General features: G+C 43.7%; 54 protein-coding genes, 1 tRNA gene, 2 riboswitches and 1 other annotated feature (2 of these 58 running past the window's edge). Of the genes, 13 read left to right on the forward strand and 42 right to left on the reverse strand.

All coding sequences use genetic code 11. The features are described 5' to 3' along the window. Together G5S32_RS08930 and infA are read left to right on the forward strand one after the other, a co-directional pair. Window positions 1-684 carry the 3' portion of an arginyltransferase gene (locus tag G5S32_RS08930; protein WP_165311690.1) on the forward strand. 18 nt of this gene lie to the left of the window's left edge, so 684 of the gene's 702 nt are visible here — the last part of the coding sequence; its start codon lies beyond the left edge, outside the window; it ends in the stop codon at window positions 682-684. A gap of 80 nt (window positions 685-764) precedes the next feature. Next, complete coding sequence (gene infA / locus G5S32_RS08935; protein ID WP_001040192.1) at window positions 765-983, forward strand: translation initiation factor IF-1; 219 nt, start codon at window positions 765-767, stop codon at window positions 981-983. 143 nt (window positions 984-1,126) lie between these two features. On the opposite strand, the gene clpA is transcribed toward infA, so the two are convergent. After that, window positions 1,127-3,397 (reverse strand): ATP-dependent Clp protease ATP-binding subunit ClpA, encoded by a 2,271-nt coding sequence (clpA, locus tag G5S32_RS08940; RefSeq protein WP_165311691.1) that lies wholly within the window; start codon window positions 3,395-3,397, stop codon window positions 1,127-1,129. A 35-nt stretch (window positions 3,398-3,432) separates the two neighbouring features. After that, window positions 3,433-3,753 carry an ATP-dependent Clp protease adapter ClpS gene (clpS, locus tag G5S32_RS08945; RefSeq protein ID WP_165311692.1) on the reverse strand — a complete coding sequence of 107 codons (321 nt, stop codon included), beginning with the start codon at window positions 3,751-3,753 and terminating at the stop codon, window positions 3,433-3,435. 516 nt (window positions 3,754-4,269) lie between these two features. Between clpS and cspD the strand changes: the two genes are divergently transcribed. After that, window positions 4,270-4,491 carry a cold shock domain-containing protein CspD gene (gene cspD, locus G5S32_RS08950; protein WP_042481960.1) on the forward strand — a complete coding sequence of 74 codons (222 nt, stop codon included), beginning with the start codon at window positions 4,270-4,272 and terminating at the stop codon, window positions 4,489-4,491. Window positions 4,492-4,623: 132 nt separating this feature from the next. Here the strand turns inward: cspD and G5S32_RS08955 are convergent, their stop codons facing one another. Then, window positions 4,624-6,852, reverse strand: coding sequence for an NADP-dependent isocitrate dehydrogenase (locus G5S32_RS08955; RefSeq protein WP_165311693.1), 2,229 nt, complete (start codon window positions 6,850-6,852; stop codon window positions 4,624-4,626). Between the two features lie 313 nt (window positions 6,853-7,165). On the opposite strand from G5S32_RS08955, the gene G5S32_RS08960 reads away from it, so the two are divergent. Both G5S32_RS08960 and G5S32_RS08965 read left to right on the forward strand, forming a co-directional pair. Continuing rightward, window positions 7,166-7,870: an rRNA large subunit pseudouridine synthase E gene (locus G5S32_RS08960; RefSeq protein ID WP_165311694.1), complete on the forward strand. Its 705-nt coding sequence runs from the start codon at window positions 7,166-7,168 to the stop codon at window positions 7,868-7,870. Between the two features lie 79 nt (window positions 7,871-7,949). Next, a complete protein-coding gene (locus G5S32_RS08965; protein WP_165311695.1) occupies window positions 7,950-9,137 on the forward strand; it encodes an alginate lyase family protein in 1,188 nt (395 codons plus the stop codon). Here G5S32_RS08965 and thiD read toward each other — a convergent pair. Then, window positions 9,129-9,953, reverse strand: coding sequence for a bifunctional hydroxymethylpyrimidine kinase/phosphomethylpyrimidine kinase (thiD, locus tag G5S32_RS08970; protein ID WP_246201004.1), 825 nt, complete (start codon window positions 9,951-9,953; stop codon window positions 9,129-9,131). The two genes, G5S32_RS08965 and thiD, sit on opposite strands and share 9 nt — an antisense overlap. 80 nt (window positions 9,954-10,033) lie before the next feature. Beyond that, a riboswitch (TPP riboswitch) is annotated at window positions 10,034-10,131 on the reverse strand. Window positions 10,132-10,254: 123 nt separating this feature from the next. Here thiD and G5S32_RS08975 point away from each other — a divergent pair. Next, window positions 10,255-10,330: transfer RNA gene (locus G5S32_RS08975), tRNA-Lys, on the forward strand. A 31-nt stretch (window positions 10,331-10,361) separates the two neighbouring features. On the opposite strand, the gene hisIE is transcribed toward G5S32_RS08975, so the two are convergent. From hisIE to G5S32_RS09020, 9 genes are all read right to left on the reverse strand, one after another. Next, on the reverse strand, window positions 10,362-10,973 hold the full coding sequence (gene hisIE, locus G5S32_RS08980) for a bifunctional phosphoribosyl-AMP cyclohydrolase/phosphoribosyl-ATP diphosphatase HisIE (RefSeq protein ID WP_102941653.1): 612 nt from the start codon (window positions 10,971-10,973) through the stop codon (window positions 10,362-10,364). Then, window positions 10,970-11,743 (reverse strand): imidazole glycerol phosphate synthase subunit HisF, encoded by a 774-nt coding sequence (gene hisF / locus G5S32_RS08985; protein ID WP_102941652.1) that lies wholly within the window; start codon window positions 11,741-11,743, stop codon window positions 10,970-10,972. Before hisF ends, hisIE begins: the two co-directional genes overlap by 4 nt. Further along, entirely contained in the window at window positions 11,725-12,462 is a 738-nt protein-coding gene (gene hisA / locus G5S32_RS08990) for a 1-(5-phosphoribosyl)-5-[(5-phosphoribosylamino)methylideneamino]imidazole-4-carboxamide isomerase (protein ID WP_165311697.1), read from the reverse strand. Before hisA ends, hisF begins: the two co-directional genes overlap by 19 nt. A 53-nt stretch (window positions 12,463-12,515) precedes the next feature. Next, window positions 12,516-13,133: an imidazole glycerol phosphate synthase subunit HisH gene (hisH, locus tag G5S32_RS08995; RefSeq protein WP_165311698.1), complete on the reverse strand. Its 618-nt coding sequence runs from the start codon at window positions 13,131-13,133 to the stop codon at window positions 12,516-12,518. After that, a complete protein-coding gene (gene hisB / locus G5S32_RS09000; protein WP_165311699.1) occupies window positions 13,133-14,206 on the reverse strand; it encodes a bifunctional histidinol-phosphatase/imidazoleglycerol-phosphate dehydratase HisB in 1,074 nt (357 codons plus the stop codon). The genes hisH and hisB overlap by 1 nt, the downstream gene beginning before the upstream one ends. A gap of 13 nt (window positions 14,207-14,219) precedes the next feature. Beyond that, window positions 14,220-15,260, reverse strand: coding sequence for a histidinol-phosphate transaminase (gene hisC / locus G5S32_RS09005; RefSeq protein ID WP_165311700.1), 1,041 nt, complete (start codon window positions 15,258-15,260; stop codon window positions 14,220-14,222). 5 nt (window positions 15,261-15,265) lie between these two features. After that, complete coding sequence (hisD, locus tag G5S32_RS09010) at window positions 15,266-16,564, reverse strand: histidinol dehydrogenase (RefSeq protein ID WP_165311701.1); 1,299 nt, start codon at window positions 16,562-16,564, stop codon at window positions 15,266-15,268. A gap of 5 nt (window positions 16,565-16,569) precedes the next feature. Next, a complete protein-coding gene (gene hisG / locus G5S32_RS09015) occupies window positions 16,570-17,466 on the reverse strand; it encodes an ATP phosphoribosyltransferase (RefSeq protein WP_165311702.1) in 897 nt (298 codons plus the stop codon). Between the two features lie 53 nt (window positions 17,467-17,519). Next, window positions 17,520-17,656: a sequence feature (His leader region), on the reverse strand. A gap of 187 nt (window positions 17,657-17,843) precedes the next feature. Continuing rightward, window positions 17,844-19,445, reverse strand: coding sequence for a Na+/H+ antiporter NhaC family protein (locus tag G5S32_RS09020; RefSeq protein WP_165311703.1), 1,602 nt, complete (start codon window positions 19,443-19,445; stop codon window positions 17,844-17,846). A 115-nt stretch (window positions 19,446-19,560) separates the two neighbouring features. Continuing rightward, window positions 19,561-19,743, reverse strand: a riboswitch (Lysine riboswitch). 398 nt (window positions 19,744-20,141) lie between these two features. On the opposite strand from G5S32_RS09020, the gene G5S32_RS09025 reads away from it, so the two are divergent. Next, window positions 20,142-20,552 carry an H-NS family histone-like protein gene (locus tag G5S32_RS09025; protein ID WP_165311704.1) on the forward strand — a complete coding sequence of 137 codons (411 nt, stop codon included), beginning with the start codon at window positions 20,142-20,144 and terminating at the stop codon, window positions 20,550-20,552. 93 nt (window positions 20,553-20,645) lie between these two features. Here the strand turns inward: G5S32_RS09025 and G5S32_RS09030 are convergent, their stop codons facing one another. After that, entirely contained in the window at window positions 20,646-21,950 is a 1,305-nt protein-coding gene (locus G5S32_RS09030; RefSeq protein WP_165312760.1) for an inosine/guanosine kinase, read from the reverse strand. A 285-nt stretch (window positions 21,951-22,235) separates the two neighbouring features. Between G5S32_RS09030 and mnmA the strand changes: the two genes are divergently transcribed. The 3 genes from mnmA to purB all read left to right on the forward strand — a co-directional run bounded on the left by mnmA (window position 22,236) and on the right by purB (window position 25,524). Next, window positions 22,236-23,360 carry a tRNA 2-thiouridine(34) synthase MnmA gene (mnmA, locus tag G5S32_RS09035; RefSeq protein ID WP_165311705.1) on the forward strand — a complete coding sequence of 375 codons (1,125 nt, stop codon included), beginning with the start codon at window positions 22,236-22,238 and terminating at the stop codon, window positions 23,358-23,360. A 25-nt stretch (window positions 23,361-23,385) separates the two neighbouring features. Continuing rightward, on the forward strand, window positions 23,386-24,003 hold the full coding sequence (gene hflD / locus G5S32_RS09040; protein ID WP_165311706.1) for a high frequency lysogenization protein HflD: 618 nt from the start codon (window positions 23,386-23,388) through the stop codon (window positions 24,001-24,003). A gap of 150 nt (window positions 24,004-24,153) precedes the next feature. Then, the gene (gene purB / locus G5S32_RS09045) at window positions 24,154-25,524 is read left to right on the forward strand and encodes an adenylosuccinate lyase (protein WP_165311707.1); all 1,371 of its coding nucleotides are present in this window, start codon (window positions 24,154-24,156) and stop codon (window positions 25,522-25,524) included. 55 nt (window positions 25,525-25,579) lie between these two features. Here the strand turns inward: purB and G5S32_RS09050 are convergent, their stop codons facing one another. From G5S32_RS09050 to htpX, 9 genes are all read right to left on the reverse strand, one after another. Then, window positions 25,580-26,113, reverse strand: a complete 534-nt coding sequence (locus G5S32_RS09050; protein ID WP_165311708.1) for a DUF3833 domain-containing protein — start codon at window positions 26,111-26,113, stop codon at window positions 25,580-25,582. After that, the gene (locus tag G5S32_RS09055) at window positions 26,110-26,640 is read right to left on the reverse strand and encodes a chalcone isomerase family protein (protein WP_165312761.1); all 531 of its coding nucleotides are present in this window, start codon (window positions 26,638-26,640) and stop codon (window positions 26,110-26,112) included. The genes G5S32_RS09050 and G5S32_RS09055 overlap by 4 nt, the downstream gene beginning before the upstream one ends. Then, window positions 26,615-27,160: a DUF2878 domain-containing protein gene (locus tag G5S32_RS09060; RefSeq protein ID WP_165311709.1), complete on the reverse strand. Its 546-nt coding sequence runs from the start codon at window positions 27,158-27,160 to the stop codon at window positions 26,615-26,617. Before G5S32_RS09060 ends, G5S32_RS09055 begins: the two co-directional genes overlap by 26 nt. Window positions 27,161-27,162: 2 nt before the next feature. After that, entirely contained in the window at window positions 27,163-28,404 is a 1,242-nt protein-coding gene (locus tag G5S32_RS09065) for an SAM-dependent methyltransferase (protein WP_165311710.1), read from the reverse strand. Continuing rightward, window positions 28,398-29,180: a DUF1365 domain-containing protein gene (locus tag G5S32_RS09070; RefSeq protein ID WP_165311711.1), complete on the reverse strand. Its 783-nt coding sequence runs from the start codon at window positions 29,178-29,180 to the stop codon at window positions 28,398-28,400. Before G5S32_RS09070 ends, G5S32_RS09065 begins: the two co-directional genes overlap by 7 nt. Further along, on the reverse strand, window positions 29,180-30,457 hold the full coding sequence (locus G5S32_RS09075) for an NAD(P)/FAD-dependent oxidoreductase (RefSeq protein WP_165311712.1): 1,278 nt from the start codon (window positions 30,455-30,457) through the stop codon (window positions 29,180-29,182). The genes G5S32_RS09070 and G5S32_RS09075 overlap by 1 nt, the downstream gene beginning before the upstream one ends. A 12-nt stretch (window positions 30,458-30,469) precedes the next feature. Then, window positions 30,470-31,195, reverse strand: coding sequence for an SDR family NAD(P)-dependent oxidoreductase (locus tag G5S32_RS09080; RefSeq protein ID WP_165311713.1), 726 nt, complete (start codon window positions 31,193-31,195; stop codon window positions 30,470-30,472). After that, the gene (locus G5S32_RS09085) at window positions 31,192-31,611 is read right to left on the reverse strand and encodes a nuclear transport factor 2 family protein (protein ID WP_165311714.1); all 420 of its coding nucleotides are present in this window, start codon (window positions 31,609-31,611) and stop codon (window positions 31,192-31,194) included. The genes G5S32_RS09080 and G5S32_RS09085 overlap by 4 nt, the downstream gene beginning before the upstream one ends. A gap of 203 nt (window positions 31,612-31,814) precedes the next feature. Continuing rightward, entirely contained in the window at window positions 31,815-32,681 is an 867-nt protein-coding gene (htpX, locus tag G5S32_RS09090) for a protease HtpX (RefSeq protein ID WP_165311715.1), read from the reverse strand. A 263-nt stretch (window positions 32,682-32,944) separates the two neighbouring features. On the opposite strand from htpX, the gene G5S32_RS09095 reads away from it, so the two are divergent. Then, window positions 32,945-33,118: a hypothetical protein gene (locus tag G5S32_RS09095; RefSeq protein ID WP_165311716.1), complete on the forward strand. Its 174-nt coding sequence runs from the start codon at window positions 32,945-32,947 to the stop codon at window positions 33,116-33,118. A gap of 98 nt (window positions 33,119-33,216) precedes the next feature. Here G5S32_RS09095 and bioD read toward each other — a convergent pair whose 3' ends face one another. From bioD to bioB, 4 genes are read right to left on the reverse strand one after another with little or no spacing between them, the layout of a single operon-like run. Further along, a complete protein-coding gene (bioD, locus tag G5S32_RS09100; protein ID WP_165311717.1) occupies window positions 33,217-33,912 on the reverse strand; it encodes a dethiobiotin synthase in 696 nt (231 codons plus the stop codon). After that, a complete protein-coding gene (gene bioC / locus G5S32_RS09105; RefSeq protein ID WP_165311718.1) occupies window positions 33,909-34,712 on the reverse strand; it encodes a malonyl-ACP O-methyltransferase BioC in 804 nt (267 codons plus the stop codon). The genes bioD and bioC overlap by 4 nt, the downstream gene beginning before the upstream one ends. After that, complete coding sequence (gene bioF / locus G5S32_RS09110; RefSeq protein WP_165311719.1) at window positions 34,709-35,863, reverse strand: 8-amino-7-oxononanoate synthase; 1,155 nt, start codon at window positions 35,861-35,863, stop codon at window positions 34,709-34,711. The genes bioC and bioF overlap by 4 nt, the downstream gene beginning before the upstream one ends. Beyond that, complete coding sequence (gene bioB, locus G5S32_RS09115) at window positions 35,847-36,899, reverse strand: biotin synthase BioB (RefSeq protein ID WP_165311720.1); 1,053 nt, start codon at window positions 36,897-36,899, stop codon at window positions 35,847-35,849. Before bioB ends, bioF begins: the two co-directional genes overlap by 17 nt. Window positions 36,900-37,113: 214 nt before the next feature. On the opposite strand from bioB, the gene bioA reads away from it, so the two are divergent. Next, window positions 37,114-38,394 carry an adenosylmethionine--8-amino-7-oxononanoate transaminase gene (gene bioA / locus G5S32_RS09120; RefSeq protein ID WP_165311721.1) on the forward strand — a complete coding sequence of 427 codons (1,281 nt, stop codon included), beginning with the start codon at window positions 37,114-37,116 and terminating at the stop codon, window positions 38,392-38,394. A 45-nt stretch (window positions 38,395-38,439) separates the two neighbouring features. On the opposite strand, the gene nirD is transcribed toward bioA, so the two are convergent. The 13 genes from nirD to G5S32_RS09185 form a co-directional block, all read right to left on the reverse strand. Next, window positions 38,440-38,781: a nitrite reductase small subunit NirD gene (nirD, locus tag G5S32_RS09125; RefSeq protein ID WP_165311722.1), complete on the reverse strand. Its 342-nt coding sequence runs from the start codon at window positions 38,779-38,781 to the stop codon at window positions 38,440-38,442. A 2-nt stretch (window positions 38,782-38,783) separates the two neighbouring features. Continuing rightward, complete coding sequence (gene nirB / locus G5S32_RS09130; protein ID WP_165312762.1) at window positions 38,784-41,264, reverse strand: nitrite reductase large subunit NirB; 2,481 nt, start codon at window positions 41,262-41,264, stop codon at window positions 38,784-38,786. A gap of 14 nt (window positions 41,265-41,278) precedes the next feature. Continuing rightward, window positions 41,279-42,106: an ABC transporter ATP-binding protein gene (locus G5S32_RS09135; RefSeq protein ID WP_165311723.1), complete on the reverse strand. Its 828-nt coding sequence runs from the start codon at window positions 42,104-42,106 to the stop codon at window positions 41,279-41,281. Window positions 42,107-42,118: 12 nt separating this feature from the next. Next, window positions 42,119-43,087, reverse strand: coding sequence for an ABC transporter permease (locus G5S32_RS09140; RefSeq protein ID WP_165311724.1), 969 nt, complete (start codon window positions 43,085-43,087; stop codon window positions 42,119-42,121). A 93-nt stretch (window positions 43,088-43,180) separates the two neighbouring features. Next, window positions 43,181-44,563, reverse strand: coding sequence for a CmpA/NrtA family ABC transporter substrate-binding protein (locus G5S32_RS09145; protein ID WP_165311725.1), 1,383 nt, complete (start codon window positions 44,561-44,563; stop codon window positions 43,181-43,183). A gap of 290 nt (window positions 44,564-44,853) precedes the next feature. Then, complete coding sequence (locus tag G5S32_RS09150) at window positions 44,854-45,441, reverse strand: ANTAR domain-containing response regulator (protein ID WP_165311726.1); 588 nt, start codon at window positions 45,439-45,441, stop codon at window positions 44,854-44,856. 152 nt (window positions 45,442-45,593) lie between these two features. Beyond that, window positions 45,594-46,550 carry a glycosyl transferase family protein gene (locus G5S32_RS09155; RefSeq protein WP_165311727.1) on the reverse strand — a complete coding sequence of 319 codons (957 nt, stop codon included), beginning with the start codon at window positions 46,548-46,550 and terminating at the stop codon, window positions 45,594-45,596. Between the two features lie 40 nt (window positions 46,551-46,590). Further along, window positions 46,591-47,469, reverse strand: a complete 879-nt coding sequence (cobA, locus tag G5S32_RS09160) for a uroporphyrinogen-III C-methyltransferase (protein ID WP_425509192.1) — start codon at window positions 47,467-47,469, stop codon at window positions 46,591-46,593. A 10-nt stretch (window positions 47,470-47,479) separates the two neighbouring features. Next, entirely contained in the window at window positions 47,480-50,101 is a 2,622-nt protein-coding gene (locus tag G5S32_RS09165; RefSeq protein ID WP_425509193.1) for a nitrate reductase, read from the reverse strand. 389 nt (window positions 50,102-50,490) lie between these two features. Continuing rightward, a complete protein-coding gene (gene serS, locus G5S32_RS09170; RefSeq protein WP_165311728.1) occupies window positions 50,491-51,798 on the reverse strand; it encodes a serine--tRNA ligase in 1,308 nt (435 codons plus the stop codon). Between the two features lie 102 nt (window positions 51,799-51,900). Continuing rightward, window positions 51,901-53,250, reverse strand: a complete 1,350-nt coding sequence (locus tag G5S32_RS09175) for a replication-associated recombination protein A (protein ID WP_165311729.1) — start codon at window positions 53,248-53,250, stop codon at window positions 51,901-51,903. Between the two features lie 24 nt (window positions 53,251-53,274). Further along, complete coding sequence (gene lolA, locus G5S32_RS09180; protein ID WP_165311730.1) at window positions 53,275-53,871, reverse strand: outer membrane lipoprotein periplasmic chaperone LolA; 597 nt, start codon at window positions 53,869-53,871, stop codon at window positions 53,275-53,277. A 95-nt stretch (window positions 53,872-53,966) separates the two neighbouring features. Then, window positions 53,967-54,587, reverse strand: a complete 621-nt coding sequence (locus G5S32_RS09185) for an SEC-C metal-binding domain-containing protein (RefSeq protein ID WP_165311731.1) — start codon at window positions 54,585-54,587, stop codon at window positions 53,967-53,969. Window positions 54,588-54,828: 241 nt separating this feature from the next. On the opposite strand from G5S32_RS09185, the gene dusC reads away from it, so the two are divergent. After that, entirely contained in the window at window positions 54,829-55,779 is a 951-nt protein-coding gene (dusC, locus tag G5S32_RS09190) for a tRNA dihydrouridine(16) synthase DusC (protein ID WP_165311732.1), read from the forward strand. A gap of 8 nt (window positions 55,780-55,787) precedes the next feature. Here the strand turns inward: dusC and G5S32_RS09195 are convergent, their stop codons facing one another. Together G5S32_RS09195 and G5S32_RS09200 are read right to left on the reverse strand one after the other, a co-directional pair. After that, window positions 55,788-57,251, reverse strand: coding sequence for a GGDEF domain-containing protein (locus G5S32_RS09195; RefSeq protein ID WP_165311733.1), 1,464 nt, complete (start codon window positions 57,249-57,251; stop codon window positions 55,788-55,790). A 287-nt stretch (window positions 57,252-57,538) separates the two neighbouring features. After that, window positions 57,539-57,671 carry the final stretch of an ABC transporter ATP-binding protein gene (locus tag G5S32_RS09200; protein ID WP_165311734.1) on the reverse strand. Its footprint extends 662 nt past the window's final position, so the window shows 133 of its 795 coding nt (coding positions 663-795); its start codon lies off the right edge, out of view; its stop codon occupies window positions 57,539-57,541.

Below are 57,671 nucleotides of genomic sequence, written 5' to 3' on the forward strand. Positions count from 1 at the left end.
CAAATTAGAATTGGCCTAACCAACAACCATCCATGCAGTTATCTTAAAGATCGTATGGAACGTGTGGCTGTAGCGCTGGATAGCAGCATGCAGTCGGATGAAAATTACGAAATTCTTCTTGCCAATGGTTTTCGCCGAAGTGGCGACACAATATATAAACCTCATTGTGACACGTGTAGCGCCTGCCACGCATTACGAGTGTCGGTTCCTGGCTTCACGCCAACCAAAAGCCAGAAACGGTTGATCAACAAAATCAAACAGCATTTGACGTGGGAACTCAAACCGAAGCTAGATGAAAACTGGTTTTCGCTCTATGCCAAATACATAAAGGCACGCCATAGCGATGGAACCATGTATCCACCACAAAAGGATGAGTTTGATAAATTCGCTAATTCTCAGTGGCTGAATACCCAATTTCTTCATGTCTATGAAGATAAACGCCTCATAGCCGTCGCTGTCACGGATATTCTCCCTAATAGTGCGAGTGCGTTTTATACCTTTTTCGATCCAACTTCTCCGTTGTCTATCGGTACTCTTGCGATTCTGATTCAATTGGAATACTGCAAAAGTAATCATAAACAATGGCTTTATTTGGGCTATCAAATCGATGAATGCCCTGCAATGAACTATAAAGTACGCTTCCAACGCCATCAAAGGCTAGTAAATCAGCGTTGGCAAGGGTAGAATACGCCCCAACTTTACTTATTTAACATTCAACGGTGAGATATGCCGTTGATTTGCGCCACATTTCTAAAGAGGATTAAATGGCTAAAGAAGACGTAATTGAGATGCAAGGCACTGTCCTTGATACTCTTCCAAACACAATGTTCCGTGTTGAGCTTGAAAACGGTCACGTAGTAACGGCTCACATCTCAGGTAAAATGCGTAAAAACTACATTCGTATTCTAACGGGTGACAAAGTTACTGTTGAGATGACTCCATACGACCTATCGAAAGGCCGCATCGTCTTCCGTGCTCGTTAATCTCTGATTTTCGAATACAACAAAAAGCGGAGCTAAATGCTCCGTTTTTTGTTGCTGTTCTTAGATTCAATTAGCTGTAAAACAGTAATAAAAAAGCGCATTTTAAAATGCGCTTTTCTGTATCTAAAAATTATTACTAGGTTCTAGTGCAGAACTTCTTCTTTAGCACCCAAGTATTCAAACGTTAGATGGTCATCTTTCAGAGCGACTTTCACTGTACCGCCGTCAACCAATGCGCCAAACAACAGCTCATTAGCCAATGGTTTCTTCAACTGCTCTTGAATTACTCTACCCATAGGGCGTGCACCCATTTCACGGTCATAACCTTTTACAGCTAACCAGTGACGAGCATCTTCTGAAACTTCCAGCGATACACCGCGAGCATCCAACTGAACTTGCAGTTCAACAATGAATTTATCAACCACTTGGTGAATCACACTTTCATCCAAACTGTTAAACCAAATAGTGTGGTCTAAACGGTTACGGAACTCAGGAGTAAACACTTTCTTAATTGCTGCCATAGCATCGTGGCTATGATCTTGCTGAATCAAGCCAATGGATTTCTTCACTGTTTCTGCAACACCCGCATTGGTTGTCATAACTAAGATGATGTTACGGAAGTCAGCTTTTCGACCGTTGTTATCTGTTAGCGTACCGTTATCCATCACTTGCAATAGCAAGTTGAAAATATCAGGGTGCGCTTTTTCGATTTCGTCAAGAAGCACGACAGCATGTGGATTCTTAATAACGGCATCGGTTAGCAAACCACCTTGGTCATAACCAACGTAACCTGGAGGTGCACCAATCAAGCGACTCACTGAATGGCGCTCACCATACTCAGACATATCGAAACGCAGTAGCTCAATGCCTAATAGTTTAGAAAGCTGAACCGTAACTTCTGTTTTACCGACACCCGTTGGACCAGCAAACAAGAATGAACCTACAGGTCGATTATCGGCACCCAACCCCGCACGAGTGAGCTTGATGGATTCAGTCAATACATCAATGGCATCGTCTTGTCCGAACACCAACATCTTCATTTTCTTATCAAGATTTTTCAGAATATCTTTGTCAGATGAAGAAACAGATTTCTCTGGAATACGAGCCATTTTTGCAACCATAGACTCGATCTCAGCTACACCAACGGTTTTCTTACGTTTGCTTGCTGGCATCAAACGAACACGAGCGCCCGCTTCATCAATGACGTCAATCGCTTTGTCAGGTAAGTGACGTTCGTTGATGTACTTAGCAGACAATTCTACCGCAGCACGAAGGGCTTTATTGGTATAACGTACATCGTGGTGAGCTTCGTATTTTGGTTTCAACCCCATCAAAATTTTGGTGGTGTCGTCTAATGAAGGTTCCACAACGTCAATTTTTTGGAATCGACGTGACAGTGCACGCTCCTTCTCAAAAATGTTGCTGTATTCTTGATACGTTGTTGAACCGATACAACGCAGCTTACCGCTACTTAGCAGTGGCTTAATTAAATTTGCTGCATCGACTTGGCCACCAGATGCAGCTCCTGCACCAATAATGGTATGAATTTCATCAATAAAGAGAATCGCATCTTTCTCTTTTTCTAGTTGTTTAAGAATCGTTTTAAAGCGCTTCTCAAAATCACCACGGTATTTGGTACCGGCAAGCAGCGAGCCAATATCCAACGAGTATATTACGCTGTTTTGAATCACTTCAGGTACTTGCCCCTCAACGATTCTCCACGCTAAGCCTTCTGCAATGGCAGTCTTACCTACCCCAGCCTCACCCACTAACAATGGGTTATTCTTGCGACGACGACATAGCACTTGAATTGTACGTTCGAGTTCCTTGTCACGACCAATCAGCGGATCAATCTGACCTTGACCAGCCAGTTGGTTCAAATTGGTCGCAAAACTCTCGAGTCTTTCATCTGCTGGTGAATCATCTGAACTTTCGGTACCAAATGAGTCAGAAGAAGAATCTTCACTTGAGTTACTCGATGCTTTCGTAATTCCGTGAGAAATATAATTAACAATATCCAAACGACTAATGTCGTTCTTTTTCAATAGATAAGCTGCGTGAGATTCCTGCTCGCTGAATATCGCGACCAGCACGTTTGCGCCAGTGACTTCACTGCGACCGGATGATTGAACGTGAAATACTGCACGTTGTAATACGCGTTGAAAACTAAGCGTTGGCTGAGTTTCACGTGTTTCGTCGTTATCTGGGATAAGAGGGGTTGTCTGATCAATAAATACGTCAAGCTCTCGACGCAAAACGTCAATATCTGCCTGACAGGCCAATAATGCTTCCTTCGCTGCATCGTTTTCTAACAATGCAAGTAGGAGATGCTCGACAGTCATGAATTCATGTCTTTTGTCTCGCGCTCGAGCGAACGCGCCGTTTAGACTAGACTCTAGTTCTTTATTAAGCATAAGGCCTCCTTAAAGAACAACCACGTCTGCTAATGTTACGCTTTTTCCATCGTACAAAGCAGTGGATGCTCGTTTTCCCGTGCGTACATTGTCACCTGAGCGACTTTCGTCTCTGCTACTTCTGCAGTAAACGTGCCACAAATTGCTTTCCCTTCATAATGAACTCTGAGCATCACTTGTGTCGCTTTTTCTATGTCCATAGAGAAGAAGCGTTCAAGGATTTCTATCACAAAATCCATCGGCGTGTAGTCGTCATTATTCAGTATAACGTTATACATCGACGGTGGTTTTGTCGCTGTTTTCTCTAGCTCCAGTAGATCTGAGTCTGGAGTTACCCATTCGAAGTTTTTACTCATGATGGCCGTATTTAGGAGTGTCTCTCTTAAAAATGTCTCTTCTCTTAATATGTCATCACTTTTTGATAACCTAAGGTGCTGTCAGTGAAGGTGAAAAACAATCCTTACTTAGAGACTAATGCAGCAATTGTATCGCTGCAAATAAAACATTGCTATTCACAATCCAGTTTATTCCAATCGTTCAAAAACTCGTCACCTTTCTGTAACACTATTTGTACTAAAGTCTAAAATCGAGTCAGTCATAACTGGCACAAATGCTTGTCGCACGAGTGATATCAAATGGAATAGGGTTATCTCAAAAGTGATTTGCTTATAAAAGTATGCATTTTTATACCATTATCCTATTGACTGTGCTCAATCATTGACTACATTGGTCAAATAGTGACTAAAAATTTGGCAGCGGCTGAATCGATATTCACTAATAGGGGTGATCACCGTCAGATTTTCTGATCAAGGATATTAGAGTGAATTTCTCCGCAACAACATCAGTAACAAAATGCATGAGGGACGTATAGCATGGCTACAGGTACAGTAAAATGGTTCAATAACGCCAAAGGATTCGGATTTATCTGTCCGGAAGGCGAAGATGGAGACATTTTTGCTCATTATTCTACTATCCAAATGGATGGCTACCGCACGCTAAAAGCGGGACAGCAAGTAGCGTATGAAGTTGAACAGGGACCTAAAGGTTACCACGCTAGTAGTGTCGTACCTATTGAAGGGCAACAATCTAAATAGTTCGCTGCCGAGTAAATCTTAACTGATAACTAACCTTCAGGGTTGCTTATAAGCTAACGATTTATGAATTGATAGATATGAAAAACCCGCCTATTGGCGGGTTTTGTATTTTTATTGGAATCGCTGTGACTATTATGCGCGTTCTACAATACTGTTCAATGTTGTACTTGGGCGCATTAAGCTAGAAACCAATGCATCGTTAAATGCATAGTAACCACCTAAATCACCTGCCACACCTTGAGCACCGTTTAACTCAGCCACAATATTCTCTTCGTTAGACAATAGTTGCTCAGCAACAGGAGTAAACTCAGCCGCAAGATCCGCGTCTTGAGTTTGTACAGCTAGTGCTTCAGCCCAGTACGCCGCTAGGTAATAATGGCTACCACGGTTATCTAGTTCACCCACTTTACGAGAAGGTGATTTGTTCAGGTCTAGGAATTTACCCGTTGCTTTGTCCAGAGAGTCAGCCAACACTTGTGCTTTCGCATTGCCAGTCACCACACTTAGATGCTCTAGAGAAGCAGCAAGAGCTAAGAATTCACCAAGAGAGTCCCAACGTAAGTGGTTCTCTTTTTGAACTTGTTGAACGTGCTTAGGAGCTGAACCACCAGCGCCCGTTTCAAACAGACCACCACCATTCATTAGTGGGACGATTGAAAGCATCTTAGCTGAAGTACCTAGCTCAAGAATTGGGAACAAGTCTGTTAGGTAGTCACGTAGTACGTTACCTGTAACAGAAATAGTGTCTTTACCTTCTTTAATACGAGCTAGAGAGTACAGAGTTGCGTCTACTGGAGAAAGGATCTTAATCTCTAAACCAGAAGTATCGTGATCAGGTAGATACTGATTCACTTTCTTGATCAGTTCAGCGTCATGAGCACGAGCTTCATCTAACCAGAATACCGCTGGGGTTTTGGTTGCACGTGCACGGTTTACCGCTAGCTTAACCCAGTCTTGGATTGGAGCATCTTTAACCTGACACATACGGAAGATATCACCAGCTTCAACTTCTTGCTCTAGAAGCACTTTACCTGCCGCATCAACAACACGTACCGCACCATCAGCATCTAAGATGAATGTTTTATCGTGTGAGCCGTATTCTTCTGCTTTTTGCGCCATTAGACCTACGTTTGGTACGCTGCCCATTGTTGTTGGGTCAAATGCGCCATGTTCTTTACAGAATTCGATAACTGCTTGATAAACACCCGCATAACAACGATCTGGGATCACCGCTTTGGTATCTTTCTGTTTACCATCAGGTCCCCACATTTGACCAGATGAACGAATCATTGCTGGCATGGAGGCATCAACGATGATGTCACTTGGTACATGTAGGTTAGTAATACCACGGTCAGAATCAACCATAGCTAGCGGTGGTTGAGTGGCGTAAACTGCTTGAAGCGCAGCTTCAATTTCTTGGCGTTGTGCTTCAGGTAATGCTTGAATCTTCGCATATACATCACCTAGACCGTTGTTTACATCGACGCCAAGCTTGTCAAATACTTCACCGTACTTGTCGAAGACTTCTTTGTAGTAAACCTTAACGGCATGACCAAATATTACTGGGTCAGATACTTTCATCATGGTTGCTTTCATATGTAGAGAAAGCAGAACGTCTTGTTGTTTTGCGTCAGCAATTTCTTTTTCGAAAAACGCAACTAGCGCTTTCTTGTTCAATACACTGGCATCAATAATTTCTTTATCTTTAAGAGCAAAAGGCTTTTTCAGTTCTTTAGTTGAACCGTCTTTAGCTACAAACTGAATAGAAACCTGCGTTGCACCTTCGACAGTGACTGATTTCTCGCTACCGAAGAAATCTTTATCACTCATGCTAGCAACGTGAGATTTAGAATCTGCAGACCAAGCACCCATTGAGTGTGGGTTCTTCTTCGCGTAGTTTTTCACTGATGCTGGCGCACGACGGTCAGAGTTGCCTTCACGTAGTACAGGGTTTACCGCACTACCTTTAATTTTATCGTAAGTGGCTTTAATCGCTTCTTCTTCGTAAGTCGCAGGCTCTTCTGGGTAGTTTGGAAGTGCAAAACCTTTGTCTTGAAGTTCTTTGATAGCAGCCTTTAACTGAGGAACAGATGCCGAGATGTTTGGCAGTTTGATGATGTTCGCTTCAGGAGTTTGTGCAAGTTCACCGAGTTCAGTTAGAGCATCACCAATACGCTGCTCTTCTTTCAAATGCTCAGGGAAGTTAGCAAGAATACGTCCCGCTAAAGAAATATCGCGAGTTTCAATCTCAATGCCCGACGATGCTGTAAATGACTGGATAATTGGCAGCAATGAATATGTAGCAAGTGCTGGGGCTTCGTCAGTGATTGTATAAATAATTGTAGGTTTATTTGTTGGCATGAACTTTCCCTATTTGTTCTAACAACACACGGGCATGTGTTGTGTGAATGTACGGCTCAAGTGGGAAACCTCCCAAACTTGGGCACGATAGTCTCACTCTTTCCTTGTTGTGTTCGAATATTCTATCTACTAACAACCATGATGAGTCTTCGATGCAGTCCTTGAGTAAAGATCGTTATAATTAAACAAAATTAGGATAATAGTCTATCATCTTGTCACTTATCCTATTTCTGGGCGCGGAAATCATAGCGCAAAAGCGAGTTTTAGAAAACTTTCAAATACACTTCATTTACATTTTTGCAAGGTAGTTAACATGTCACCCAGCTCGCGAAAAAGCTCAACTAACGCTTCTCACCCGACAAGCTCACACTCAAAGAAGCCGCGTTTTAAACAAAGTAATAGAACAATATCTAGTCGGTCATCGAATCAGCAGCAAACTCGTAAAACCTCGGTGCAAAAACCTAAGGTGAATCCTGAAAATCGAAAAGTCATTGTGTTCAATAAACCTTATGACACTTTAAGCCAGTTTACCGATGGCGAAGGTCGAAAAACATTGGCGGATTTCATTACTGTAAAGGACGTATATTCGGCAGGCAGACTTGACCGAGACAGCGAAGGCTTGATGGTGTTAACCAACGATGGGATCTTACAAGCTAAGCTCACCCAACCAGAATCAAAATCGGCTAAAACCTATTGGGTTCAAGTTGAAGGAGCCCCTTCCGAGTCAGATTTAGAAAAGCTTCGAAATGGTGTAACCCTAAAAGACGGGCCAACCCTTCCTGCAAAAGTGGTAGTGATGGATGAGCCGCAGCTTTGGGAACGAAATCCCCCTGTACGTTTTCGTGCAGCCATACCAACGACTTGGTTAGCCATTACGATTATTGAAGGGAGAAATCGTCAGGTAAGGCGCATGACTGCACATATTGGCTTCCCAACCCTGCGTTTGGTGCGCTATTCAATGGGCAATATTGAACTTGGTGATCTTCAACCAGGTGAATGGAAAGAGATTCGTTTATAACGGCTTGCTGGCTTCTCTCTGACAATCTGTTCAATCACAATCAACAAACCCGAAATCGAAAGGAAGAGGATATTTACTGATGTTTAAACGTCTAGCTTTGCTTTGTGTACTTATATTCTCTTTCACTGTTCAAAGTACGGTTCTCGAAAACACTCTTACCCCTATTAGCTACAATATTCGGGTTCTTGAAAACAATAAGAAAAACTTACAACACCTAAATCAACCTTTCACAACTCTTATTCGCAGAGCAGATAAAGCGTTAACTAATCCAATTGATCCTGTGACTAACAAGACGTTGATGCCTGCCAGTGGCGACAAACATGACTATTACAGTTTCGGTCCTTATTGGTGGCCAAATCCAGACACACCATCTGGTTTGCCTTATATCCGAAAAGATGGCGAATTCAATTTAGAAACCAGGACTTCTGCTACCGATATGCAAAGACTCATAACCTTTGCTAATAATGTAAAGTTGCTCGGTCTAGCCTACTACTTCTCCGACGATCAAAAATACGCAGATAAAGCGATTGAACAGCTCCGAGCTTGGTTTATCAACTCACAAACCAAAATGAATCCCAATATGAATCACGCACAAGCGATACCCGGTCGAGTTAACGGACGTGGTATTGGCATCATAGATAGTCGCGTATTAATTGGCGTTGTTGACGCTGTTGAATTGATAAAACCAACGCTCTCAGAAAAAGATTATCAAAGCATTGTTGCATGGTTTAGAGAGTTCAATCACTGGTTGGTGTCTAGTGTTAATGGCATCGATGAAGAAAAGCAGAACAACAATCACGGAACTTGGTATGACGCTCAGGTGGTAGCGTTTTCTTTATTTACCCACCAACCCGATATCGCCAAACAACGTTTGCAAATTACGAAAGCCAAGCGAATTGCAAACCAATTTGACCAAGACGGAAAACAAGATGCGGAACTAGCACGCACTCGCCCTTGGCATTATTCCAATTTCAATTTGCAGGCATACAGCTTACTCGGTGTATATGGAGAAAAGCTTGGGGTAGATATCTGGAGTTACCAGAACAACAGTATCGCACTTGAAAACGGCTATCAGTACATCGCCCAATACACCATTTCACCTGAGCGATGGAGTCTTAAAGAGTTCAAAAAAATCAGCCCAAGCATATCGTATTCAAACATGCTGTATGCCAGACATGCTTATGCTGACCCAATATTTAAAAAGGCGGTCACTAAGCTCAACCAATCCAAAGAGAACCAATCAGACATAGCAAATTTGCTATTTTGATTGATGCAACATAAAGAAGTGGTCCACCGGACCTCGACCCTGACCAACACTTAGCTTGTCTGCGCTTCCTATGGCTAGAGTGATGTATTCTTTAGCATGAGACACAGATTGCTGAAGGTCATCCCCCTGCGCGAGAAACGAAGCAATTGCCGATGACAAAGTGCAACCCGTCCCGTGCGTATTGATAGTATCAATTCTCTCTGCGCTTAATTGATGAATCTCATTCTGAGTGATAAGTAGATCATCACTGTAAGATGACTGCTCTAAATGCCCACCTTTTAGTAATACTGCTGAAGTACCTAGCTGCCGTAGAGACAAGACCATATCGTTAATTTCATCAGCATTATTAGGTTGTTCGAGACCAGTCAAAGCAGCCGCTTCAGGAAGATTAGGGGTAATAATATCTGCAAGAGGCAGCAGACATTCTTTCAGACTGGATATCGCGCTTTGTTTCAGCAACAGGTCACCGCTGGTTGCCACCATGACCGGGTCTAGCACGATAAATTGTGGTCTGTATTGACGAAGCTTATCTGCAACCAAATGGATGATGTCGCTATCCGCTAACATACCAATCTTAACAGCGACAATATTTAGGTCTCCAAACACCGCATCTAGTTGGCTTTCAATATGTGCTAGAGGAATGGGTAGAATGTCAGTAACACCTAAGGTATTTTGCGAAGTGATAGCCGTGATAACGGATGCCGCATAACCGCCTGTAGCAGAAATGGCTTTAATATCGGCTTGAATACCCGCGCCGCCGCCACTATCTGAACCAGCAATGGTAAGAACGACAGGAATTGAACTGGATTTATGCATAACTGTTCCTTTGGGGTATGACATACAGGAACAGACTCCCGAACACCTCTGAAGAAGATGGCAATACGAGAAATTCAATCGCGATGATTGGATTAGTTCCCTACGTCAGTATTAACTGAATCAGGTTCAACGGGTCTCGCAATGCGATCTCAGCCTTATGGCTCCCCGACTAATGGCGGACAGAATAACAATTATTTTGTCAGTTATGCAATTTATAACGAGCGCAGAGAATAAGTTACGTAATAGCGTCTATACTTTGTTAAGTAGAATTGTTGAGTAGAATTACACCGTGAGAACAAGTAGGCCGTTAACTCAGTTGGTAGAGTAGTTGACTCTTAATCAATCGGTCGCGGGTTCGAGCCCCGCACGGCCTACCAAAACGTTCTCTTCAGCTAATTAAAGCGCCCCTTACTTGTGACGCTCTTTGAGCTTATTAATCACGTCACTCATTGATAAACCTTGGTCTTGAAGCAAGACAAGCAAGTGATAGATCAAGTCCGCAGACTCACACACTAATTCCGCCTTATCGCCCGACGTCGCCGCAAGTGCGACTTCAACACCTTCTTCGCCCACTTTCTGCGAAATGCGTTTGGTGCCACGCGCATAAAGACTAGCGGTGTAAGAGGATTCAGGGTCGGCACTCTTGCGGGCAGCCAATAGCTGCTCAAGTTGATGAAGCCACACCATTTGTGACTCCTCTTGTGCATCACCGTCCCAACAAGTTGTTGTGCCAGTGTGGCACGTTGGACCAATCGGATTCACTTTCACCAGCAAGGTGTCTTGATCGCAGTCCAAAGCAATATTTTTTAACTGCAGCACGTTGCCAGAGGTTTCACCTTTGGTCCATAAACGCTGCTTAGTGCGCGAATAGAAAGTGACTTGTTCTGTTTCCAATGTTTTAGCTAGTGCTTCTTGGTTCATGTACCCCATCATCAGCACTTGGCTTGAACCAAAGTCCTGCACAATCGCAGGAACAAGACCATCAACCTTTTCCCAATTAATTCGTTCCGCTAGGCTCATAGTCTCACCTCAACCGCTTGTTGTTTTAAATATTGCTTGAGTTCACCAATATTGATGATTTGTTTGTGGAACACTGATGCAGCTAACGCGCCATCAACATTCGCTAATTTGAACGCATCGGCGAAATGCTCCATAGCACCCGCGCCACCAGAAGCAATCAAAGGTACGCGACATACAGATCGAACCATATTCAGTTGCTCTAGGTCGTAACCGTTACGTACACCGTCTTGGTTCATCATATTTAATACAATTTCACCCGCGCCACGTTTCTGCACTTCTTGAACCCAATCTTTGGTTTCCCACTTGGTTGCTTTAGTACGCGCTTCATCACCAGTGAACTGGTAGACCTGATATTTGCCCGTCTCTTTATCAAAATAGGAGTCGATACCTACAACGATACATTGCACGCCAAACTTATCCGCTAGATTGGTAATCAGGTCTGGATTCGCTAATGCTGGCGAGTTAATCGATACTTTGTCCGCTCCGAATTCGAGGATGCGAGCGGCATCTTCGGCTGATTTAATACCACCAGCGACACAGAAAGGAATGTCGATTACCTCTGCAACTCGCGCAACCCAGCTTTTATCCACCACACGACCATCACTGGATGCGGTGATATCGTAAAACACTAACTCATCAGCGCCCTCTTCCGCATAACGTTTTGCTAGCGGAACGATGTCTCCGATGATTTCGTGATTGCGGAACTGAACGCCTTTCACAACCTGTCCGTCACGAACGTCCAAACACGGAATTATACGTTTTGCCAACATGCGAACGCCTCCTCAGTGGTGAATTTACCATCCAGTAATGCTCGACCAACAATCACACCTGCTACACCACTGCCTTTCAGTGCTTCAATATCCGCTAAACTGCCGATACCGCCTGAAGATTGGAACTGAACCTGTGGGTATTGTTTGCAAAGGTCTACATACAGCTCAACGTTAGAACCGGCTAGCGTGCCGTCACGGGAAATGTCTGTGCAGAGTACATGTTTCAAACCGACGGTTAAATAATCATCAATCAGCTCTTCGATAGTGACACCTGAATCTTCCTGCCAACCGGAAATCGCCACTTTGCGTGTACCGTCAGCATCGATGTTTATATCCAGAGCCAGCACAATTTTTTCTGCGCCGTATTTGGTCATCCAACCTTTCACTAGTTCAGGTTGCTTAACAGCCGTTGAACCAACCACAACACGTTGCGCGCCAGCTTCGAGCAGATCAATCACGTCTTGCTCGCTGCGTACACCGCCACCAATTTGAATATTGGCTGGAGTACCTGCCAGTAATTTTGCAATCAGGTCTAACTGGCGAGCACTGGTATCTTTTGCGCCCGTTAAATCCACAAGGTGTAGCCAGTCAGCGCCAGCTTTGTTGTATAAATTGAATTGTTCAACTGGGTCGACTTTATATTCTGTTACTTGGCCGTAATCACCCTGATAGAGGCGTACAACCTGACCTTCAATTAAATCTAATGCGGGAATAATCATTTCTGTTCCTTATTCGACTTGCCGCTTTATCGCTTACAGCTTCCGTCTATTTTTTAGAGCTCTAGGAAGTTCTGAATTAACTTAGAACCGGCTTTTGATGAACGCTCTGGGTGGAACTGAACACCGTAATAGTTGCCATTTTGAATCGCTGCGCTAAATGGATTTCCGTAGTCACATTCTGCGATGGTGTAGTCACCCACAGGCATTGCAAAGCTGTGTACGAAATAGAAGTACTCCCCCTCTTCAATATCTTTGAAAAGAGGGTTGCCAGCTTTAGCCGAAACGGTATTCCAGCCCATGTGAGGCAATGGCAAATCACCGGTTTGCATTAAACGAACTTCACCTTCGACCAAGCCCAGACATTCAACGATATCATCCGCTTTCTGTCCTTTCTCTTCAGACAATTTACCGAGTAACTGCATACCTAAACAGATCCCGAGTAGCGGTTTATCTACCTTTGCCACCAACTCAATAAGGTTACGCTCTTCAAGGTTCTTCATCGCTTCGCTGGCTGTTCCTACACCCGGTAAGAACAACTTATCTGCGGCAAGAACGACTGCTGGGTCTTTTGAAATCGTCACTGGGTAGCCCAAACGTTCAATGGCGAATTTCACCGAAGAAACGTTGGCACACCCCGTATCGATAATGACAACTTTTTGTTCATTCGCCATTAGAGAACCCCTTTGCTGCTTGGCAACTCATTTCCTTGTACTTGAATAGCTTGACGCAGTGTACGACCAAACGCCTTAAATAAGCTTTCAATGATGTGGTGGTCATTCTCGCCAGTAGAAGACAAGTGCAGAGTGCAAGCGAGTGTGTCAGTCAAAGAACGGAAGAAGTGGTAAACCATCTCAGTGGATAAATCACCTACTTCTGGACGGCTGAACTCAGCGTCGAATTTCAAATAAGGGCGACCTGACAGGTCTAATGCACATTGCGCCAAACATTCGTCCATCGGCAGAGTAAAACCAAAACGACCGATACCACGCTTGTCACCTAAGGCTTCTTTAATCGCCTGACCAAGTGCCAAAGCGGTATCTTCAACCGTGTGGTGATCATCGATGTGTAGGTCACCATCCACTTTAAGCTTTAATTGGAAACCACCGTGAGTGGCGATTTGATCAAGCATGTGGTCGAAGAAACCTAAACCGGTTTCGATTTCGTTACCGCCAGTCTCATCAAGATTAACTGCAACCTGAATGTCAGTTTCTTTAGTTTTGCGAACCACTTTTGCAGTGCGAGATTTTACTGTTAAGTCTTTGACGATTTGTGGCCAGTTCATCGTTTCAGGATTGTACTGAATACCACGAATAGCCATGTTCTCTGCTAACTGTAGATCTGTAAGACGGTCACCAATCACAACAGATGATTTAAAGTCAACTTTGCCACCTTGAAGGTACTCTTTCACCATACCCAATTTCGGCTTACGACAAGAGCAGTTGTCTTTTTCAAAGTGTGGACAAATCAGCACATCATCAAACTTCACACCTTGAGAGGAAAAGATATCCATCATCATGTTGTGTGGTGCATCGAAGTCTTCTTGCGGATAGCTACTTGTGCCTAAACCATCTTGGTTAGTCACCATCACCAAACGATAACCCGCGTCTTGCAGAGTCAACAAACTTGGGATAACAAAAGGTTCCAGTTTAAGTTTGTCTAAACGGTCAACCTGAAAATCCACCGGTGGCTCAACAATCAAGGTGCCATCACGGTCGATAAAGAGAATTTTCTGTTGGGTGCTCATTGTAGAATCCTTTCTATTGGTAGTAGTTACGAATAAACGCGACGGTCTTTTCGCACTCTTCTCTATTGCCTACGCTAATACGCACACAATCTTCAATCGGTGAGTTACGTAAAATAATGCCTGAATCCCATGCTGCTTTGAACAAAGCATCGCCGTCTGGGAACTTAACTAACAAGTAGTTACCCCACCCTTCAAACACCTGCACGCCACTAATCATAGATAGACCAACTTGCATATACGCTCGATTAGCGTTTAGATCCAGCACTTGGTATTTTGCACGAGCAAGTCCTGCTTCAGACAATGCTTGAGTAGCAATTTCCGCCACTGGCACTGGTACTGGGTATGGTGCGATGACTTTTAACAGCACATTGATCAACTCTTCATTTGCAAGAGTAAAACCACAACGTAGACCTGCAAGAGCAAACGCTTTTGATAGCGTGCGTAGAATCGCCAAGTTTGGATATTGCGCCAACAAATCAACCGTAGATGCTTCTGGGCAGAAATCGATATACGCTTCATCCATCACGACAATCGCGCGGTCTTTTGTCATCTCTAACAAAGAAACAATGTCTTCGCGCTTAACCAAATTGCCGGTTGGGTTATTTGGGCTACAAACAAATACTAACTTAACATTTTCTAAATTCGCTTCGATGTTAGCTAAATCTAACTGCCACTCAGCAGTCAACGGCACTTTTTTACGTTCAACCCCAAAAGTTTCAGCACTAATAGCGTACATACCATAAGTCGGTGGACAAAATAAAATGGCATCTTTATTTGGTTCACAGAAAGCACGCACTAATAATTCAATACCCTCATCGGCACCACGAGAAGTTAGTACTTGCTCTGGCTTCACACCTGCGTATGACGCATAAGCGTTGATTAGCATGGGTGGCTGACATTCGCTATAACGGTTTAAGCGAGCAAAATTCGTTTTGTACTCGTTGTTGAATGGGGATTCATTAGCGTTTAGCCAAACATCACCACTTCCACCAATACGGCGAGCAGAAAGATAAGGCGTTAATTCCTGAATTTGTTTACGAGCGAGTTTTTCCATGATGATTACGCCTTTTCTTTACCAAGCTTTTCTATTCGAATTGTAACGGCACGTTTGTGTGCGTCTAGACCTTCCGCTTCCGCCATTTTTACTACAGTTGGAGCCAGTGTTTTCAGACCATCTGCGCTTAGCTCTTGAACTGTCATACGCTTGCTGAAATCCGCCAAACCTAAGCTAGAGTATGTGCGAGTGTAACCGTATGTCGGTAGCACGTGGTTAGTACCCGATGCATAGTCACCCACCGATTCTGGAGACCAGTCGCCCAAGAAGATAGAACCTGCGTTATCTAACAATGGAACAAGCTCACGAGGATTCTTAGTTTGAACAATTAAGTGTTCAGGACCGTAATAGTTAGAAATTGAAACTGCTTGGGTCAATGACTCTGCAATAATGATTAAGCTTGAAGCGAGCGCTTTTTGTGCAGTATCTGCACGCGATAGTGACTTCAGTTGTTTCTGAACAGCATCCGCTACTTTATCGGCAACCACAGGAGATGGTGTCACTAGCACTACCTGAGAATCAGGTCCGTGTTCAGCTTGGCTTAGTAAGTCTGCTGCAATAAAATCTGCGTCCGCAGTGTCGTCTGCAATCACTAACACTTCTGATGGACCCGCTGGCATATCAATTGCGGCACCACGGAAATCTTTGCTCACTTGACGTTTTGCTTCGGTTACATACGCATTGCCAGGACCAAAAATTTTGTCCACTTTAGTAACGCTTTCGGTACCATAAGCCATTGCAGCAATCGCCTGACCACCACCAACATTGTAAACTTCATCGATTTTGCAAAGCTTAGCCACATAAAGAATTTCATCGGCGATTGGCGGTGGAGAACACAATACTACTTTACGACAGCCTGCAATTTGTGCTGGCACGCCTAGCATCAACACGGTAGATGGTAATGGTGCGCTGCCGCCAGGAATGTACAAACCCACTTTATTGATTGCGCGGGTCACTTGCTCACACACCACACCCGGCATGGTTTCAACTTTAATTGGTGCCGGCTTTTGAGCCTTATGGAACTTGGTAATATTGTTATAAGCCACTTCTAACGCTTGCTTCATTTCATCATCAAGACGCTCACAAGCAGCGTCGATCTCTTCCGCAGATACACGAATCGATTCTGGCTTATATTTATCAAATTTTTCAGTCAGCTCTAACAGAGCAGAGTCACCTTCCGCGCGAACCTTTGCAATAACCTCTGCCACTGCTGCTGTGATGTTTGCACCTTCAGCGATAGCTGGACGTTCCAGAACAGAATCTTGCTGAGTTTCACTCAGCGATTGCCAAACGATCGTTCTCATCAGGGTTACTCCATCATCTTTTCAATTGGTAATACAAGAATAGAACTTGCACCAAGAGCTTTTAACTTTTCCATTGTTTCCCAGAACAAATTTTCAGCACTGACTAGGTGTACCGCTACGCGGGTTTTATCTGCAGAAAGTGGTAATACGGTTGGGTCTTCCGCGCCTGGCAATAGCGCTGTAATTTGAGGCAACTTCTCTACTGGCGCGTGCAGCATGATGTATTTCGATTCTTTCGCTTGTTGCACGCCATTCATACGAGTTAATAGGCGGTCAATCAAAGCTGCTTTATCTGGTGCAAATTCACCTGTGCGTTGAATCAGTTTCGCTTTCGATTGAAAAATCACTTCCACTTCTTTCAAGCCGTTTGCTTCAAGTGTAGCGCCTGTTGAAACTAAATCTGCAATCGCATCTGCAAGGCCTGCGCGAGGAGCAACTTCCACCGAACCAGTGAGCATACAAGTGCTGAAGTCAATACCACGCTCAGCCATGTACGCTTTAAGAAGTTGAGGATAAGTGGTTGCAATACGTTTGCCTTTAAGATCCTGTGGACCGTTGTATTCCACATCTTTATCAATGGCGATAGAAAGACGACAGCCACCAAAATCCATACGACGAAGGTCAATAAAATCGCTTGGCTGGTTTAGAGCAATGCGGTCATAGCGAGTTTCTTCTAAAACGTTCTCACCCACAAAACCTAAATCAACCACGCCATCCATGATCAAACCCGGGATATCGTCATCACGAACAAGAAGCAGGTCAATTGGCATATTTAGTGAATGAACCACTAAGCGTTCACCCATCACGTTAAACTTAACACCACACTTTTTCAGTAAGTCTTGGCATTCTTCACTTAAACGACCTTTCTTCTGGACAGCAATTCTTAGGCGTTGTGTTTGCATTACATTCTTCCTTCGTAAAATATTGAAATCTTTAAGTTTTAATTAAGCTAGATAGTAAAAAACCCTTGGGAGATTGGTCTCCCAAGGGTCTAAAATCTTAAAAATACTTTGATTTAACCACCGGGAGTTTCCTGTCTCCCGGGTATGCGTACATCTCCCGAAAGACTCTTAGGGATGATGGTGATGATGAATGTTCATTACAAAATTACGCATACTTAATTACACCGAATGTGTTCACTGGATTGCTTTCAACACTATCTAAGCTCGTCTCATTTTTCAACAAAAAATTTCACTTTTTGTAATCTTTTTCTAGCTACCGTCTTTCAACCACAAAAAAGGAGGCCTTAGCCTCCTTCAATATTCTACATTTTCAAATACTAAGCAGCTTTACAGCTCACCATCTTTGATTTCGCCAGTGTGCTGAAAACAAAGCACACTGCAATGAATGCTGCCGTAGAAGCTGCTAGAGAAGCTAGCACAGATAGAGTCATACCAAGAACAACGAAACCAACACAAGATACACCCGCAACAGCTAACGCATATGGAAGCTGAGTAGAAACGTGGTCAATGTGATTACAACGAGCACCTGTCGAAGACAAAATCGTTGTATCTGAAATTGGTGAACAGTGGTCACCAAATACTGAACCCGCTAATACCGCACTTAACATTGGCAGCATTAAAGCGATTTCCGTTGCGCCAGCCATATCGCCTGCAATTGGTAACATGATACCGAACGTACCCCATGACGTACCTGTTGAGAACGCCATAATGCCTGACAGTAGGAACAAAATAACTGGCAGCCAGTGTGGGTCAATATTGCCTTGAGCTAGAGATGAAAGGTACGCGCCCGTTTTCATGTCACCGATAACTGAACCAATCGTCCATGCAAAAACAAGGATTAAGATCGCACCAAACATCGACTTAGCGCCGATCCAAAGCGTACGTGCAATTTCAGTGATCGCGATACCTTGCTTAACTACGGTAAACATCGCAACAGCTAAACCCACTAAACCACCGTAAATCAGTGACGTACCAACATCGGTATTTTCAAACGCACCAAGTACATTGAACGACTTGCCATCGGCTACCAGTGCTTGTCCGCCTGTGTAAAGCATGGAACCGATGGTTGCAATGATAAGTAAAACGATAGGGTAAATAAGGTCTGACACCTTACCCTTTTCGCTTTCACGAATGTCAAGTTCATCGTTTAAATCACGCGCTTGTTCGTCATTCTCAGACATATCATCATCGAAACCTTGGCCCTGAGAAGCATTGATTTCGTGTTGGCGCATCTGACCGATATCCATTTGGAACCAAACAACGGCGAACACCATTAATAGCGCAAATACCGCATAGAAGTTCATAGGAACCAAACGAAGGTAAGCACCAAGCGCAGAATACTCAGTGATACCGTGTGATACTAGAATGCCACCAATGATGGTCATAATGTATGCACCCCAGCTGGAAGCTGGCATAACAACGCACATAGGTGCCGCTGTTGAATCTAGGATATAAGCTAGTTTAGCGCGTGAGACGTAAAAACGGTCAGTAACAGGGCGAGAAATTGAGCCAACCGCTAAGCTGTTGAAGTAGTCATCAACAAAAATGAAAACACCTAAGAATGCAGCCAATAGCTTAGAACCACGCTTGCTTTTTACGCGAACCTGAGCCCATTCTGCAAATGCTCGAGTACCACCAGAAAGCGTCAATAACGCAGTCATCATACCCAACAGCAATAAGAAGCCAACTATACTCATGTTCCAAGTATTCAGACCGCCATCTTCAATGAAGACGTTTTTAACTTTCGTGCCGATATAACCAATCGCATCACCCACTGAATAATCAGCAAGCAATAAAGCGCCAAGTGCGATACCCATACCTAAAGAAACCAGTACGCGGCGAGTAATAATAGCGAGGCTCAACGCCACTAATGCTGGGATTAGCGACAAAGGAGACGATGCAAAATCTAATAAATTCATGATCTTCAAAAACCAGTAATATTTCGGTTAGAGATCTACTGCAGACAAATCACATCGAAAAAATCAATGCGATTAATGTTGAACTAAGCGAAAGGGAAGTGAACACTCCACCCAACCCTACAGTAGCGCTCCATAGTTTAACAACAATATAGACTATGGCAGTGTTGCCCCTATTCGATGACAACCCCAGCTAGCAGCTTGATGGACTCACTAACTTCGGCGATATGGCCTTTCTCCAGTATTCATTGGCATCACCCCAATACTGGATACTATTCAATATCGCTCCTCTACGTCGGAGATAAGAAATTTCTTACACAATCTAAATTGTGTAATTATTAAACACACTCCGCTTTAGGTGGCGCTTATTGTACTTAACAAATTCATCAATGCAACATTGAATTTGATTTTCGTTACATCTGAAATTGAATACAGCGTGAATGTAATTTCATAATAAACATGTATAAAGGGACTATTCTTTACAACAATAATTGATTACGTTCATTCAAGTAACCTGACGATTTAAATCTAATATGCTTTCTCGCTTTATAGAGTTTTAGTTTATCAGAAAAACTAAAACTCTATAAAATGGGATGATTTTTTTATTATTTACACTATTATTACGTTAATCATATTGTCAGAATAAATAAGTCAGTTTAGTATTGGCTCGTTAATTATTTAATTAAACAGGATTAAGAAATGTCGGAAATCACTAAAACTCTATTAAATATTCGTAGTCTACGTGCATTTTCACGCGATCTAACTTTAGAGCAACTTGAAGAAGCGCTTGATAAATTAACGATCGTTGTAGAAGAGCGCAGAGAATCTGAAGAACAAGAGCAAGCAGCTCAAGCTGAACAAGAAGCAAAATTAGCAGCAATTGCTGAACAAATTGCTAGCGAAGGTATCGATATTGAAGCATTAATGTCGGCACTAGCAGGTGAAACTAAATCTAAATCAAAAGCGAAGGGTAAACGCGCACCTCGTCCAGCGAAATATAAATACATGGACAATGGCGTTGAAAAAACATGGACAGGCCAAGGCCGCACACCTTCAGCAATTCAAAAAGCTTTAGATGAAGGCAAACCTCTAGAACAATTCGAAATTTAATTTTCTAGTTTTCTGAAAAAGGCTCCGAATAAGGAGCCTTTTTTATTAACGTTATTCAGTCTAATCAAAAGTTCATTGCAATTATGAATTGATTTATCTTTCCCAGTATGCTTCTTCTAAACTATCTTCACGCTCAGGAAGACCACGAGATAAACGTGGAGAATGCTGAGCTAGCACTTCGTAACTTACACGGTTTGCATATTTACAAACTTGTGAGAAAGATGAATATGTTAAGAAATTATGCTGATGTTTACTTGAGTTTGGCACATTACCTTTGTGGTATTTATTTGCTGCCATATCATGAAGCAGTGCTGATAAAGCAGCATCGCCTGCCCCATTGGTATTCGTAATTTTCTCTGGCCCCCCCATATATGGAGATATATGAGAATAAACTCGAGTCGGATTTTCGCAGCTATTTTTGGTTGCAGGTCTACTAAATTCAAAGCGATTAAACTCAGGTATTGAACCCGGTAATAATGGTAAAGAAGTCTCTCTTTTACTTTCTTCTTCGGTATAACCAGCCATATATAAACCAACAGGACCTGCAGTACATAAAACTAAATCAACCCAATCTAACGCTTTATCTGATGCCATTAAAGGATCAGTTTCTTTGGTTAATGCTTCCGCTTCGTCTTCATTCATTGCAACAACTGAAACATGATCTCGTAAGAATTGCTGCCAATATAGAGGATCATCTTGAATAACGAATTTCGTTCCTAGTGTTAATACCACTGGCACGTCATATTTCTTTGCATATTCTATTGCGCGCATTGTGGCTTGTGGCATCGGATCACCATCTTTACAGCGAACTAAATATGCAGTAATCACCAAAGCAGAGGCATTCTTAAATATTTTCTCAGGAATACTGTCTGGGTGAAGTTTATTCATTTGACCTTCACTAATTGCAAAAGTTCGTTCTCCGTCTTCTGTAATTAATGCAAAGCAACGCCCAATCGCACCATCAACACCTTGCAGATAATTTAAATCCACACGACTAGATGTATTACATAAATAGCGATAACCGTAGCTGCCAATTTTAATATCTTGGCTCATTACACCGAGAAGCGTAGAACGATCATCTGCTAGCACAGAATAATTGTGCAATGTATTTCCTATGGTTCCGCCAGCAAATTCATTTTTGATCAGTCCGTTTTGCTTTAGCTCGTTATACAAAGCTTCAGCAGTTTGGTCATCTATGACTAATGAATGTCCTTTGCTTAATCCAAAACGTTCAATAAGTTCAGAATCCACTCTTGCTTCAATATCAACCAGTGTCTGATCAATACCAATAATGTGTGTGCGCGATAACTTCTTATTATCTTGCGCTTGGATAACTAATGGATCACGTGCATTGACTGGAAAGTAATGCTTTGACTTACGTTGGCCAGGAAATTTCATAACGTTTAAATAGGTGCGTGAGAAGAAAAGAGCCGGAATTTTACCTTGCGTGTAATAAGGCAGCAACTCAACTAAAGATAGCAAACGTTTTCGTTTAAAAGTTTTTTACACAACTCTTTTTTACAACGATAGTAGATAACGATTACATTTCCATTTAGCGTATCAATAAACCGAGATTGCTGTTTAATTGCACCAATTTAGAAGTGTGATTGCAGTCTCGGATCTGTCCTCAAAAAAGTCTTTCTGTTAGAATCTGCGTCCAAGTCAATCAAGTGGTATTAAGTCATGTCAGATAACCGCAACGCAAACAGCCAAAAGAAAGTCATTGTAGGCATGTCAGGTGGCGTTGATTCTTCCGTTTCAGCATATCTTCTTCAACAGCAAGGCTACCAGGTAGAAGGCCTTTTCATGAAGAACTGGGAAGAAGATGATAACGAAGAATATTGTACAGCAGCAGAAGATCTTGCTGATGCTCAAGCTGTCTGTGACAAACTTGGTATCCATTTACACACTATTAATTTCGCTGCGGAATACTGGGACAATGTGTTCGAATATTTCCTAGAAGAATACAAAGCGGGCCGCACTCCGAACCCAGATATCCTTTGTAACAAAGAAATTAAGTTCAAAGCATTTTTAGAGTTTGCAGATGAAGTGTTAGATGCAGACTACATTGCTATGGGCCACTACGTTCGTCGCACCTTTACAGAAGACGGTGAAAAGCCACAAATGCTACGCGGTAAGGACAACAACAAAGACCAGAGCTACTTCTTATATACTCTGAGCCACGAGCAAGTTGCACGAAGCTTATTCCCTGTTGGGGAACTGGAAAAGCCAGAAGTTCGACGTATTGCGGAAGAACAAGGTTTAATCACAGCGAAGAAAAAAGATTCAACTGGTATCTGTTTTATCGGTGAGCGCAAATTTACAGACTTCTTATCTCGCTATTTACCTGCTCAACCGGGTAAAATCGAAACTCCTGAAGGAAACGTTATTGGTGAACATCAAGGCCTTATGTACCACACATTAGGTCAACGTAAAGGCTTACATATTGGTGGTCAAAAAGGCGGCGGTGGTAATGAAGACCCATGGTACGTAGCAGAGAAAGATCTCAAACGTAACGTGCTTATCGCAGTGCAAGGTGCAGACCATCCGTTATTGAAGTCTTATGGCTTGATGGCATCGCAACTACACTGGGTAGATCGTACTCCGGTTAAAGAGGCGTTCCGTTGCTCAGTGAAGACACGTTACCGTCAAACTGACATCCCTTGTACTGTTATCCCTGTTGATGACAACAACATCAAGGTAATGTTTGATGACCCACAAGTAGCCGTTACCCCAGGACAGTCTGCTGTTTTCTACCAAGGCGAAGTATGTCTAGGTGGCGGCATTATTGAACAACGTATTTGTTAGGGTCTGTGACCAAAGGAGTATTTACGTGGCTAACACAATTTATGACCGAACGATCGCATTTGCAGGAATTTGCCAAGCTGTCGCTTTAGTGCAAAAAGTAGCGAAAGACGGTTACTGTGATTCAGACGCGTTTGAAACTTCACTGCGAGCTATTTTGTCGACCAATCCAAGTAACACTATTAGTGTATTTGGTAACGAAGCTGATTTGAAAGTTGGCCTTGAATGTCTCGTTAATGGTATTGATAGCACGCCAACAGGCAGTGCTATCACTCGCTATATTATTAGCTTGTTAGCTCTAGAGCGTAAGCTTACTAACCGCAGAGATGCCATGTCTCAACTTGGCGATCGTATCCAAATGATTGAACGTCAAGTAGAACATTTTGATTTGCTTGATGAACAGATGATCAGTAACTTGGCGAGTGTGTACCTAGATGTGATTAGCCCTATTGGCCCTCGCATCCAAGTAGCAGGCACCCCAACGGTATTGCAGCAAACATCTAACCAACAAAAAGTACGTGCGCTACTATTATCTGGTATTCGTTGCGCAGTTCTTTGGCGCCAAGTAGGCGGTCGACGTCTCCACCTTGTTTTCGGACGTAAAAAAATGGTGGATCAAGCCAAGATTCTACTGGCCAGAATGTAATCGTTAGCTCGCACAATGCGAGCTAATTTTTTTGCTCCACATTTTCGAGTAGAACAAACCTTGCGCAAACGTTTGCGCAATATTCGTGACAATTGCCAATGATACTGGTATAAAGCACACGAAATTTAGAAACCAATTCAGGAGAACATCATGGAACTGTCAGCATTGACTGCTGTTTCACCAGTAGACGGCCGTTACGGCAGTAAAACTATTGCATTACGCAGTATTTTTAGTGAATTTGGCTTACTTAAATACCGTACTATCGTTGAAATCCGCTGGTTACAGAAGCTTGCAGCAACAGCTGAGATTGCAGAAGTTCCTGCATTCAGTGAAGAAGCAAACAAATTCCTTGATAGCGTTGCAGAAAACTTCAGCGAAGCGGATGCACAACGTATCAAAGATATCGAACGCACAACTAACCACGATGTAAAAGCGGTTGAGTATTTCCTAAAAGAAAAAGTAGCTGGCGTTCCTGAGCTTCACGCAGTTAATGAGTTCATTCACTTTGCATGTACTTCTGAAGACATCAACAACACTTCTCACGCTCTGATGCTTAAAGAAGCACGTGATACGGTTATTCTTCCTGAAATCCGTAACATTATTGATGCAATTCGTGGTCTAGCGGTTGAATATCGTGACATCCCTCTTCTGTCTCGTACACATGGTCAACCCGCGTCTCCGTCAACTATGGGTAAAGAGATGGCGAACGTTGCATACCGTATGGAACGTCAGTACAAGCAGATCGCGAACGTTGAAATTCTTGCGAAAATCAACGGAGCAGTTGGTAACTACAACGCTCACCTTTCTGCATACCCAACACTTGATTGGCACAAATTCAGCGAAGAGTTCATCACTGAATCTCTTGGCGTAACTTGGAACCCATACACAACTCAAATCGAACCTCACGATTACATCGCTGAGCTATTTGATGCTGTGGCGCGTTTCAACACAATCCTTATCGACTTTGACCGTGACGTTTGGGGCTATATCGCTCTGGGTCACTTCAAGCAAAGAACGATTGCAGGCGAAATTGGTTCTTCAACCATGCCGCACAAAGTTAACCCAATCGACTTCGAAAACTCAGAAGGTAACTTGGGTCTAGCGAACGCTGTATTTACTCACCTTGCACAAAAGCTGCCTATTTCTCGCTGGCAACGTGACCTTACTGACTCAACAGTACTGCGCAACTTGGGTGTGGGCGTAGGTTATGCAATTATTGCTTACACCTCTACTTTGAAAGGTATCAGCAAGCTAGAAGTTAACCGCGAAGCGCTATTGGCTGAACTCGATAAGAACTGGGAAGTTCTCGCTGAGCCAGTACAAACCGTTATGCGTCGCTACGGTATCGAGAAACCATATGAGAAGCTAAAAGAGCTGACTCGTGGTAAGCGTGTAGATGGCGAAGCAATGCGCAACTTTATCGATGGTCTAGAACTGCCTGAAGAAGAAAAAGCGCGTTTGAAAGAAATGACGCCAGCAAGCTACATCGGTCAAGCAATCGAGCTAACTGATAAGCTATAAGCTGTTATTAGAATAATTAAGGGAGGCTCTGCCTCCCTTTTAATTTGCCATGCGTTTATTTATTGACTCTTTCGAAGAACAGCGTTACCTGCCCCACTTCAATACCAAATTTTTTAATCTTGGTGATGTTAAAAACCCGAGTCTCATCGTGTCTGTATAGCCAATCATCAAAAGTGACTTCAACTTCACCATCGTCTGTTTTTAACAAAAAGTCATACTGCCACTGAAGTGCGTTGCCCACTTCCTGCCCTACAGCATCACCAATCACATCATCGGCACGTCCAATATAAAAACCGTTTGAAGAGCGTTGAATAGCCCACACTCGTTGGCTCTGTTCACCATCGGCAAAGATAAAATCTTCCGTCAGTGTTAGCGTATTACCCAGCACCTTTCCCTCTATGTCGACTTCAAAACGCCGAGTCTGTTTATCGGTGTAATCTTGCACCATACCCCAAGCTTTGGTTGTACCGTTGAAGTAACCAAACAAGTCAAAATTAGGCTCATTTTGCTTATAATCCGCAAGCTCGGCACTGCAACCAACCAATGTAGCCAACAGTACCGTATAGAAAAACATTCTGATCGGTTTCATGGTCTGTTCATCCCTAACAATTGCTCTCTCAAATGCTGATATTCCGTCTTAGGCGACAGCCAAATCGCCAAAAATGCATCGTTGAGCGACTCATCTGAAATTGTACCCACCACTTGTTGCTCTCCATTTTGGGCAATGTAGGTAAACTCTCCTGCACTTCCATCAGTGACGTAAACCAACTTCTCTCCTGTTTTTACACTGGGGAATATTGTGTTGAGTGTCGGAATCCAGACATCAATTTCACCTTGGCTATAACCTTGTTTTTGCCACTGTTCTTCAGTCGCTTCTATTAATTGTTTGTTACTGATGTCTCTCATATACCGAATTTCAAGCGCGACTGGATGAGGAGAAATATCCCCGACCTGCTGATACACACCATTGGGCGAACGAAGCTGAGAAGAGTAAATATCGAGCCACAACCATGATAAGGTCGCCTGCCCGACAATTGGCCATTGTTGCCACTGACCCATCACCTCTTTTGAAAGACCCGCCGAGTTTGCGCTAGCGCTGACGAGTACTGTTTGCATCAGGAGTGCTGACGTCAGAAGCATTGTTCGAAGTTGAGTAATCATTAGTAAACATCCTCATGATTAACCAAGTTACACCACACCATTGCAGGGCAATAAACAACAAAGCCCCAGCCAGAGGTAATGAAAATTCAACAGCTGAAAATCGATATCCAGCCCAATAGCTTAGTGCTCCACCTAAGCCAACCAAAAACATGACCCAAACTTTCGGGTATTGCGCTAATTTAGGCACCCACTCTCTTGCATACCAGACGAATACAAACCAAAGCACCGCTAGCCATAAGGGGACGTGGGCGCTTTTGAACACTAGCAACCCTACTGCGCTGTTAAACGAGTCGAGTGCGACTCCTCCAATCCCCAGCAGAAGAATTTTGCCTATGTCCTCTTGCCTGCTATATGCCGCGTAACACAACGTGACCACACCGAACCCCAAAGTCAGCCACTGCCAGCTCTCTTGTCCTAGCACCGCCAGAAACCAGATGAGCTGGAACCAGAGTGAAACGACAAATAGGCGGTTCAAAATTAGCCTCGTTGAAGCGTCATGTGGATTGTGCTTATAGATCGTGCATTAAAGCCGCCCTCGCAATAGCAGAAGTAATAACGCCACATACGAATAAAACGTTCGTCATACCCCAAGAGTGATACTTGCTCTAAAGACTGTTCAAAGCGCAATCGCCAATCTTTTAACGTCTGGGCATAATCCAAACCCATGTCGAACACATCTCTGGTTATAAAATCACTGTACTGTGTAGCCGTTTGAGTGAGAACCGTCACCGATGGTAAGAAGCCGCCCGGAAAGATGTATTTCTGAATAAAATCAACGTTATTGCTGTAATAATCATAACGTTGGTCTGCGATAGTTATCGCCTGTATTGCCATCAGTCCTTTCGGCTTCAAAAGTGACTGACACTTTTTGATGTATGACTTGAGATATTGTTTCCCAACCGCTTCAATCATCTCAATTGACACCAATTTGTCGTACTGCCCTTCCAACAAACGATAGTCTTTTTTTAGCAAGGTGACACGGTCACCTAATCCAGCTCGTTCTATTTGCTCTTTCGCATAACTGAATTGTTCTTCAGATATGGTGGTAGTAGTAACCTTACAACCATAGGTTTGTGCCATGTATATCGCCATCGCCCCCCAACCCGTGCCAATTTCTATCACGTGGTCAGTTGGTTGGAGTTCTAACTGCTGACAGAGACGATCCATTTTATTGAGCTGAGCTTGCTCTAGAGAGTCATTTGGCGAGGTGTATAAAGCACTTGAATAGAGCATTCTTTTATCAAGAAAGGTTTTATACAGCTCGTTGCCCAGATCGTAATGCGCTTCGATGTTTTCTTTGGCTTGATCGATAGAGTTTCGATTAAACCAGTGTCCCAATTTATACGCCCATTGAGTCAACCAACTGCTGCGTTTTTCAATTCTGTCCAACGCAGTCATGTTTCTTGCCATCAACTCCATTAATGCCGTTAAGTTAGGGCTATCCCACCAGCCGTCCATATACGCTTCTGCCGCTGCAATGCTGCCACCTTTCAATAGGCGAGCATAAAAATCTGGATGTTTAACCCAAATAACCCCATGTGGCTCGTCTTGTTTTTTATGACCAAAGTTTTGCTGATTTGAGGTCTGTTCGGTAAAAGACTCCACAATCGTTAAACTACCAACATCCAAGTACTGCAAACATTTAAATGCAACGTTACGAGCACTTTTCTGCCACGCAGATAAGCTGATTGGCATATCCATGGAAGTCACATTTAGCATTGCGTATTCTCCTTACTACGATTGTTCTCTTTCTTATTGAATGTGTTCGGATGGTCGTAAATTGGTACACCCTTGACCCACAGTTTTAGTGCGTGCCAATAAATTCCTAATGTCACTTTTACCGCCATGATTGGCGTTTGAACTAACAACAAAAGTAAGCGCTGGGTTGAAAAATCTTTAGCCTTCATCGCCAAGGTAGCATCGAACGCTTTTCCTTCCCGATGACACTCTAAATGCACCATTAACGACTCATTTAACGGTTTCAATTTCCAATGATATTGCTGATCTATTGGGTTGAACGGCGACACATGAAATGCTTTGTCATGCTGCCAGTTTTTTCCATCATCTCCTGTATCTGCGGGAATTGCGTAGTAATGGCGTTCATTCCATGGCGTATTGCTTACTTCCGCTAGCAGATAACGCCATTCTCCTTTCATGTCATAAAGATAGTAAAAATTTACTGGGCTGAAATAGATACCCAAATATCTCAGGTGAACAACTGCGAGAACTTTTCCTTCTACGCGCTCGCCCGTTAACTCAAAGACTTTGTTCTGTACCGACTGTTTGAAGTCACCATCACCCAGATAATCTTCACGGCGCAACCTCGCCCAATGCCACCATTTTTCTCCAAGTCCCCATACCTTTTGAGATAGTTCTTTCCATTCGTCCAAATCAATACATGGCATAAATAAGGAATAGGCCAGCTCATGTCTCTTAGGTGTATAACGTCTGTGTCTTACACTCCCGACCAGTAGCCGACTGTTAAGGGCTGACATTATGCTGCCCCTTTCATCTTAGCTTGATTGGCTTGTTCGATATTGGTTACCACGTCCAACGCACTTCGTACGCCATCCTCATGGAAGCCATTGTGCCAATAAGCGCCGCAGAACCATGTATGATTCGCTCCACTGATTTCTGACTTACGTTGCTGGGCTTGTATCGACTCTTCCGTAAATACGGGGTGGTGGTATACAAAACTGCGCAGAATCTTAGTTGGGTCTATATATTCCCCACTGTTTAGAGACACACAGAATGTCTCTGGCGCGTCAATATGCTGCAATATATTCATGTTGTACGTGAGTGAAGGTAAATGAGAGTCTTGCCCTTCATCACCTCTTAGCCAGTAGTTCCACGATGCCCACGCCGCTTTTCGCTTCGGCAATAATCGCGTATCAGTATGAAGAATGACTTCATTAGCTTGATAACCAAGCTGAGACAGAATTTGCTGTTCTGGTTCGCTCGCATCTTCCAGCATGGAAAGTGCCTGATCACTGTGACAAGCAAAAATCACTTCATCAAACCACTCCGTTTTCCCCAAACTTGTCACTTCAACACCACCAGCCACACGCTTAACTTTGTCCACTGGCGAACTGGTGCGAATTTTTTCTTTGAATCCTTTGGTTAAAGGTTCTATGTAAGAGCGAGAGCCACCTTGAATGACATTCCATTTCGGGCGATTACTAATATCCAACAAACCATGATTGAGGAAAAAACGAAGGAAAAAAGTTAAGGGAAAAGCTCGCATATCCGCTAAAGACGATGACCAAATTGCCGCGCCCATAGGAAGAATATAGTTTTCACAGAAGTAGTGAGAAAAACCGTGATAGTTAAGAAACTGCCCAAGTGTTTGTAAATTTATTTCCGAGTCTTTGGCTTCTTGCTTTGCCAATTTATTAAAACGAAGGATCTCCGAAATGAAGTGATAGAAACGAGGGTTCAACCAGTTACGCTTTTGGGCGAACAATGTCATTACCGTATGACCGTTGTACTCAAGACCCGTTGCATCATTGCGCACACTGAAGCTCATCTCGGTTGGCGTTGTTTCCACGCCCAACTCACCCATCAACTGAATAAAATTGGGATAAGTGCGATCGTTATAAACAATAAAACCAGTATCGACGGCGTATGTTTCACCATTTAGCTCAATATCCACAGTCGCTGTATGCCCACCAATATAGTCATTAGCTTCAAATACGGTAATGTCATGTTGCTGGTGTAAGTAGTAGCCGCAAGATAAACCAGAAATACCAGTGCCGATAATCGCAATCTTCATCTTATTTTCCTTTTAAGACTTAAATAGCAAACCCGTAATAGCGTGTTGCCATGAGTAAGGTAGTGCGCCTAGTGCTCTTAAAATCCACGTAAATCGTTTGGGGAAATAAATGTTCGCTAGGCCTTTATCTAAACCGTTTTGAATCGCTTTCGATGCTTGTTCCACGGTGATGAGCATAGGCATCGAAAAAGTGTTCTTTGCCGTAAGAGGCGTATCGACAAAACCAGGGAAAATGGTAGACACTTCTACTCCTCTCTCACGCCAATCCAGACGCAATGAGCGGGCGATATATCCTGCTGCGGCTTTGGATGCGCCATAAGCTTCGGCTCTTGGCAAAGCGAGCTCACTGGCAATCGAACTTACTATGGCGACTCGTTGCCCTGACATTAAGTGGGGCTCAATAGCTTCGATTATGTTTGTTAAACCAAACACATTGGTTTGAAAAACCCGCTCCACCAATTTGGCGTCCATTTTCCCGTTATCGATGTACTCGCAATTACCCGCGTTCAAAATCCAGAGTGAAGGTATCCAAGGTAATGTTCGTAACGTATTCACTGTTTGCATTCGGTCTGTCACATCGAAGTCGCAGCTATCGATATTTGCGAACTTTTCAGATAACTCTGTCAGCACATCTTTGTTACGACCACAAGCGATCACATTCCAACCGCGAGTTGCATAATCTATGGCTAGCTGTCGACCAATTCCTGATGTGGCGCCCGTAATCAAAACAGAAGTCATTTTCCTAGCCTCCGTTTAATGGCACGTATGAGCCCACCTAACAAAGGCAAGTGCTCGTAGAGCATCTCACCGAGATCAAAATAATCCCTGTGATAAATCACCTTGTGTTCGGAAAATTGCAGATGCGTCATCCCTCTCACATCTATTTGCTTGCCTCCAGATAGCTTGGGATGTTGTAAATGCATCGTCCACGCGAGAAAGCCATCTCCATCGGCTTGGTGCATGGTATGGATAGTAAATTGGCAACGTTCTACATTTTCATAGAGGCTATGAAAGTAATCTTCCAGCAACGCGAGTCCTTCGATGCGATGCGCAGCATCTTCAAACACCACATCGTGGTGATACACCTCCGCCAGCAAATGCAGATTACTTTTATCGAGCTTTTGATAGAACTGAGCGACAACCTGAATATCCATACCCACAAAACCTGTACAAAATATTTTTCCGTATAAGTTAAGAGTTAGAATAGCGCACAAAGAAAAGTTGTACAAAAAAATATTTGTACAACTTTTTGTAAGAATTTTTTAGCGTCGTTTTTGTAATGGGGAAAAGTGAACCAAACTAAAGACGTAAAAAAGCCAGCTTGAAAGCTGGCTTAAAGTATTAGTTCATTTGCAGATTAAGAATTGCGTAGCGCCGCAATACGTTTATCCAATGGTGGATGACTCATCAACAGCTCAGTCATAGTGCGCTTACCGTTGATACCAAACGCCATCATTGAACCTTCTAATTGAGGTTCGTAGCTCATTTTTAGGCGTTCTAGAGCAGCAATCATCTTGTGCTTACCCACAAGCTTCGCTGCGCCTGCGTCCGCATGGAACTCACGATGACGGCTATACCACATGGTAATAAAGCTTGCTAGGAAGCCTAGTACCAATTCAAGGAACATAGAGACGCCGAAGTACACCATCATATTGCTGCCTTGCCCTTCTTCATCACTGTTACGTGAAGCAATGATGTTAGCAATAAAGCGAGACAGGAAGATGACGAAGGTGTTCACTACGCCCTGCATCAGAGTCATCGTCACCATATCACCGTTGGCAATGTGGCTCACTTCATGCGCGAGTACCGCTTCCGCTTCATCACGCGTCATATTGTGTAGCAGCCCAGTAGACACAGCCACTAATGAATCGTCACGCTTTGCACCGGTCGCGAAAGCATTCATGTCTGGAGAGTCATAAATGGCAACCGTAGGCATACCAATACCCGCTTGTTGTGACTGACGTTTCACTGTTTCTAGCAGCCAGTGCTCCATTTCGTTACGTGGGTTTTCAATAACAACACCACCCACAGAACTCAGAGCCATCCTCTTAGACATCAAGAGTGAAATAAATGAACCGCCGAAACCAAACACGGCTGCCATAACGAGCAGTCCAGATAAACTACCCGGCTGCATTCCTGTAGTGGCATAAACAATATTCAAAACAACACTCAGAACCATTACAACCGCAAGGTTCGTTGCCAAGAATAACAATATTCGCTTCATTAATTATCTCCGTTGAGGAAAGCTGTTCGTGAGCCCAAAACGCTTTGACTTAGTTCAAAGGTTTTAGGAGTTCTCTAATACATAGTGTCTGCGATTTAAAAAACAAGGTTAAGCGCTAAATTGAAACATTTAATGTCAATTATGTGTCCAAGATGTAAACAGATCCGATCTCTACAAAGTTAGACTTTTGTCGTATTGAGGTGAAAGTCGAAAGAGACTAAATTTCGAGCAGTGAGAGAGACATCATAACGAAGGATATCATCATGGCTGAAGCTCAAAGCTACAAAATGGCAATCGACTTACTACGCTGCCACTTAGGTCTAACTGAAGAAGAAGCGAAGTTGCAATTGGGTATTGGTCAAGAACAATCAATCCAACAACATATCGCTGAAACTCAACAAGCATTTGCGATGCTTGGCTTGGGTCAAGACATGTAAGCAAACAGAATTCATCTATCTGATTAGTTCAGACTAGATAAAAGAAAGGCTGCATTATGCAGCCTTTCTTGTTTTCAGTTTCTGCTTATTGAGCAAGGTTAATAAGCCAGTTCTTTTTCCATCAAAGGTTCAAGATTAATGTATTTACCGAGTTCGCTACGTTTAGCACTCGGTACATATGGAATCTCACCCAATTTAGGCGCTTTGATTCGAGACTCCAGTATCTCAATAATTTCAGCGTAATGTTCGGTACCTGGGTTAATGCGGTTCGCTACCCAGCCAACAATATTTAAACCATCAGCTTCAATGCTCTCTGCTGTTAGAATGGCGTGGCTGAGGCAGCCTAGTTTTACGCCGACAACAAGCACGACTGGCAGTTTTTCTTGTTTAACCCAAGATGATAAACAATCTGTATCGGACACTGGCACTCTCCAGCCACCCGCACCTTCTACCAAAACTGTATCAGCTTTGGTTTTCAGGTAATCCAGTTTGTCACTCAGCACCTTGTAGTCGATAGTCAAGTTCTCATGTTTTGCTGCAATGTGTGGAGATGCAGCAAGTTCTAGCGCGTATGGATTGACGTCTTCATACGGCATTTCTTGTGTTGCCACTTTCATGAGATGCAGCGCATCTGAGTTTCGTAACCCTTGCTCTGTTCTCTCACATCCTGCGGCGACTGGCTTATAGCCAATGGTTGTAAAGCCTTTACTGGCAATTGCTTGCAATATCGCTTTTGAAGCCACTGTTTTACCAACATCGGTATCCGTACCCGCAATAAATAATGCATTTATCATCGATAAATTACCCCTAAACAAACCTGATACGTTGCAGGTAAAGAACCTTGCTGACTTCGAAATTGCTCATAGGCCTGCTCTACTCGAGTCAGTGCCCGCCTCCCCGTCAACCCCTGAGTTCTTGAATGAATATGATTCGCTCCGATGCCCTTTAAATCGCGCATTAATTCAAAAGCAGTGTCATACCAAACAATCATTGAGGGTGAGTTTAAGTGATGCTTTGAGATCTCGGCTTGCGCTAACGCAATTTTTACCTGATTGAATGAGATGAAGTCGTTAACATGTTGATGAAAATCAATTTTCGCCCACGACCGTTTAAGTTCAATCAATGAACCATCAAGTAAAGTCGAAAAATAGGCTCGCCCTAATGGTTTGAGCACTCGGCGTATTTCACTAAGCGGAACAGACAAGTCATCACACCACTGCAAAGCTAAGCTAGAAAAAACAATGTCAAAATCACCATCGCTAAACGGCAAAGACTCCGCATCTGCGAGTACGTAAGTCATAGCATCATCGCCACAACGCAGTTGAGCTTGTTCTAACATCGCTGGCGAGAGATCAGCGCAAACAACAGTTGCGCCTAAACACTTTAATTGATGCGAGAAATACCCAGTCCCGCAACCCAGATCGAGAACACGAAGCCCAGTTAAGTCCGCAGGTAGCTTTTGCAAGAGACGATGACCGACATCACGCTGAAATGCAGCATGTTTGTCATAGCTAGCTGCAGCCTTGCTAAACGCTTGTGATATGGCGCTTTTGTCTTTGATTTCAAATTCAGGTTTAAAAGCCAGTTCGCTCATAACGTCGACTCCATGGTCTTGATCAAAGCGCAAGCTAGCTTCGAAACATCTTGGACACTGTGATTCGCTGTTAACGTAATACGTAGTCTTGCTGCTCCTTCAGGAACAGTAGGTGGGCGGATAGCCGTCATCCAAAATCCCTCATTTTTTAATTGGCATGAGGCGTTTATAGCCTTCTCAGCAGTGCCTAAGATGAAAGGTTTGATCGGAGTAGCGGTTTTCACATAGCCTTCTACAGACTGAAGCTGTTCGTCATACACGATGGAAAGCTCTCTCAGTTTTTCTCGACGCCACTCTTGCGTTTGTATCATGCCAATAGCATGAGTGATCGCGAACGCCTGAGAAGGAGGAATGGCTGTTGAATAAACGTGGTGACGAGCAAACTGCGTGAGGTAGTTACCCAATTCTGCGCTACATAAAATAGCGGCTCCAGACAGCCCAAAAGCCTTGCCAAAAGTCACCACTAATATTTCTGGTTTGATACCCACGGAATTACAACTGCCTGCACCGTATTCACCGAGAACGCCAACGCCGTGAGCATCATCAACCATTAACCATGCGTTATTGCGAGTGATGTGATGGATATAGGTAAGCGGCGACAAATCGCCATCCATGCTAAACACCCCTTCCGTTACCACCAGTGTATTTTCATCACCCGAAAGTAGCTTAGAGAGGTGTTGAACATCGTTGTGCTTGAAGCGCTTCATTGTTGCTTCAGACAGCATTCCAGCTTCCATTAAAGATGCATGATTCAGCTTATCTTGCAGTAACAGGTCTCCTTTGCGCATCAGAGCAAAAAGCAACGCTTGATTGGCGCTAAAACCCGAACCAAACAACACTGCTCTTTCAAACCCTAGCCATTCACAAAGCGCATTCTCCAAACTAGCGTGTGCCGGAGAAAAACCTGTAACCAAAGGGGATGCACCACTACCAGCGCCGTAAATATCCAGCCCTTTTTGCCACGCTTCCACCAGCTCTTTATCCGAAGCTAAACCTAGATAATCGTTGCTGGAGAAGTTAACAAACAGGGCATCACCACAACGAGTCGAAACTTGATTACCAGCATCTAACACATTCAGTGAGCGCGTTAGTCCCAAGTTTTCCCTTTCCAGCAATGCCCCTTGAACGCGAGATTTAAACTGTAGCGTCATAGAATAAATCGTCTGCCGTTGGGCGAGACGCTACACGTTCTACAACACGATCCAACAGTTCGTTTTCTGCAATCTCATCAGGCTTCTGAACGACTTGCTGACTATTAATGCCCAGCTTATTAAATAGCAACATATCGCTGTCTTCGGCTGGGTTTGGTGTCGTTAACAACTTGCAGCCATAGAAAATTGAGTTAGCGCCCGCCATAAAACACAGAGCTTGCATTTGCTCATTCATTTTTTCACGACCCGCAGACAGTCGAACTGCCGACTTAGGCATCATGATACGAGCCACAGCAATGAGGCGGATGAAATCAAAAGGTTCTACATCCTCCACATCTTCAAGCGGTGTGCCTTTCACTTTCACCAGCATGTTAATTGGCACGCTTTCTGGCTGAACCGATAAGTTAGCCAGTTCGACCAACAAACCTGCCCTGTCGTTAGTGCTTTCACCCATACCGATAATGCCACCAGAACAGATCTTCATTCCCGCATCACGAACATGTGAAAGGGTATCTAAGCGGTCTTGATAGGTTCGGGTAGTAATGATGTTTCCGTAGTATTCAGGCGAGGTATCGAGGTTATGGTTATAGTAATCAAGCCCAGCTTCAGCCAGTTCATTAGCCTGATCTGCATTCAGCATGCCAAGTGTCATACAGGTTTCTAATCCCATATTCTTAACGCCAGAAATCATCTCCTTCAGATAAGGCATATCTCTGCTCTTTGGATTTTTCCAAGCCGCACCCATACAGAATCGAGTCGAGCCTGAATTTTTCGCCTTACGCGCTGCATCAAGCACACGCTCTACTTCCATTAAACGCTCTTTTTCTACGTCGGTGCGGTAATGCGCACTTTGAGGGCAATATTTGCAATCTTCCGGACAAGCACCTGTTTTGATGGAAAGCAGAGTACTTACTTGGACATAGTTATGAGGCTGATAGTGACGATGAACCAACTGAGCTTCAAACAGCAGATCCATGAATGGTTTTTCAAGCAGTGCCTTTACTTCAGACACAGTCCAGTTATGACGAACTTCCACGTGTAATCCTTATCAAAATTATTGTTGTTTGCCTGACTGCGCGTGGCACCTATTTACTTAGCGAGTTTCCACTTACCTGCTCGAACAAAATCCGAACATATCTAGGCATTTATGCTTGGTTAGTCTAACGACACACGATAGACTGTCAACACAACGAAGATCATAAAGTTTACGTTAGATTATTTATTAATCATTTTATTTGCGAGTTTATAGCATGGATTTAGCCTTTGATCGCCAGCACATCTGGCATCCCTATACTTCAACTCTCACACCTCTGACCTGCTATCCAGTGAGTCATTCACAAGGTGTTTACCTGTATTTGGAAGATGAAACGGCGCTGGTGGATGGTATGTCTTCGTGGTGGTCGGCAATTCATGGCTACAATCATCCAGAGCTCAATCAAGCAGCCCACGACCAAATCAATAAGATGTCACACGTGATGTTCGGCGGAATTACTCATCAACCTGCGATTGATGTATGTAAAAAGCTGCTTGCCATAGCGCCTAACAATTTGCAGCACGTTTTTCTGGCTGATTCTGGTTCAGTGGCGGTCGAAGTAAGCCTGAAAATGGCTTTGCAGTATTGGCACGCCAAAGGCGAAAGCCGCTCAAAATTCCTTACGCTGCGTCATGGTTATCATGGTGATACCTTTGCCGCTATGTCGGTGACTGACCCTGATAATTCGATGCACAACCTCTATAAAGGTTTTCTGCCACAACATATCTTTGCTCAGTCACCTCAAGGTGGTTTTTGGCAGCCTTGGGATGAATCCGACATCGATGATTTTCGGGAGAAAATAGCCCAGCATCACTCACAGCTAGCTGCTGTGATATTAGAGCCAATCGTACAAGGCGCAGGGGGGATGCGTATCTATCACCCTGAATTTCTACGCCGAGTTAGACAGCTTTGTGACGAGTACAACCTACTGTTGATACTGGATGAAATTGCGACCGGCTTTGGTCGTACTGGGAAACTGTTTGCGTGTGAACATGCAGAAGTCCAACCGGACATATTGTGCCTAGGGAAAGCACTAACGGGGGGGTACATGACACTTTCCGCTACCCTCACAACCAAGAAAGTCGCCGATACGGTTTGTGGTGGCGAAGCGGGTTGCTTTATGCACGGACCCACTTTCATGGGCAATCCCCTAGCCTGTGCAGTGGCTTCTGCCAGCCTAGATATCATCGCAAGCGGGAAGTGGAAGCAGCAAGTACAACAGATCGAATCTTTCTTTGCTAAGGAATTAGTGAAGTTCGAAGCCTTTGAGCAAGTGAAACAGGTGCGATATTTAGGCGCGATTGGTGTGATAGAGACACATCACTCAGTCAATATGGAAATCATACAGGCGCTGTTTGTCGAATTGGGAGTATGGATTCGACCTTTCGGACGCCTGATTTACATCATGCCACCTTACATTAGTCAGCCTGAGCACCTCAATAAATTGCTCACGGCGATTAAGTCTGCGCTAAATACACCCGAGTGTTTTAATCAATAAAAAAACGCCATGGGTTTGAATCCATGGCGTTTAACCAAAGTGTGGTTAAGCAGCAACAACATTTGAGCTTGCTAGATACACTTCTCCTTCTTTGATAAACACGGACCACGTTTTTAACTGAAATTCTGGTTTTTCTACGCACTCACCGGTTTCAAGTTTAAAGTGCTGCTTGTAAAGAGGAGAAGCCACACAAAGCTCTCCTTTTACATCACCCACAATGCCTCGGCTAATTACGTTTGCCTGTCCAATTGGATCCCAGTTTTGTACCGCAAAGACTTGCTGCTCCGTATGGGGAACAAAAAACAGCGCGACTTGTTCACCGCCAATCAAAGCGCCACACCCTTGCAAAGGCATTAAGTCATCCAGTTTACAAATACGTTCCATCATGATTAAAGCTCCTGAACTACTGGGATGCGCTGTTCGCGTATACGTTGATATGGCAGAGCCATGCTTCCCTCTTGGTGGTTAATAAATGGGCGGAATTTACGCAATTTTTCTTCGGATTCCACCGTACTCTTCCACTCACATTGGTAAGAATTGATCACATGGGACATCTGCTGCTCTAACTGTTCACACAACTCTAGAGAGTCATCGATGACCACTTGTTTTAGGTAGTCCAATCCACCCTCTAAGTTCTCCAGCCATACCGATGTACGTTGCAATTTATCGGCAGTACGAACATAGAACATAAGGACACGGTCAATCAGTGCAATTAGCTGCTCTTTTGAAAGGTCGGATGCCAGCAGATCTGCGTGACGTGGACGCATACCACCGTTACCACAAACGTAAAGGTTCCAACCATTTTCAGTTGCTATCACACCAATATCTTTGCTTTGTGCTTCGGCACATTCACGAGTACAACCCGATACAGCAAATTTGAGTTTGTGTGGTGAACGTAGACCCTTGTAACGGTTTTCTAACTCAATCGCCAAGCCGACGGAATCGTCCACACCGTAGCGACACCATGTTGAACCAACGCAAGACTTCACAGTACGTAGTGATTTACCGTAGGCATGTCCAGTTTCAAAACCTGCGTTAATCAGTTCACGCCAGATTTCAGGTAACTGTTCCATTTGCGCACCAAACAGATCGACCCTCTGTCCACCAGTGATCTTAGTGTAAAGGTCGTATTTCTTAGCCACTTCACCCAGAACAATCAGTTTGTCCGGCGTAATTTCACCCCCCGGAACACGAGGAACAATCGAGTAAGACCCGTCTTTCTGCATGTTTGCCATGAAAGCGTCATTGGTATCCTGCAAACGACTGAGTTTCGGTTCCATAATATGTTCGTTCCATAGCGAAGCGAAAACTGACGCCGCTGTTGGTTTACATAAATCACACCCTAAACCATGACCATGTTTTTCCAGCAAAGTATCGAAGTCTTTAATCTCTTCTACCTGACAGATGTGGAAGAGCTCTTGGCGCGAATACTCAAAGTGCTCACAAACGTGATTGTTCACTTCCATACCCATAGCGACCAACTCTGCATCGAGAACGGATTTCACCATGCTAGAACAGCCGCCACAGCCAGTACCTGCTTTGGTTACCGCTTTCAAGTCATTCAGTTCAACGGCGCCTGCATGAATGGCTTTTACTAGCGTACCTTTCGTCACGTTATGACAAGAACAGATCATAGTATCGTCTGATACTTCGCCACTGAGCGATGAAGTATCAAACAGCAAATAAGCCGGATGCTCTGGCAATACCGTTTTGTTTAAGTACGCTTGTAATAGCGCGTCGTAATCAGAGTTATCACCGACAAGAATTGCACCTAAAAGCTGAGTACCACTTTGGTCAACCACCAGTTTTTTGTAACTACCGCTGCAGGTATCTTGAAGTACTAACTCTTGAGCACCTTCGGTTTGCATTTGCGCATCGCCAATCGATGCCACATCTACACCCAGAAGTTTGAGTTTGGTACTCATATCTGCGCCAGTGAAATCACCACCTTGTCCCATAATTTGTCCAGCAACCGCACGCGCCATTGCATATCCCGGTGCAACCAGACCGAAGATACGTTGTTGCCAAAGTGCACATTCACCAATCGCGTAAATGTTTGCATCACTGGTTTGGCAGCTGTCATTAATGACGATACCACCGCGCTCTCCAATCTCGAGTCCAGACTGACGAGCAAGAGCATCCTGCGGGCGAATACCAGCTGAGAAGACAATCACATCCACTTCAAGAGGTTGTGCATCTTTAAACACCATACGGTGCTTCGCTGTTTCACCATCAATGATCTTTTCTGTTGCCGTTGATGTGTGCACTTTTAGACCCAGTTTTTCGATTTTCTCTTTCAGAACCGAACCTGCCCCATCGTCTAGTTGGACAGGCATTAAGCGAGGCGCAAACTCAATAACGTGTGTTTCCACACCGAGAAGACGCAATGCGTTCGCCGCTTCAAGACCAAGCAAACCACCGCCAATCACCGCGCCAGTTTTTGCTTTATCACAAGCACTGCGGATCGATGACAAATCATCGAGTGTACGATAGACAAAGATACCGTCACGCTCATACCCTGGCACTGGCGGTACAAATGGATAAGAACCGGTGGCTAGCACAAGCGTGTCATAACCCAACACATCATCACCATCTAAGATGATGCTTTTCTGTACACGGTTAATGGCGGTTACTTCACTGCCCAAAATCAAATTGATTCCGTGTTTTTGATACCACTCTTCACTGCTCAGCATTAAGTCTTCGTGTGACTTGCCAGAGAACAGCGATGACAGTTGAACTCGGTCATAAGCGATGAAACGCTCTTCACCAATAACCGTAATACGTTTTTCCAAATGAGCTTGCTGCTCGACCAATTTAGCAACTAGGTGATGTCCAACCATTCCATTGCCGACAATAACGATATGTTCCATCATGAGATTCTTCCTTAAGCCGTTTTTGCCATAGGAGCAGCAACCTTTTGAGCTGCCTCAGTTTTCGTTTGCTTTTCATACAAAAAGCGCAGTACAGATTGACGATATTTTTGATACGTCGGGTTGTCCGCTAATGCCACTCGATCACGAGGTCTTGGTAGTTCAATCTCAAGCACTTCGCCCACAGTTGCAGCAGGACCATTAGTCATCATGATGATCTTGTCTGATAGCAGTACCGCTTCATCCACATCGTGAGTAATCATGATGACGGTATTGTTCAATTCAGCCTGAATTTCCATGGTGGCGTCTTGTAGACGAGCACGTGTTAACGCATCCAAAGCACCAAACGGCTCATCCATAAGCAACACTTTTGGCTGCAAAGCCAACGCTCTAGCAATACCTACGCGCTGTTTCATGCCGCCTGAAATTTCATCAGGTTTTTTATCTGCCGCGTGATCCATTTGAATCAGATTCAGATAGTGGTCCACCTGCTCTTTGACCCAACTTTTTGACTTACCCTTAGCGATTTGCTTAACAGCCAGTTCAACGTTTTGATAAACGGTTAGCCAAGGCAATAAAGAGTGGTTCTGGAACACAACAGCACGCTCTGGCCCTGGGCCATCAACTTCACGCCCGTCCAGAATTACCCCTCCATCGGTCGGGTTATGCAGCCCAGCCACGAGGTTTAATACTGTTGACTTACCGCAGCCTGAATGCCCAATTAATGATACAAACTCGCCCTTTTGAATCTGAAGATTGACGTTTTTCAGAGCCACAAATTCACCTTGTGGCGTTGGGAAACGCATGCCGAGTTGTGATAAATCTAAAAATGCTTTTGACATGAGAATTCTCCCTTAGCGAAGCTCTTGTTGTTTGTTCCAAGACAGGCGTTTTTGCAGTTTGAGCATGCCTCTGTCGAGTAGCAGACCGATAAAACCAATCACAAATACCGCCACCATGATTCTGCCCAGAGAAGCTGAGCTGCCATTTTGGAATTCATCCCACACAAATTTTCCTAAGCCTGGGTTTTGCGCCAACATTTCAGCGGCGATCAAAACCATCCAAGCGATACCAAGAGAGAGACGTAATCCGGTGAAAATCATTGGAATGGCTGACGGCAGTACGATAGTACGAATGTGTGCCCACCAAGAAAGGCGTAACACCTTACTTACGTTCAACAGGTCTTTATCCACACTGGTCACGCCCACAGCAGTGTTGATCAGCGTTGGCCACAAGCTACAAAGCGCAACGGTAAATAGAGAATTCACAAAAGATTTCGCAAACAACGGGTCATCACTGACATATGTCGCACTCACCACCATGGTCACAATAGGCAACCAAGCGAGTGGTGATACCGGTTTAAGCAGTTGAATAATTGGGTTAAACGCTTGATACATCCCTTGGTTAAGACCCAGTACGATGCCAAGCGGAATCGCGATAACCGAAGCCAACATAAATCCCGCCGCCACAGTTACAAGGCTGGTACCGATCTGGTCAAAAAAGGTTGGTTTACCTGTGTACGGGCGAATCTTCACTTCTGCATTTGGATCCTTCGCCAGTTTGGCTTCATTGCGCTTGTGTTGTTTTTCGATAAAAGCGTGCTCTTTTTCACGCTCCTGTAAATGTTCATCAATCAGGTTGGTAAACTGAGTAAAAGTTTGCACCGGCCCAGGCAGAGCGCCCAATGAGGTCTCGACCTGTTTGGCAGCCAAATGCCAGAACATCAGAAAAAAGCAGATTCCCAGTAATGGCCATAGCAACATTTTGCTGCGGCTGACAACCTGTGTGCGGCTCGGAATCAGTGAAATAACATTGCTCGACATAGCAAACTCCTTGGCTTTTAGGGTCTGTTCGCCCTACGACTTCCATGTGAATCTTTTTGCTTGGAGGCACCTAAGTGCCTCCAAGACTGACACTTAAACTTTGTCTTTACCTTTCAAGCCAATAGAGAACTTCTCTAGATATGCATTTGGCTGATGACCGTCATAAACGATGTTGTCGATAAAGTGTTTTTGCGGCTCGCGGAACCCATCCATTTTGTTGAAATCAGGAAAATCTTTCGCAGTTAGGGTGCTATCTTCAATCAGAGATTGAGCGGCCTGTTGATAGATGTCTGGACGATAAACTTCCTTAGCAACTTGCATGTACCAGTCATCCGTTTTCTGCTCTGGAATTTGTCCCCAGCGGCGCATCTGTGTTAGATACCAAATCGCATCGCTGTAATATGGGTAAGTTGCGTTGTGGCGGAAGAATACGTTGAAATCTGGCACTTCACGCTTATCGCCTTTCTCGTACTCAAACGTACCTGTCATTGAGTTGGCAATCACTTCTGCATCCGCACCTACGTATTGGCTTTTCGCTAACAGATTCACGGCTGCTTGGCGGTTGGCGTTGTTATTTTCGTCCAACCAATACGCCGCACGAATTAGCGCTCTTACTACACGTAAATGGGTATTCGGGTACTTTTCAGCCCAAGCTTTTGATACACCGAAAACTTTCTCTGGGTTGTTTTTCCAGATCTCGTAATCCGTGACAACAGGAACACCGATACCTTTGAACACTGCTTGTTGGTTCCACGGTTCACCGACGCAGTAACCTTCAATGGTGCCCGCTTCCATCGTTGATGGCATTTGAGGAGGTGGTGTCACACTCAGCAAAACATCCGCTTTTAGCTGACCACTATTATCACCTGTAGCCGGAGCGTAATAGCCTGGATTGATGCCACCAGCGGCTAGCCAGTAACGTAACTCGTAGTTATGTGTAGAAACTGGGAATACCATACCCATATTGAACGATTTACCTTGGTCGCGATATTTCGTCACTACCGGCTTTAAAGCATCCGCTTTAATTGGGTGAGCAATTTTTCCGTCACTTTCTTTAGCAAGAAATGGCTTCATCTGCTCCCAAGTGTTGTTGGATACGGTAATGGCATTGCCATTCAAATCCATGCTAAATGCGGTAACAATTTCTGCCTTGGTCCCAATACCAATAGTGGCGCCTAGAGGCTGACCCGCCAGCATGTGAGCGCCATCTAACTCACCGTCAATGACGCGATCCAATAACACTTTCCAGTTTGCTTGAGCTTCCAAAGTAACGTACAAGCCTTCATCTTCGAAAAAGCCTTGCTCATAAGCCACAGCAAGTGGAGCCATATCCGTCAGCTTAATAAAGCCAAATTTTAAGTCTTCAATTTCAGGCTCACCGATTTGTGCGTACGCATGGGTACTGATCAGTGAAGCTGAAGTTGCAAGTGAAGCGCCTAGCACTAAAGTGCGCATCCATGGCTTGATATATTGCATAGCAATACTCCCTTTCCTTATAACGAACCCAAAAACAAAAAGGCGCTACTGCCCGAATGAGCAGTAGCGCCTTTGCTATTTCTTTCATCACCGCCGTTGATGATGTCAGAACATAAGTTTCACAACTTACACCAAATTTTGTCTAAAAATAGTAATCCAATTTATATGCCAATTTTTATAGTTACTATTTTTCAATCACTTAAAACACAACACTTATTTTTATGAGGATTAATCTGCATTTCTAAGTGCAACCTGCACCAAATGAACAATTTTCCTCTACCCCCAAAGTATTAATTAGCACTAATACTATCAAAGGTATGAATCACATTCTTTGCGACCTGCGCCATGGTTAGGCTCGATTGCATCGCTGAACTTCTTAATACGCGGTAAGCATTCTCTTCATCAAGAGCATGCATTCTCATCAATAGCCCTTTGGCTTTTTCAATCCATTTTCTCTCTTCTAACTTAGAAGTGAGCTGATGAATTTCTTTTTGCAGCGCTATGCTTTTTTCGCGAACCTGAACGGAATACTCTATCCAAGGCTTTAGGTCAAAAGATGAATCAAAAGGCAGGATAACAAAGTCGTTAGACTCTGGCAGTCTATTGATATCATTAGAATTTAGCTGCTTAAGAATCACAAGAAGAGGAACTTGTTTATCCTTGCAGAATTCAACAATCAAACGCAGTTCAGCGGTTGGCTGGCGCCAAGATACAACCACGGTTGAGCGTTTTTCACGCCCAACCATTTGCTCTAGTTGTACCAACTGACACGCAACAATATGGTCATAATGAAGAGCAAGTTTAGCGCTGAGACCCGCTTGATCACTGATGCTATCACTACAAACTATCACTGGTTGAGACGTTGTTGAAAGAGACATAACCATTCCCTGTATTCATTGAACCCTATATTCAATTGAGCAAAGAATGTACCAGTTTTAAATTTGATTTTTATTTAATTAAAAACAATACGTTACAGGCATTAAGTAAAAATCCATACCACTTTATAGGTATAAAATACTGAGCAGAGAGATTATCCGTGAGAAAGCACATAAGCCTTCCAGTATGTGTACGCACTTTCAAACGCCTTCTCTCTGTCATGAAGCTCGGCAAAGAGTACCGCCGCCATAGTTGATACCACAGTATTTGCCATCATCGACATCTCTTCTGCGGGCGTTTTCATCGGGCATACCGCTAATGTTTCGATTTCCGATATGTACTGTTCAGGCCAATAAAAAGACTCAACGCCTGTTGGCTGACTCAGCCAAACAGTTTGGCTCACTTTAGGATTGTATTCGGACTCTCCAGAGACGCCTTTAAACGAAATAACGGCGTGAGATGTCTTACCAATCACATGCTCCACTTCAGCGTGCAATTGTTGAAAACCTGGATGAAAGCTTCCTCGAATCCCAATCTTGCCACCGCCAGGGTTTAGAGCGCGCACTACTGTGTTAATTGGCGTTCTTAAACCATAACGGTTCTTCCAACTGATCATCAGCTCTGCTTGAGGTGCAAAAGCGTTCAATGGAAGATAAGCAATACCGACTGTTTGAAGTAAAAGCTGTGCATGTTCAGTATCTGATGCCATTGGAATACCGAAAGTAGGCAGGTAATCTTCCGCGTGCTCACGGGATGCGGGCTTGTCGTTATAACCATGAAGAAGCACTTTGAATCCGTTATCGGCAAGAATTTTCGCAGCTAATAAATGCCATGGTTTACCCGCCGATGCTCGTTTACCAGCGTAACAAGGCCAGTCGATATCAGCGCCCAAATTAGGAACACGAGACTGAAAGGCTTTCACAAATCCTGCAATTTCATCATTGGTTTCGTTCTGTACTCGTATCAGCATAAGTAACATCGCCATCTGATCATCGTCGAATTCGCCACTGAGATATTCGTCCATCACCTGAAATGCTTGATCAAATGAAAGCGGCTTTCTTCCTCGCTCTCCTCGTCCAACGGTTCGAATACACTCTTTAATTATGCTCATGACAACCTCATCGCTTACTGATCATTAGTAATAGGACAGTTTATAAATACGCAGATTCCGCTTGCATACGTGTCGTTTGCGCGGTCTGAATTAACTGCTCTCTAAGCTTGACGACATCGCCCATAATAATCAATGCCGGACTTAAACCTTTTAGGTCTTCGGCCGTTTGTGTAAGTTGATGAAGCTCGAAAGTCACCACAGTTTGATTTACAGAACAGCCTTGCCCAACCACAGCGACCGGAGTGTCCGCCGATAGACCGTGCTGCATTAAGCCTTCTTGAATCGAATTTGCATTCTCAAGCCCCATATAGAACACCAGAGTTTGACCACTGGCTACCAGCCCAGCCCATGCAGGCAAAGCCCCTGTCACTACCTGACCTGTAATTAAAGTAACACTGCGAGCAACCTGACGGTGCGTGAGAGGAATAAGCGCACTGGACGAACAGCCAATAGCTGCGGTAATCCCCGGAATCACCTGATAAGCGATATTGTGCTTAACCAATTCCAGCGCTTCTTCACCACCACGACCGAAAATAAATGGGTCTCCACCTTTTAAACGCACAACTTGTAATCCTTTCTGTGCAAACTCTACCAGCAAGCGGTTGGTTTCCTCCTGCTTAAGACTTGGTAATCCACAGCGCTTGCCGACATAAACCATCTCCGCGTCAGGATTAACAAGGTCGAGAATGTCACGCCCAACCAATCGGTCATAAACGACAACATCGGCTGTTTGAATCACTTTCAGCGCTTTCACCGTTAATAAATCAGGATCATTCGGTCCTGCTCCAACAAGATAAACAAAGCCTTGTTTGTCACTCGAAGAACTGCGGCGAGTCAAAGTAGGCGTTTCACAATAATGACGTTCATGTACAGTAAAGCTTTCTGGTGTACGAACGGTTGTGTGGGATCGCATTTTCATCGCAAACTCCTTATGCCTTGCTCACAGCAATTGTTTGATAACTTTTAAGAATCTTGTTCACTTCGGGCACACATGAACCGCAATTTGAGCCGCATTTCAGTTTGGATTGCAGCTGATTTAACGTGACGCAGCCATCCTGCTCAATGGCATTTTGGATCTGCTTATCTGTGACTCGAAAACAACTACACACCAACTGACTTTGTGCTTTTTCACCCGCTATGGAGATGATGGAATTGAGGCTAAGGGGCTGACCGATAAGCGATGTGATGGCGTTGTAGTCTTGTTCCAATGGTTGAGGAGAAACAAGCACCACACCGGTTACTGTCATTAGCGGCTGATTGCCCGTTTGACGACCAATCACCATCATCCAACCATCAGGCAGATCCCAGCGGAAAACTTTCTCACCTTGGTTAATCGCAAACATGGATTTGTCTAAAGCAGTCAGGTTTGCAAAACGGACCACAATGCCGCCGTCATCCACCTGGCAACTGCGATAGTCACTACAAGGTAAGTCCCTCTCTTGTCCAACATACAGACCGAAGCTTTGCATTTGCACAGGAGCAATGTGAACGTTCGAAGACTTGAATGCCGGTTGACCTGAAATAGGGTCAACAATGCTTGAAACCGTGCGGTTAACTTGAGACTGCGCGCTGTAGCGTCCAGCCCAATGCATTGACATGAATAGCTGCTTGCCAGACAGACCGTCGTCAAACTTCACCTTAACGAAAATGCACGAGTCTGATTCATCGGAAACGCTGCGAAGTGCTGCGCAATAGCCCTCTTTTAAACCTATTGTCTCCGCGCTGAGTTTATTGACATAAATCGTTGGCTCAACTTCACCGGCAGCAAGCTTGGCAACATGCCCTGTACGAGTCATGGTGTGCCATTGGTCACGCTGCCTACCCGTATTTAGCCACCAGCCATGATTAGCTTCCACAAGTGCTTTTACCGCTACAAATTGGGCTTTCCCCGAAGCGGTAGAAAATACGCCATCACGATAAGGCGCTTCGCTATCTAGTGGCCACTGCGTCGGCTGCCAAGTTGCGTATTCGTCATCTGAAATTGAAGCGAACTTAGACAGATCGAACAGGTAATGTGAATGGGTGTTGATCGAGCTTAACCCTGCAAACTCACGGAAAACATCAGCTTCGCTCTTAAACTCAAAACCTGACTCACAATCGAGTTTTTCACAAAGTTTCTGCCCCACTTGGGTAATTGCCCACCAGTCTGGTTTTGCTTCACCCGGAGCAGGTAAAAAGGCGCGTTGACGAGACAAGCGACGTTCTGAGTTCGTCACCATACCCTGCTTTTCTCCCCAACCTGCGGCAGGTAATACGAGATCTGCATACGCAGCCACATCACTCTGCTCTGTGATATCAGAAACCACAACAAATTCACATTGCTCAAGGGCTCTACGCACTTGATCACTATTAGGCAAAGAAACCACAGGGTTCGTTGCCATCACCCAAAGCACTTTGATTTTCCCTGCTTCGACCGCATCAAAGAGATCTACAGCCTTCAAACCCGGTTTGTTAGCAATCGATGGTGACTGCCAAAATTCTTGAACCAAACGTACGGATTCAACATCAAAACCACGATGCACAGCGAGCTGGTTTGCTAGCCCTCCAACCTCTCTTCCGCCCATCGCATTGGGTTGTCCGGTCAGTGAAAATGGACCGCTTCCTTGCTTGCCAATTTTTCCGCAAGCAAGGTGTGCATTAATAATTGCGTTACCTTTATCAACGCCGGTTTCTGACTGATTTACACCCTGGCAAAATAGAGTCAGCGCTTTTGGCTTGTTACTAAACCAGCGATAAAAAGTTCCAACATCACTGGTATTCAAACCGAGTGAACGAGCAACACTTTCTAAGGTATAACGCTCAGATTTCACTTCATTGAACAGCTCGGAAAAGCCTTCAGTAGACGCATCGATAAAACTTTCGTTCAGCGCATCGTTATCAATCAAAAAACGAATTAAACCGTTGTATAGCAAGACATCACCATCGTTTTCGATCGCAAGGTGCAAGTCTGCCTGTTCAGCGGTGACGGTTCTTCTTGGGTCAATGACCACCAGTTTTAATTCGGGATTGTTTTCACGGGCTTGTTGAATACGACGAAACAATACAGGGTGTGTCCAAGCCGTATTCGCTCCAACGAGCACTAACAAATCTGTATGCATGATGTCGTCGTAGTTGACCGGTACAACATCTTCACCGAACGCTCTCACATGGGCGGCTACCGCCGAAGACATACAGAGACGTGAGTTGGTATCGATGTTTGCGCTGCCTACGTAGCCTTTCATCAGTTTGTTCGCTACGTAGTAATCTTCCGTCAGTATCTGTCCGGAAACATACATCGCCACTGAGTCTGGGCCGTGGTTAATCACGGCTTGATGGATTCTGAATGCGATCTCATCACTTGCCTGATCCCAAGAAATTTCTCTGCCCTTCATTTTTGGATACAGAAGGCGAGATGGCATGGCTAAGCTTTCTTTTAACGCTGAGCCTTTAACACATAAAGCGCCCTGATTCGCAGGATGTTGCTTATCACCTACAATCGAATCTTTGTTCGCCGTCACTCCGCAACCAACACCACAATAGGGGCATGTGGATTGAATTTTGTTTACTGCCATCATCACTTCCCTGCTCTTATGACAAATAAAAAGGCGCCTTACTTCTTTAAGAAGTAAGGCGCCTTTGCCTATAACCATTAACTTGGGCAAGTTAACTATAATCAGATTTGGTTGATTTCTTTATAGCAATACCGATGCCAAAATTTTTACCTATATAAATCATTTACTTAGTTTTATTGAGTGAATCTGTAGCGCACTAACTGTGTGCAAACCTGCTCCAAACAGTAACGAACATGCTAACCCCAAAGAAGTATATTCGCCGAAGCAATATTATTGCTTAAATACAAATTTTAACTCTCAATAAACAGTCTAAACACGAAGGCATAAAAAAACACCGAACTCTTTCGAATTCGGTGTTTAGTGATAATTGCTTAATCAGTTAATAAAGATTAACCAATATGAGTTGCGCCACCCATGTACTTCTGAAGTACCGCTGGAACTTCGATACGACCGTCTGCAAGTTGGTTGTTTTCAAGAATCGCAACCATTGTACGACCAACAGCCAAACCAGAACCATTTAGTGTATGCACAAGTTCAGGTTTTTTCTCGCCTTTACGACGGAAACGAGCTTGCATACGACGAGCTTGGAAATCCCACATGTTTGAACATGAAGAGATCTCGCGGTAAGTTTGTTGTGCTGGTACCCAAACTTCTAGATCGTAAGTCTTACGAGAACCAAAGCCCATGTCACCTGCACAAAGAACGACTTTACGGTAAGGAAGTTCTAGAAGTTGAAGTACTTTCTCAGCGTGTGCAGTCAGTTCTTCAAGTGCTGCCATTGAATCTTCAGGTCGAGTAATTTGAACCAACTCTACTTTGTCAAATTGGTGCATACGGATCAAACCACGAGTATCACGACCGTATGAACCCGCTTCTGAACGGAAACAAGGTGTATGAGCCGTCATTTTCAACGGTAGATCAGCTTCATCGGTAATGGTGTCACGAACTAGGTTGGTAACAGGGACCTCAGCCGTCGGAATCAGAGAGAATTTACGTGGTTCTTCGTCATTCACTTTTTCAGTTAGCGGCTCTGTATGGAACAGATCTTTGCCAAACTTAGGAAGCTGACCAGTACCAAACAAACTTTCAGCATTGACGAGGTAAGGAACATACATTTCTGTATAACCATGCTCTTCAGTGTGAAGATCTAGCATAAACTGAGCAATCGCACGATGTAGACGAGCAAATTGACCTTTCATCACGATAAAACGTGCACCCGTAATTTTTGTTGCACTAGCGAAATCCAGACCACCACCCATTTCACCGAGATCTACGTGATCTTTCAGTTCGAAATCGTAAGTTTTTGGTTCACCCCAACGTGCAACTTCTACGTTGTCGTTCTCATCTTTACCATCTGGTACCGAATCATCTGGCACGTTTGGTACTGTTTGAGTGATGGTTTCAAGTTGAGCTTGAACAGCATCCAACTCTGATTTTTTAGCGTCTAAGTCGTCACCCAAAGAACCAATTTGTTTTTTAATCTCTTCAGCGCCGTCTTTGTCGCCTTGAGCCATCAATTGACCGATTTGCTTAGAGATCGAATTACGCGAGGATTGTAAATTTTCAACTTCTACTTGAATGGACTTACGTTGTTCTTCAAGTGTACGAATAGTATCGACGTCGAGTTTAAAACCGCGACGTGCCAGTTTTGCAGCTGTTTCATCCAGCTCTGTACGAAGTAATTTAGAATCCAGCATTGTTAATCCTATGCTTTTGAGTATCGAAAAGACGTATGTGCTTGCTTTTTAAGCAGTCCATACGTATTGAATTTATAACTTGTCAAAGATAACGAAAAGACACTATTTTTCATAGCGCTTTTGTGGGCTTTTTGCGTCTAAATCCGCCAGATAATCTAACTTTTCACCTATCTTAGTCTCTAAGCCGCGATTTGTTGGCTGATAGTAGCGTGTTCCTTTCATTTCAGGTGGTAAATAGCGTTCGCCAGCAGCGTATGCGCCAGGTTCATCATGTGCGTAACGATATCCAGCACCGTAGCCTAAATCTTTCATCAAGTTGGTTGGTGCATTTCTCAAATGATATGGCACTTCATATTCAGGAAGATTATGTGCATCGGATAACGCTTGTTTCCAAGCTGAATACACCGCATTACTTTTTGGAGCACAAGCCAGATAGACAATCGCTTGAGCTATCGCTCTTTCACCTTCTGCCGGACCAACACGCGTGAAACAATCCCACGCAGATAACGCCACTTGCATAGCGCGAGGGTCAGCATTACCTATGTCTTCCGATGCAATGGCTAATAGACGACGCGCAATATATAAGGGGTCACACCCTGCTGAAATCATACGGGCTGCCCAGTACAAAGCACCATCAGGATTTGAGCCACGAATGGATTTGTGAACCGCTGAGATTAAGTCATACCAAATATCTCCTTTGTTATCAAAGCGCGAGACTTTCTCACCAGCAACTTCAGCAAGCAGGCTCAATGTAATCAGTTTCTGTCCTTGCTCATCTTCTTCTGCCATATCGTAGAGCAGTTCAAGATAGTTCAGTGACATTCTGGCATCACCACTAACCAGCTCCGATAAACGATCCAATACGTTATCTTTAAATACAGCTTTGGTTCTTCCTAAGCCTTTCTCAGAATCGTTCACCGCCTGTTCCAAAGCTTGATGAATTTCTTCTTTACTCAGAGAAGTTAGCTTATAAACACGCGCTCGCGACAGCAAAGCGTTGTTCAGTTCAAACGATGGGTTTTCAGTGGTAGCACCAATGAAGGTAACTGTTCCATCTTCAATATGAGGCAAAAATGCATCTTGTTGAGACTTGTTAAATCGATGTACTTCGTCAACAAACAATATGGTTCTGCGCCCAGTCAGTTTGTTTTCTCTGGCTTTTTCTATCGCTAGACGTATCTCTTTCACTCCAGAAGTCACCGCAGATACACGTTCAACTTCCGCGTTAGCATAATTTGCAGCGACTTCAGCCAATGTTGTTTTTCCGGTACCAGGAGGCCCCCACAAAATCATTGAGTGAATTTGTCCAGCTTCTAAAGCCTTACGCAAAGGCTTGCCGGCTCCCAATATATGTTGCTGACCAATATATTGGTCAACAGTTTGTGGACGCATACGTGCAGCAAGGGGACGAAAATCTTCATCCCCTGAAAAATCTAAAGAGTAGTTACTCACTGTGCCAATTACCTAGATCCATCGTTAGTTACGTTGGTCATCAACTTCCACGCCTTCAGGAACTTCAAATGTGAATCGATTCGTTGCCGGCTTTTGCTGTTTTACACTGTTAAAACTAAACAAGCTTTTCTGACCATCTTGTTCTAATACATTAAAACCTTTTACCACACCTTTATCATCAATCGTTATTTGAAATTGACCTTGATTCGATTCAACAGCTATCGGCGTCAGGGTGAAAACGTCGTTGTCTTGTTCAACTTTATAGGCATCCCAGTCGCTCGCACGATTACGTGTCAGCAAAACAAATGGCGTCTGTTCCATTGCTTGCTCTTGGTTGTAGATTGTAACCTGTTCGATAAATGGGCTGTAGTACCAGAGAGATTTACCATCAGAAACCAACAAGTTTTCATCAGGTTCAAGAGTCTCCCAACGGAAAAGACTTGGGCGAGCGATATCAACTAACCCACTACCATCCATCACGATTTCACCATCAGGGCTAATTACTTGTTGTTGAAATTTTGCACTAAAGCCATCCGTTAGTGCGAGACGCTCACTTAAATTCTCTTTCGGTGCAGCCAATACAGAGAAACTACACATTAAAAGAGCAAACCATTTCTTCATTGCTTTCGGCTCCTAGCCAATTCGTGTAAGGAAGTTATATCTGAGATTCTTCCTTGTTATGTCAACCTTATGTGGAAAAATTCGAATTTCTGGCTTTAGTTTCCGCAACAATGCTTAAACTTTTTACCGCTGCCACATGGACAGATTTCGTTGCGCCCGATGTTTTTATATGGGTTAACGTTTTGCGTTTTTGCACCTATCATCACTTCATCAGCAGCTAATGCGACTTCATGGATCATAAGATCAAGTTGTTTCACCATGTTTTCAAGCATTGGCAGGTCGGTAAAACCCGCTTCTTTCATTTGCTCATGTGTCTGATCTTCATCAATAGCAAGCATTAGTGTGGTGAGGAGTGCTTGTAACATTCGAATTGAACCATCAGAGGTTGCCACCTCTTGCCACAGTGGTTCAATCGTTGGCCACAACGTCATAAAGCCTTCAGCAAAATCAGATAACGATTCATCAAAGCCGGAATCTTGCTGCTCTAACCAAGCATGCAAACCATACTCATTAAGTTTGAGTTCGTGATATTGAGCGTTAATTTGTTCAGTAATCAGAGGCTTTAAACTCTCAGCTTGATCGCCAAATATCGAACTTAACCACGATTCAGGATCTAAAGGCTTTGTGGCTACGTTAGCCGCCAGAACAACACCCTCTATAAAAGCAGGAGATTCACTGCATTCCACTGTACTCAGATTCACAAATTGATAAGTCATTTAAACTCTTTTAGCTTTTGATAGTTTTGATTATTGCCATATTATAACCTGAACTTGCCGATAAGTTCTTGTGTGTATATCCCTAAGTTTCGATTCAAAGCAGTCGAATACACAACAAAGAATAACTCCATAGTTTTTCCAGCCCGTCGTTTACCAAGGTATAGTCCGGATTTCGTGACATTTCACCGCCATACCACTACAATCTCGCCTCCATTTTTGACGGTAGTAATAAGTTCTAAGTATGCGAGTTGTTTTAGGCCCCATGGAGGGCGTATTAGATAGTCTGATGCGCGAAATGCTCACAGAAATCAATGACTATGATTTCTGTGTCACTGAGTTTGTACGCGTTATTGACCAAACGCTTCCCGATCACATGTTCTATCGTCTTTGCCCTGAACTAAAACAAGATTCTGCGACGAAATCCGGCGTACCTGTAAAAGTTCAATTGCTTGGTCAAGAACCAGAATGGATGGCAGAAAATGCCGTTCGTGCCGCTAATCTCGGTGCATACGGAATCGATCTCAACTTCGGTTGTCCAGCGAAAACAGTCAATAAAAGCAAAGGTGGCGCAGCGTTATTGCAACAACCAGAACTTATCTACCAAGTCGTAAAAGCCTGTCGAGAGGCAGTTCCAGCACATATTCCTGTCTCAGCAAAAATTCGTCTTGGTTGGGAAAATCCTGATGACTGCTTTGAAATTGTCGATGCTGTATCACAAGCTAAAGCTGACGAACTAACGGTTCATGCCAGAACCAAGATGGGTGGCTATAAGGCAAGCGAAATTAAATGGGAATACATTGATAAAATCCGCCAGAAAACTTCTGTTCCTCTTATTGCCAATGGCGAAGTGTGGAGCTATCAAGATGGCCAGGATTGCATAAAGACCACTGGCGTCGATTCACTAATGGTGTGTCGCGGTGCGTTGAATATTCCAAACTTAGGTAATATGGTCAAACACAACCATGAAGCTATGTCTTGGAATGAAGTGGTGGAGCTACTGATTAAATACTCTGAATTCGAAGTCAATGGCGATAAAGCGAAATACTATCCAAACCGAGTGAAACAGTGGTTTTCATACCTGCGCCAGGCTTACCCTGACGCAGCAGACTTATTTAGAGAAATTCGCGTCAAAAATGACGTTGAAGCCATGGTTGAACATTTAAAACGCTATAGAGATTCACTATACGCGTAACAGTTTACCTAAAACACCAGCTTGTTTTTGCCGGTAGTTTTAGCTTCATAAAGTTTCTCATCTGCGATTTTGAATAGCTTATCGAAATCGCAGCCTTCCGCACTTTCAATAATCTCAACACCGCCAGACACCGTGAATCCTCGCTCGACGACACTAGAAGATTTCTCTGTAATAGCATCCTTAACACGTAACATAATTTTTTTCAGCACATCTCGGTCGTCGCCCGTTAGATAAATCACAAACTCTTCACCGCCAAATCTTGCTACAGCGTCAGTGCTACGAATGCTCTTTTCTATCTGCTCACCCAAATAGCAAATCACATTGTCACCGATATCATGACCGTAGGTGTCGTTAATAGATTTAAAATTGTCGATATCAAACACCGAGATTGACAGATAGGTGTTATGCTCTTTGCCCTTTAAAAACTCTTCCATGCCACGACGATTCAAAACACCAGTCATCGGATCGTGGGATGCTAAGTTCTCGTAGTAGTTTTTTTCTACTCGGGTACCAAGATGTAATGCGCCTATTACAGTCACTAAATACGCAAGCAATACGACTGTGATCCCCATGCTCATGTCACTGACAAACTGACTCAGCTCATTTTTCCAATCCCAGTGGTAGTAGAGATAGTGATCCATGTTGGTATAGCTGACATTCAGTTTATGGGGCAGATAGACCGAACGATCTAAAGGCAGAGATTCGGAGCGAACCAGCCTTAGTTTCCCAGCTACTGGAGATAAATCTCCGATTAGCTTATCAACACTGACATCCAGAACGACTACACCTTGGAATTCTTTATTCTCAAATACTGGCATCGCAAGTGTCATGTTGTTACGTTGCATCAACACTTCGCTAAATGCACTAGGACCAATGACAGATATAACATCGGGATTTTGAGCTGCCTCTTGCCAAAACGTCTTTAATCGAATGGTATTTAACTGCTCTTGGGTAATACCTTGGATCGCTTCCTTCGGAGAAGAGATGATAAAACCATGGTCATCGAGATAGTGAACACCGATAACATAGTCGTCGAGATCATGAAGGAATGAAATGATTGGAGCCAATGTGACTTTTCTTAACGCTAGTTCAGTGACATCACTAGTAACATTACAGTACTTTTCGTCACCAACCATCATATAACTGATGTTAATTGGTGGAGACGAATGAGCCAGGTTCTGCGTAAGAATTGACGACTCTTTAGGAGATAACTGACACACGCCATCAACCACCTCAATATTGAAATCGGCAGAAGCAGTCAGAGAGGTTTCGTAATAACTGGTGAAGCCATAGTCAAGAGCCACCAGGATCTTGCCAGCTCTTTGCAGCATGATGTTGACATTTCGGTACTCTGTACGGATCTGCTGATTGAGTACTATTAAATAGGAATAAGCCATTACAGCAATAACTGCTATTACTAAAGCTAAGGGTACAAAAATGACTACTTTTTTATAGTTTTTTTTTGGTTTCATATACTTTTCTTCGTATCAAAACAAAGGAAGAGAATTCTTTTAGTCCTTAGAGTAGTACACTTCATTTCATATATATATGCATATTGTATCGTTATAGGAATCTATTTCGATTGTTTTATATCTATCTCAATAATACAACATGGATTGTTCATATCATCCCAGACAAAAAGTGATACCTATTGCTTAATTGACTTACCTTGTTGTTTAAAAAGCAAAATCCTCCTTACACAGCTTGCGACTTTCGCAAGGTGTAAAGAGGATTACATATAGTTAATCAAATAAAGGGTTTAGTTCAGCAATAGGCTGTCATCAGACAGTTCTTCACCACGAACTTTAGAGAACATCTCAAGCAAATCTGGAACCTGCATATTGGCACGTTGGTCACCTGAAACATCCAGAACAATTTCACCTTGGTGCAGC

Source organism: Vibrio ziniensis (assembly GCF_011064285.1).
In the GTDB taxonomy this organism is placed as follows: domain Bacteria; phylum Pseudomonadota; class Gammaproteobacteria; order Enterobacterales; family Vibrionaceae; genus Vibrio; species Vibrio ziniensis.

What these genes read in the sequence shown, in the direction of transcription:
- infA (WP_001040192.1), top strand. Translation starts at nt 765, where the DNA reads ATGGCTAAAGAAGACGTAATTGAGATGCAAGGCACTGTCCTTGATACT.
- clpA (WP_165311691.1), bottom strand. Translation starts at nt 3,397, where the DNA reads ATGCTTAATAAAGAACTAGAGTCTAGTCTAAACGGCGCGTTCGCTCGA.
- clpS (WP_165311692.1), bottom strand. Translation starts at nt 3,753, where the DNA reads ATGAGTAAAAACTTCGAATGGGTAACTCCAGACTCAGATCTACTGGAG.
- cspD (WP_042481960.1), top strand. Translation starts at nt 4,270, where the DNA reads ATGGCTACAGGTACAGTAAAATGGTTCAATAACGCCAAAGGATTCGGA.
- G5S32_RS08955 (WP_165311693.1), bottom strand. Translation starts at nt 6,852, where the DNA reads ATGCCAACAAATAAACCTACAATTATTTATACAATCACTGACGAAGCC.
- G5S32_RS08960 (WP_165311694.1), top strand. Translation starts at nt 7,166, where the DNA reads ATGTCACCCAGCTCGCGAAAAAGCTCAACTAACGCTTCTCACCCGACA.
- G5S32_RS08965 (WP_165311695.1), top strand. Translation starts at nt 7,950, where the DNA reads ATGTTTAAACGTCTAGCTTTGCTTTGTGTACTTATATTCTCTTTCACT.
- thiD (WP_246201004.1), bottom strand. Translation starts at nt 9,953, where the DNA reads ATGCATAAATCCAGTTCAATTCCTGTCGTTCTTACCATTGCTGGTTCA.
- hisIE (WP_102941653.1), bottom strand. Translation starts at nt 10,973, where the DNA reads ATGAGCCTAGCGGAACGAATTAATTGGGAAAAGGTTGATGGTCTTGTT.
- hisF (WP_102941652.1), bottom strand. Translation starts at nt 11,743, where the DNA reads ATGTTGGCAAAACGTATAATTCCGTGTTTGGACGTTCGTGACGGACAG.
- hisA (WP_165311697.1), bottom strand. Translation starts at nt 12,462, where the DNA reads ATGATTATTCCCGCATTAGATTTAATTGAAGGTCAGGTTGTACGCCTC.
- hisH (WP_165311698.1), bottom strand. Translation starts at nt 13,133, where the DNA reads ATGGCGAATGAACAAAAAGTTGTCATTATCGATACGGGGTGTGCCAAC.
- hisB (WP_165311699.1), bottom strand. Translation starts at nt 14,206, where the DNA reads ATGAGCACCCAACAGAAAATTCTCTTTATCGACCGTGATGGCACCTTG.
- hisC (WP_165311700.1), bottom strand. Translation starts at nt 15,260, where the DNA reads ATGGAAAAACTCGCTCGTAAACAAATTCAGGAATTAACGCCTTATCTT.
- hisD (WP_165311701.1), bottom strand. Translation starts at nt 16,564, where the DNA reads ATGAGAACGATCGTTTGGCAATCGCTGAGTGAAACTCAGCAAGATTCT.
- hisG (WP_165311702.1), bottom strand. Translation starts at nt 17,466, where the DNA reads ATGCAAACACAACGCCTAAGAATTGCTGTCCAGAAGAAAGGTCGTTTA.
- G5S32_RS09020 (WP_165311703.1), bottom strand. Translation starts at nt 19,445, where the DNA reads ATGAATTTATTAGATTTTGCATCGTCTCCTTTGTCGCTAATCCCAGCA.
- G5S32_RS09025 (WP_165311704.1), top strand. Translation starts at nt 20,142, where the DNA reads ATGTCGGAAATCACTAAAACTCTATTAAATATTCGTAGTCTACGTGCA.
- G5S32_RS09030 (WP_165312760.1), bottom strand. Translation starts at nt 21,950, where the DNA reads ATGAAATTTCCTGGCCAACGTAAGTCAAAGCATTACTTTCCAGTCAAT.
- mnmA (WP_165311705.1), top strand. Translation starts at nt 22,236, where the DNA reads ATGTCAGATAACCGCAACGCAAACAGCCAAAAGAAAGTCATTGTAGGC.
- purB (WP_165311707.1), top strand. Translation starts at nt 24,154, where the DNA reads ATGGAACTGTCAGCATTGACTGCTGTTTCACCAGTAGACGGCCGTTAC.
- G5S32_RS09050 (WP_165311708.1), bottom strand. Translation starts at nt 26,113, where the DNA reads ATGAAACCGATCAGAATGTTTTTCTATACGGTACTGTTGGCTACATTG.
- G5S32_RS09055 (WP_165312761.1), bottom strand. Translation starts at nt 26,640, where the DNA reads ATGCAAACAGTACTCGTCAGCGCTAGCGCAAACTCGGCGGGTCTTTCA.
- G5S32_RS09065 (WP_165311710.1), bottom strand. Translation starts at nt 28,404, where the DNA reads ATGCTAAATGTGACTTCCATGGATATGCCAATCAGCTTATCTGCGTGG.
- G5S32_RS09070 (WP_165311711.1), bottom strand. Translation starts at nt 29,180, where the DNA reads ATGTCAGCCCTTAACAGTCGGCTACTGGTCGGGAGTGTAAGACACAGA.
- G5S32_RS09075 (WP_165311712.1), bottom strand. Translation starts at nt 30,457, where the DNA reads ATGAAGATTGCGATTATCGGCACTGGTATTTCTGGTTTATCTTGCGGC.
- G5S32_RS09080 (WP_165311713.1), bottom strand. Translation starts at nt 31,195, where the DNA reads ATGACTTCTGTTTTGATTACGGGCGCCACATCAGGAATTGGTCGACAG.
- G5S32_RS09085 (WP_165311714.1), bottom strand. Translation starts at nt 31,611, where the DNA reads ATGGATATTCAGGTTGTCGCTCAGTTCTATCAAAAGCTCGATAAAAGT.
- htpX (WP_165311715.1), bottom strand. Translation starts at nt 32,681, where the DNA reads ATGAAGCGAATATTGTTATTCTTGGCAACGAACCTTGCGGTTGTAATG.
- G5S32_RS09095 (WP_165311716.1), top strand. Translation starts at nt 32,945, where the DNA reads ATGGCTGAAGCTCAAAGCTACAAAATGGCAATCGACTTACTACGCTGC.
- bioD (WP_165311717.1), bottom strand. Translation starts at nt 33,912, where the DNA reads ATGATAAATGCATTATTTATTGCGGGTACGGATACCGATGTTGGTAAA.
- bioC (WP_165311718.1), bottom strand. Translation starts at nt 34,712, where the DNA reads ATGAGCGAACTGGCTTTTAAACCTGAATTTGAAATCAAAGACAAAAGC.
- bioF (WP_165311719.1), bottom strand. Translation starts at nt 35,863, where the DNA reads ATGACGCTACAGTTTAAATCTCGCGTTCAAGGGGCATTGCTGGAAAGG.
- bioA (WP_165311721.1), top strand. Translation starts at nt 37,114, where the DNA reads ATGGATTTAGCCTTTGATCGCCAGCACATCTGGCATCCCTATACTTCA.
- nirD (WP_165311722.1), bottom strand. Translation starts at nt 38,781, where the DNA reads ATGATGGAACGTATTTGTAAACTGGATGACTTAATGCCTTTGCAAGGG.
- nirB (WP_165312762.1), bottom strand. Translation starts at nt 41,264, where the DNA reads ATGGAACATATCGTTATTGTCGGCAATGGAATGGTTGGACATCACCTA.
- G5S32_RS09135 (WP_165311723.1), bottom strand. Translation starts at nt 42,106, where the DNA reads ATGTCAAAAGCATTTTTAGATTTATCACAACTCGGCATGCGTTTCCCA.
- G5S32_RS09140 (WP_165311724.1), bottom strand. Translation starts at nt 43,087, where the DNA reads ATGTCGAGCAATGTTATTTCACTGATTCCGAGCCGCACACAGGTTGTC.
- G5S32_RS09145 (WP_165311725.1), bottom strand. Translation starts at nt 44,563, where the DNA reads ATGCAATATATCAAGCCATGGATGCGCACTTTAGTGCTAGGCGCTTCA.
- G5S32_RS09150 (WP_165311726.1), bottom strand. Translation starts at nt 45,441, where the DNA reads ATGTCTCTTTCAACAACGTCTCAACCAGTGATAGTTTGTAGTGATAGC.
- G5S32_RS09155 (WP_165311727.1), bottom strand. Translation starts at nt 46,550, where the DNA reads ATGAGCATAATTAAAGAGTGTATTCGAACCGTTGGACGAGGAGAGCGA.
- cobA (WP_425509192.1), bottom strand. Translation starts at nt 47,469, where the DNA reads ATGAAAATGCGATCCCACACAACCGTTCGTACACCAGAAAGCTTTACT.
- G5S32_RS09165 (WP_425509193.1), bottom strand. Translation starts at nt 50,101, where the DNA reads ATGGCAGTAAACAAAATTCAATCCACATGCCCCTATTGTGGTGTTGGT.
- serS (WP_165311728.1), bottom strand. Translation starts at nt 51,798, where the DNA reads ATGCTGGATTCTAAATTACTTCGTACAGAGCTGGATGAAACAGCTGCA.
- lolA (WP_165311730.1), bottom strand. Translation starts at nt 53,871, where the DNA reads ATGAAGAAATGGTTTGCTCTTTTAATGTGTAGTTTCTCTGTATTGGCT.
- G5S32_RS09185 (WP_165311731.1), bottom strand. Translation starts at nt 54,587, where the DNA reads ATGACTTATCAATTTGTGAATCTGAGTACAGTGGAATGCAGTGAATCT.
- dusC (WP_165311732.1), top strand. Translation starts at nt 54,829, where the DNA reads ATGCGAGTTGTTTTAGGCCCCATGGAGGGCGTATTAGATAGTCTGATG.
- G5S32_RS09195 (WP_165311733.1), bottom strand. Translation starts at nt 57,251, where the DNA reads ATGAAACCAAAAAAAAACTATAAAAAAGTAGTCATTTTTGTACCCTTA.